The organism is Pseudoruminococcus massiliensis (genome assembly GCF_900291955.1).
In the GTDB taxonomy this organism is placed as follows: domain Bacteria; phylum Bacillota; class Clostridia; order Oscillospirales; family Acutalibacteraceae; genus Pseudoruminococcus; species Pseudoruminococcus massiliensis.
Genome location: NZ_OLMR01000001.1, coordinates 1 through 57671 on the forward strand (window position 1 = coordinate 1; position 57671 = coordinate 57671).

Annotated in this window: 60 protein-coding genes (1 of these 60 running past the window's edge); 11 read left to right on the forward strand and 49 right to left on the reverse strand. The window is 35.9% G+C overall.

Annotation, left to right across the window (positions count from 1 at the left end; genetic code table 11):
- On the forward strand, positions 1–140 hold a 140-nt coding region (locus C9914_RS00005), incomplete at its 5' end, for an IS3 family transposase (protein WP_158707287.1).
- Positions 141–164: 24 nt separating this feature from the next.
- Here C9914_RS00005 and C9914_RS00010 read toward each other — a convergent pair.
- The 14 genes from C9914_RS00010 to C9914_RS00080 all read right to left on the reverse strand — a co-directional run bounded on the left by C9914_RS00010 (position 165) and on the right by C9914_RS00080 (position 14097).
- The gene (locus C9914_RS00010) at positions 165–365 is read right to left on the reverse strand and encodes a hypothetical protein (protein ID WP_158707288.1); all 201 of its coding nucleotides are present in this window, start codon (positions 363–365) and stop codon (positions 165–167) included.
- 117 nt (positions 366–482) lie between these two features.
- On the reverse strand, positions 483–722 hold the full coding sequence (locus tag C9914_RS00015) for a hypothetical protein (protein WP_106762596.1): 240 nt from the start codon (positions 720–722) through the stop codon (positions 483–485).
- Positions 723–893: 171 nt separating this feature from the next.
- On the reverse strand, positions 894–1286 hold the full coding sequence (locus tag C9914_RS00020; protein WP_106762598.1) for a hypothetical protein: 393 nt from the start codon (positions 1284–1286) through the stop codon (positions 894–896).
- Between the two features lie 112 nt (positions 1287–1398).
- On the reverse strand, positions 1399–1629 hold the full coding sequence (locus tag C9914_RS00025) for a hypothetical protein (RefSeq protein ID WP_022264774.1): 231 nt from the start codon (positions 1627–1629) through the stop codon (positions 1399–1401).
- A gap of 464 nt (positions 1630–2093) precedes the next feature.
- On the reverse strand, positions 2094–2309 hold the full coding sequence (locus C9914_RS00035) for a hypothetical protein (protein ID WP_242972021.1): 216 nt from the start codon (positions 2307–2309) through the stop codon (positions 2094–2096).
- Positions 2310–2312: 3 nt separating this feature from the next.
- Positions 2313–2657 carry a 3-deoxy-7-phosphoheptulonate synthase gene (locus C9914_RS00040; RefSeq protein WP_106762601.1) on the reverse strand — a complete coding sequence of 115 codons (345 nt, stop codon included), beginning with the start codon at positions 2655–2657 and terminating at the stop codon, positions 2313–2315.
- 220 nt (positions 2658–2877) lie between these two features.
- Positions 2878–4545: a phage minor capsid protein gene (locus C9914_RS00050; protein ID WP_106762604.1), complete on the reverse strand. Its 1668-nt coding sequence runs from the start codon at positions 4543–4545 to the stop codon at positions 2878–2880.
- Positions 4545–5114: a phage portal protein gene (locus tag C9914_RS00055; protein WP_158707289.1), complete on the reverse strand. Its 570-nt coding sequence runs from the start codon at positions 5112–5114 to the stop codon at positions 4545–4547. Before C9914_RS00055 ends, C9914_RS00050 begins: the two co-directional genes overlap by 1 nt.
- 594 nt (positions 5115–5708) lie before the next feature.
- Positions 5709–6329 (reverse strand): TetR/AcrR family transcriptional regulator, encoded by a 621-nt coding sequence (locus C9914_RS00060; protein ID WP_276329538.1) that lies wholly within the window; start codon positions 6327–6329, stop codon positions 5709–5711.
- Positions 6330–6407: 78 nt separating this feature from the next.
- The gene (gene nth / locus C9914_RS00065; RefSeq protein ID WP_106762609.1) at positions 6408–7049 is read right to left on the reverse strand and encodes an endonuclease III; all 642 of its coding nucleotides are present in this window, start codon (positions 7047–7049) and stop codon (positions 6408–6410) included.
- Positions 7050–7059: 10 nt separating this feature from the next.
- Positions 7060–8703 (reverse strand): phosphoenolpyruvate--protein phosphotransferase, encoded by a 1644-nt coding sequence (gene ptsP, locus C9914_RS00070; protein ID WP_106762611.1) that lies wholly within the window; start codon positions 8701–8703, stop codon positions 7060–7062.
- A 555-nt stretch (positions 8704–9258) separates the two neighbouring features.
- Positions 9259–11205, reverse strand: a complete 1947-nt coding sequence (gene thrS / locus C9914_RS00075) for a threonine--tRNA ligase (RefSeq protein ID WP_106762613.1) — start codon at positions 11203–11205, stop codon at positions 9259–9261.
- Positions 11206–11355: 150 nt separating this feature from the next.
- Positions 11356–11502, reverse strand: a complete 147-nt coding sequence (locus tag C9914_RS11415; protein WP_158707290.1) for a hypothetical protein — start codon at positions 11500–11502, stop codon at positions 11356–11358.
- A gap of 72 nt (positions 11503–11574) precedes the next feature.
- Positions 11575–14097 carry a right-handed parallel beta-helix repeat-containing protein gene (locus tag C9914_RS00080; protein ID WP_106762614.1) on the reverse strand — a complete coding sequence of 841 codons (2523 nt, stop codon included), beginning with the start codon at positions 14095–14097 and terminating at the stop codon, positions 11575–11577.
- Positions 14098–14309: 212 nt separating this feature from the next.
- On the opposite strand from C9914_RS00080, the gene C9914_RS00085 reads away from it, so the two are divergent.
- On the forward strand, positions 14310–15314 hold the full coding sequence (locus tag C9914_RS00085) for a tyrosine recombinase XerC (protein WP_106762616.1): 1005 nt from the start codon (positions 14310–14312) through the stop codon (positions 15312–15314).
- 61 nt (positions 15315–15375) lie between these two features.
- On the opposite strand, the gene C9914_RS00090 is transcribed toward C9914_RS00085, so the two are convergent.
- The 16 genes from C9914_RS00090 to C9914_RS00165 form a co-directional block, all read right to left on the reverse strand.
- Positions 15376–17313, reverse strand: coding sequence for a Dabb family protein (locus C9914_RS00090; RefSeq protein WP_106762618.1), 1938 nt, complete (start codon positions 17311–17313; stop codon positions 15376–15378).
- A 163-nt stretch (positions 17314–17476) separates the two neighbouring features.
- The gene (locus tag C9914_RS00095; protein ID WP_106762619.1) at positions 17477–18259 is read right to left on the reverse strand and encodes a sugar phosphate isomerase/epimerase family protein; all 783 of its coding nucleotides are present in this window, start codon (positions 18257–18259) and stop codon (positions 17477–17479) included.
- A gap of 171 nt (positions 18260–18430) precedes the next feature.
- On the reverse strand, positions 18431–19378 hold the full coding sequence (locus C9914_RS00100) for a hypothetical protein (protein WP_106762621.1): 948 nt from the start codon (positions 19376–19378) through the stop codon (positions 18431–18433).
- Between the two features lie 19 nt (positions 19379–19397).
- Complete coding sequence (locus tag C9914_RS00105; protein ID WP_106762622.1) at positions 19398–20309, reverse strand: hypothetical protein; 912 nt, start codon at positions 20307–20309, stop codon at positions 19398–19400.
- A gap of 182 nt (positions 20310–20491) precedes the next feature.
- The gene (gene sigE / locus C9914_RS00110; protein ID WP_106762624.1) at positions 20492–21217 is read right to left on the reverse strand and encodes an RNA polymerase sporulation sigma factor SigE; all 726 of its coding nucleotides are present in this window, start codon (positions 21215–21217) and stop codon (positions 20492–20494) included.
- Between the two features lie 14 nt (positions 21218–21231).
- A complete protein-coding gene (locus C9914_RS00115; protein WP_158707291.1) occupies positions 21232–22095 on the reverse strand; it encodes a sigma-E processing peptidase SpoIIGA in 864 nt (287 codons plus the stop codon).
- 74 nt (positions 22096–22169) lie between these two features.
- Entirely contained in the window at positions 22170–23438 is a 1269-nt protein-coding gene (gene purD, locus C9914_RS00120) for a phosphoribosylamine--glycine ligase (protein WP_022264799.1), read from the reverse strand.
- Positions 23439–23474: 36 nt separating this feature from the next.
- A complete protein-coding gene (locus tag C9914_RS00125; RefSeq protein WP_022264800.1) occupies positions 23475–24650 on the reverse strand; it encodes a phosphoribosylaminoimidazolecarboxamide formyltransferase in 1176 nt (391 codons plus the stop codon).
- A 17-nt stretch (positions 24651–24667) separates the two neighbouring features.
- A complete protein-coding gene (locus C9914_RS00130; RefSeq protein ID WP_106762628.1) occupies positions 24668–25375 on the reverse strand; it encodes an IMP cyclohydrolase in 708 nt (235 codons plus the stop codon).
- Between the two features lie 241 nt (positions 25376–25616).
- Entirely contained in the window at positions 25617–26246 is a 630-nt protein-coding gene (gene purN, locus C9914_RS00135; protein WP_106762630.1) for a phosphoribosylglycinamide formyltransferase, read from the reverse strand.
- A gap of 18 nt (positions 26247–26264) precedes the next feature.
- Positions 26265–27299, reverse strand: coding sequence for a phosphoribosylformylglycinamidine cyclo-ligase (gene purM / locus C9914_RS00140; RefSeq protein ID WP_022264803.1), 1035 nt, complete (start codon positions 27297–27299; stop codon positions 26265–26267).
- Between the two features lie 51 nt (positions 27300–27350).
- The gene (purF, locus tag C9914_RS00145; protein ID WP_106762632.1) at positions 27351–28778 is read right to left on the reverse strand and encodes an amidophosphoribosyltransferase; all 1428 of its coding nucleotides are present in this window, start codon (positions 28776–28778) and stop codon (positions 27351–27353) included.
- Positions 28779–28817: 39 nt separating this feature from the next.
- Entirely contained in the window at positions 28818–29336 is a 519-nt protein-coding gene (gene purE, locus C9914_RS00150; protein ID WP_022264805.1) for a 5-(carboxyamino)imidazole ribonucleotide mutase, read from the reverse strand.
- Between the two features lie 35 nt (positions 29337–29371).
- Positions 29372–29653 carry a hypothetical protein gene (locus tag C9914_RS00155; RefSeq protein WP_106762634.1) on the reverse strand — a complete coding sequence of 94 codons (282 nt, stop codon included), beginning with the start codon at positions 29651–29653 and terminating at the stop codon, positions 29372–29374.
- Positions 29654–29814: 161 nt separating this feature from the next.
- Positions 29815–30768, reverse strand: coding sequence for an SPFH domain-containing protein (locus C9914_RS00160; RefSeq protein ID WP_181013426.1), 954 nt, complete (start codon positions 30766–30768; stop codon positions 29815–29817).
- Positions 30769–30793: 25 nt separating this feature from the next.
- On the reverse strand, positions 30794–31234 hold the full coding sequence (locus C9914_RS00165; protein WP_022264808.1) for an NfeD family protein: 441 nt from the start codon (positions 31232–31234) through the stop codon (positions 30794–30796).
- A 321-nt stretch (positions 31235–31555) separates the two neighbouring features.
- On the opposite strand from C9914_RS00165, the gene C9914_RS00170 reads away from it, so the two are divergent.
- Positions 31556–32152 (forward strand): DUF4364 family protein, encoded by a 597-nt coding sequence (locus tag C9914_RS00170; protein ID WP_106762635.1) that lies wholly within the window; start codon positions 31556–31558, stop codon positions 32150–32152.
- 8 nt (positions 32153–32160) lie between these two features.
- Here C9914_RS00170 and C9914_RS00175 read toward each other — a convergent pair whose 3' ends face one another.
- The 4 genes from C9914_RS00175 to C9914_RS00190 form a co-directional block, all read right to left on the reverse strand.
- The gene (locus C9914_RS00175) at positions 32161–32421 is read right to left on the reverse strand and encodes a pro-sigmaK processing inhibitor BofA family protein (protein WP_022264812.1); all 261 of its coding nucleotides are present in this window, start codon (positions 32419–32421) and stop codon (positions 32161–32163) included.
- A gap of 64 nt (positions 32422–32485) precedes the next feature.
- Positions 32486–32971 (reverse strand): LURP-one-related/scramblase family protein, encoded by a 486-nt coding sequence (locus C9914_RS00180; RefSeq protein WP_022264813.1) that lies wholly within the window; start codon positions 32969–32971, stop codon positions 32486–32488.
- A gap of 23 nt (positions 32972–32994) precedes the next feature.
- Positions 32995–33429, reverse strand: coding sequence for an ImmA/IrrE family metallo-endopeptidase (locus tag C9914_RS00185; protein WP_106762637.1), 435 nt, complete (start codon positions 33427–33429; stop codon positions 32995–32997).
- A gap of 2 nt (positions 33430–33431) precedes the next feature.
- Positions 33432–33827, reverse strand: a complete 396-nt coding sequence (locus C9914_RS00190) for a helix-turn-helix domain-containing protein (protein ID WP_022264815.1) — start codon at positions 33825–33827, stop codon at positions 33432–33434.
- 260 nt (positions 33828–34087) lie between these two features.
- Between C9914_RS00190 and C9914_RS00195 the strand changes: the two genes are divergently transcribed.
- The 3 genes from C9914_RS00195 to C9914_RS00205 all read left to right on the forward strand — a co-directional run bounded on the left by C9914_RS00195 (position 34088) and on the right by C9914_RS00205 (position 34923).
- A complete protein-coding gene (locus C9914_RS00195) occupies positions 34088–34300 on the forward strand; it encodes a hypothetical protein (RefSeq protein ID WP_106762639.1) in 213 nt (70 codons plus the stop codon).
- A 20-nt stretch (positions 34301–34320) separates the two neighbouring features.
- Complete coding sequence (locus C9914_RS00200) at positions 34321–34629, forward strand: RNA polymerase sigma factor (RefSeq protein ID WP_106762640.1); 309 nt, start codon at positions 34321–34323, stop codon at positions 34627–34629.
- A gap of 69 nt (positions 34630–34698) precedes the next feature.
- Positions 34699–34923: a DUF378 domain-containing protein gene (locus C9914_RS00205; RefSeq protein ID WP_106762642.1), complete on the forward strand. Its 225-nt coding sequence runs from the start codon at positions 34699–34701 to the stop codon at positions 34921–34923.
- A gap of 62 nt (positions 34924–34985) precedes the next feature.
- Here C9914_RS00205 and C9914_RS00210 read toward each other — a convergent pair whose 3' ends face one another.
- Complete coding sequence (locus C9914_RS00210; RefSeq protein ID WP_022264819.1) at positions 34986–36194, reverse strand: acetate kinase; 1209 nt, start codon at positions 36192–36194, stop codon at positions 34986–34988.
- Between the two features lie 102 nt (positions 36195–36296).
- On the opposite strand from C9914_RS00210, the gene C9914_RS00215 reads away from it, so the two are divergent.
- The 3 genes from C9914_RS00215 (at position 36297) to C9914_RS00225 (ending at position 39429) form a co-directional block, all read left to right on the forward strand.
- Entirely contained in the window at positions 36297–37487 is a 1191-nt protein-coding gene (locus C9914_RS00215; RefSeq protein ID WP_158707292.1) for a nucleotidyltransferase, read from the forward strand.
- 2 nt (positions 37488–37489) lie between these two features.
- Positions 37490–37876, forward strand: a complete 387-nt coding sequence (locus tag C9914_RS00220) for a hypothetical protein (protein ID WP_106762645.1) — start codon at positions 37490–37492, stop codon at positions 37874–37876.
- Between the two features lie 77 nt (positions 37877–37953).
- A complete protein-coding gene (locus C9914_RS00225) occupies positions 37954–39429 on the forward strand; it encodes an NADP-dependent glyceraldehyde-3-phosphate dehydrogenase (RefSeq protein WP_106762647.1) in 1476 nt (491 codons plus the stop codon).
- Positions 39430–39487: 58 nt separating this feature from the next.
- On the opposite strand, the gene pflA is transcribed toward C9914_RS00225, so the two are convergent.
- Together pflA and pflB are read right to left on the reverse strand one after the other, a co-directional pair.
- Positions 39488–40243: a pyruvate formate-lyase-activating protein gene (gene pflA, locus C9914_RS00230; protein WP_106762649.1), complete on the reverse strand. Its 756-nt coding sequence runs from the start codon at positions 40241–40243 to the stop codon at positions 39488–39490.
- Positions 40244–40245: 2 nt separating this feature from the next.
- Entirely contained in the window at positions 40246–42498 is a 2253-nt protein-coding gene (pflB, locus tag C9914_RS00235; protein ID WP_106762651.1) for a formate C-acetyltransferase, read from the reverse strand.
- A gap of 727 nt (positions 42499–43225) precedes the next feature.
- On the opposite strand from pflB, the gene C9914_RS00240 reads away from it, so the two are divergent.
- Positions 43226–44056 carry a C39 family peptidase gene (locus C9914_RS00240; protein ID WP_106762653.1) on the forward strand — a complete coding sequence of 277 codons (831 nt, stop codon included), beginning with the start codon at positions 43226–43228 and terminating at the stop codon, positions 44054–44056.
- Between the two features lie 240 nt (positions 44057–44296).
- Here the strand turns inward: C9914_RS00240 and C9914_RS00245 are convergent, their stop codons facing one another.
- From C9914_RS00245 to prfB, 9 genes are all read right to left on the reverse strand, one after another.
- Positions 44297–45958, reverse strand: a complete 1662-nt coding sequence (locus C9914_RS00245; RefSeq protein ID WP_106762655.1) for a hypothetical protein — start codon at positions 45956–45958, stop codon at positions 44297–44299.
- A gap of 23 nt (positions 45959–45981) precedes the next feature.
- Positions 45982–46701, reverse strand: coding sequence for an ABC transporter ATP-binding protein (locus tag C9914_RS00250; RefSeq protein ID WP_106762657.1), 720 nt, complete (start codon positions 46699–46701; stop codon positions 45982–45984).
- A gap of 584 nt (positions 46702–47285) precedes the next feature.
- Entirely contained in the window at positions 47286–48626 is a 1341-nt protein-coding gene (locus tag C9914_RS00255) for a CdaR family protein (RefSeq protein ID WP_106762658.1), read from the reverse strand.
- Positions 48592–49503 (reverse strand): diadenylate cyclase CdaA, encoded by a 912-nt coding sequence (gene cdaA / locus C9914_RS00260; protein WP_106762660.1) that lies wholly within the window; start codon positions 49501–49503, stop codon positions 48592–48594. Before cdaA ends, C9914_RS00255 begins: the two co-directional genes overlap by 35 nt.
- Positions 49504–49598: 95 nt before the next feature.
- Positions 49599–50753 (reverse strand): aminotransferase class V-fold PLP-dependent enzyme, encoded by a 1155-nt coding sequence (locus tag C9914_RS00265; protein ID WP_106762662.1) that lies wholly within the window; start codon positions 50751–50753, stop codon positions 49599–49601.
- Positions 50750–50980 (reverse strand): DUF3343 domain-containing protein, encoded by a 231-nt coding sequence (locus C9914_RS00270; RefSeq protein WP_242972023.1) that lies wholly within the window; start codon positions 50978–50980, stop codon positions 50750–50752. The genes C9914_RS00265 and C9914_RS00270 overlap by 4 nt, the downstream gene beginning before the upstream one ends.
- Before the next feature lie 285 nt (positions 50981–51265).
- Entirely contained in the window at positions 51266–51676 is a 411-nt protein-coding gene (locus C9914_RS00275; protein ID WP_106762664.1) for a PH domain-containing protein, read from the reverse strand.
- A gap of 272 nt (positions 51677–51948) precedes the next feature.
- The gene (locus tag C9914_RS00280) at positions 51949–53031 is read right to left on the reverse strand and encodes a 6-phosphofructokinase (protein ID WP_022264833.1); all 1083 of its coding nucleotides are present in this window, start codon (positions 53029–53031) and stop codon (positions 51949–51951) included.
- A 370-nt stretch (positions 53032–53401) separates the two neighbouring features.
- A complete protein-coding gene (gene prfB / locus C9914_RS00285; protein ID WP_106762666.1) occupies positions 53402–54523 on the reverse strand; it encodes a peptide chain release factor 2 in 1122 nt (373 codons plus the stop codon).
- A gap of 166 nt (positions 54524–54689) precedes the next feature.
- Between prfB and C9914_RS00290 the strand changes: the two genes are divergently transcribed.
- The gene (locus tag C9914_RS00290) at positions 54690–55229 is read left to right on the forward strand and encodes a prolyl-tRNA synthetase associated domain-containing protein (protein WP_106762667.1); all 540 of its coding nucleotides are present in this window, start codon (positions 54690–54692) and stop codon (positions 55227–55229) included.
- 59 nt (positions 55230–55288) lie between these two features.
- On the opposite strand, the gene ispF is transcribed toward C9914_RS00290, so the two are convergent.
- The 3 genes from ispF to C9914_RS00305 all read right to left on the reverse strand — a co-directional run.
- Complete coding sequence (gene ispF, locus C9914_RS00295) at positions 55289–55768, reverse strand: 2-C-methyl-D-erythritol 2,4-cyclodiphosphate synthase (protein WP_106762669.1); 480 nt, start codon at positions 55766–55768, stop codon at positions 55289–55291.
- A gap of 19 nt (positions 55769–55787) precedes the next feature.
- Positions 55788–56486 (reverse strand): SGNH/GDSL hydrolase family protein, encoded by a 699-nt coding sequence (locus C9914_RS00300; RefSeq protein WP_106762671.1) that lies wholly within the window; start codon positions 56484–56486, stop codon positions 55788–55790.
- A 194-nt stretch (positions 56487–56680) separates the two neighbouring features.
- Positions 56681–57671, reverse strand: partial view of a polysaccharide deacetylase family protein gene (locus tag C9914_RS00305; RefSeq protein ID WP_106762673.1) — the 3' portion only. 500 nt of this gene lie beyond the right edge of the window; only the last 991 of its 1491 coding nucleotides appear in the window; its start codon lies beyond the right edge, outside the window — the gene reads right to left on this strand; the stop codon is at positions 56681–56683.

Below are 57671 nucleotides of genomic sequence, written 5' to 3' on the forward strand. Positions count from 1 at the left end.
CCAACCGCAGAACTTACTCTTCCTTTGATGAACTGAAACTGAGCATTTTTCAGTATATCAACGGTTTCTACAATTCTTTCAGACCTCATTCTCACAATAACGGCCTCTCTCCTGATCAGGCAGAAATGAATTTTTTGTAAAATTTGCTCTTTTACTTGTCTACTTTATTGACTATGGTCCATTGAAGATTTTTGTTTTTCTTTTATTATATCACTCTTATCCGACTTTTCAAGTCTTTCAGAGGATTTATCTGAACCGTTTTTCTTCCTTTTTGACTGTGCTGAGCGTGGCCTTTTTCCTTTACCGAACTGTCCATTGCTTTCTCGACGTTGACCGTCCCAGCGTTGCTCTGTTTCTTCATTCATACTGTCAGCTATCTGCTGATTTACACTCTGCCCAAACATTGTTGTTTGATTTGTGTTTGGGGTATAGATTGTATTCGTTTTCGGGCATAGAAAAACCGCCCTCAAGGAGCGGTTGATTTAGTACCAAACAGCAATTACTTCTTTTGGTATTTCAGATAATTGTGTTAATTCTGCAAGTTTTTTACGAACATGAGCAACATATAACTTTTTTCCATATTCATATTCTGAATATTTTACATCTATAATTTCTTGTGATTTAATGTTCATTGTAACATGACCTGCTTTTGTACAATCTTCGGGAGTATAATCACAAGATATATTATCTTTAGATATTAAAATATTAAACAATTTTATCATTAAATCACCTTCTTAATCACAATATTTTGCAAAATTATATCTGCGAGAGGCTTTAATATGTGCTTCATTTTGAGAAAAACCTTTTTCCATATATCTTAATTCGGCATATTCATGTTTTAAAAGAATCATATCTTGTTCCTTAAACTTTCCATTTATCAATCTTTGCCATGACTAAGCCATTTCATAATCAGGGTCAAACCGTCTTTTCCCATCAATTAAATTATGTTCAGATATAAAAACATGATTTTTTATTTTATCAATTTTATGCTTAGCTATACCAGTAGCCTCAGAAATTTTTATTGTGTCCGTCTTCATGTGCCTTACAGATTCATAATATTGTGTTGCATGTTTTTCTGCTGCTGGACTAAATGGATTTAAAGCTCCGCTTATATTTCTTGACTTTATTATATCATTCTTATCCGACTTTTCAAGGCTTTTAGAAGATTTTTCGGAGGTTTTTCGCTTTGCTCCTGAACGAACTAATCTTCGTCTTTTCCCTTTATCGAATCTGCCGTCACTATCACGAGTCTGACCGTCCCAGCGTTGTTCTGTTTCTTCGTTCATACTGTCAGCTATCTGCTGATTTACACTCTGCCCAAACATTGTTGTTTGATTTGTGTTCGGAGTATAGATTGTGTTTGTTTTCGGGCATAGAAAAACCGCCCTCAAGGAGCGGTTAAAAATCAAAGTTTGTGATTTTATCAAATATATCTGTAAGAGAATTTCCGTTGAAAATTTTTGTAGTCATTACTTCGTCAATACTTTTGGCAGTAATATAATCATTGCCGCACCACATTTCAAAATGGCTTTGATTTATCGGGTCAATTCCACAAGGGGTATCGTTATAATCAAAACCGATAAATCCCGAAAGAGAAGCTATTCTGTTTTTCAAATCTGATAATTTCATAGTATATCTTCATTCTCCTTTCGCTCTTCATCAGTTAATTCACGCATTGGTCTGCCTATGAGATTTCCATTTTCATCGTAAATATAATCGTGAGTGTGTTCACCATTTTTCCCATAAGAGCGTTTAGAAATTGTTAAACTGATAATTTTACATCTAATAATTAAATGCGATTTAGGGCATTTATGAGGAAATTTCCGATTCTAAGGATTCAAATCCTATATTATTATTACATAATGGTTCATTATAATTGTGTTCATAAATAAAGTTTAAAGGTCTTCCATCTGGAAATGCATCGCAAGTAAAAATCCAACCATCTTTCTTAATGGTTCTCTTATGCTTACAATTATCACAGGGTATGAAATAAAACATAGACAATTACTCCTTTTTTAAATATTTATCATATAAATTCCTCTCTTGATTTTTAGTATAAATAAAAGCACCTTGTTCTTCTTTTGCAAGAGTGCTTATACAGATTTCTTATATACAATATCATTATCCTGCTTGTATGGAGTGTTGTGAATTACTTTTCCTGTCCATATTTCAGGAGGTATGCCTTGTGGATATGCTTTACAACAATTATGTTTAGGATTTTGCAAGTAAAATATACAATTATCGCATTGACTTCCTAATATTGTTTCAAAAAACACATTATCATCAAAAATAATATCTTCGCTTGCCATAGATTACCACCTCTCAAGTTCAATAACAACACCATATCTTCGTGCAATTCTACGCATAATCATATTTTGGGCTAGAAAATTAGCTTGTTCAATATCAATTTTTCCCTTTTTATGCTGAATTAAAATCTTAGCTTTTATAGGTTCAACTAAATCTAAAAATTTTTGATTAAGTTCTTCTCTGCTTGAAAATTCTTTTTTCCAAATTTCAGGTTGTTTAACAGAATAAACTCCATATTTTGTAACAGCTCTAACCTCTGCAAGATTAAACGCTCTGAGATTATATATATCCGCAGGAGAAGGTGGGCTATTAGATGGATGATTATGCGATAATATCATACCATTAAGCATAGTCTGTTCTTCTTTTGCAAGAGTGCTTTTATAAATAATTAATTTTTTTCAGAATAGATAGATTCAAAATGTGTTTTATCCTTGTTAATATTTCTGCAAAGATTACTGCTTCCATCAAAAAATATATTCTTAGGTATTCCGTTGGGATATGAAAAACATTTAAAATTATTATCTTCTTTAAATAAATATTTACAATCCATACATGGTGAAAATACTAACATTATTTATGCCACCTTTCAATATATTCTTTAACAAGGCTTATTGCTTCATCAGGAACTTTTTCATTATTTCTTAATCTTACAAATGCTTCAGCAATAGTTTCAGCACCATCTAAAGAAGCATCTGCATATAACGAAACTCCTGGTACATATAAATTTTGTAATCTTTTATTTTCTAAAAGTAATCCACCCTCAGAATTCAAGTCTTGAAATGTCATTATGTGAGCCATTTCATGTGCAATAAAATCTTCTACAGATTTAGCTGCAAGAACGCCTCTGTTATAATTTCTTAAAATTCGAGCCTGAAATTCCTTTTGGGAATCATTAAAGTAATAACCACCATTGATAACCAATCTATGCTTTAACTTATCGTTTTCAAAATATGGTTGATACTGAAATGGAGTGGTTCTAAATTTATCCCCCAAATCTACAACTGTAATTTCATTCAAGTTAACTGTATACTGAGAACAAATTTCATCTATGCCCTTTGAAATTAATTCTCGTGTTTCAGGAGCCATACTTTTTATTTTCTCAATTTTTGGTGGTAATTCTATATTCTTTATTATACCACTTTCCTGTTCCTTTGCAATACCAATTACAGTACGGTAATCCTTCAAAAGCTCTTGATACCGCTCTGATTTTGCAGATTTCATCTTAACAAAAGCAGCAAATGTCTTAGGTGCGTCATTTGGCAAAGCAGTCTTGATTTTCTCATACTGTTTACGGCTCTCGTTCCGTTTACGCTTGACTTCCTGTTCCTTGGCATACGCTTTACGCTCTTGGTCTGACCGCATATCTTCAAAGGGCTGCATACTTTTTCGGGAAAAATCTTCCATTTCAGCAGCAGTATAAGCTCCTGCCGGAAGTACCGACAAACGGTGACGGCAGTTTGGGTGTATAGTACTGTAACCGCTTATCAAAGCTGTATCATAAAGATAGGGAAAATGTAATTCCTGACCTTTAGAGCCTTTGTATTTGCCATTGGCAGCTTCTTTCGTGAGGGCATAAACTCTGCCCTGATACATCGAGCAGACTTCACAGGTAGGGCTATGTTCTGTAAACCTCACAAGGTCGTAGCCCCAGTCTTGTCCTTGTATGACTTTAGCTTTATTTTGAGTTTCTGCAGTAGTTGAGCGAGCAACAGTTTCAGCATATTTTTCAATCGGCATTTTTGTGCCGTTGGCATATTCGACTGCGGTCAGATTTTGCTGTTCAAGCTTCTTTTCCAGATTCTTCTGCATTTCTCGAATTGTCTGACCTGTTGTGAGCTTCTCTGCGGTCGCTTCAATACCAGCTTCTCTGACTGCGTCCTGCATTCTTCGACCAACAATGTTAATCGACTTGTTTAAGTCGATATTAGCGTTTTGAGTAATAAGTTCAATCTGACTTATGTTAAGTTCGCTGAACATATTAAACAATCTTGGTGCGGTATTGTCTTTTAGTAAGTCATCAATTAAGTTTTGCAAGCCTGTTTTGTAGTTTTCTTTGATGAGCTGTTCAACAAGTGCTTTTGAAGATTTTTTCAGCTTTTTAAGCTCCTTTTGAATCTGCCTTAAAAGCGACCTTTCATAAGCTGCTGCCGAGCCATAAGCCTGTTTACGCTTGATTATCTCAACGAGTTTTTTCTGTGCTTTCTGATATGTTTCAATCAGCTTTTTCTGCGTATTCATCAGACGCCCTCAATCGGTTCAAGTAAGGGTTCTTCCGAGCCAAGGCTTGAATCAATATCATCAGAGCGTATCATAGCAAGCTCCGCATCTGTATCAGCAGCGGACATATCATCAAGCCTTTGAATCGCTGTATACTGCGACAGTGTAGCTTTTCCGCCTGTACGAACTGACATGATTTCAGCGTCCTCTGCTGGGTCGGCAGGTAAGCCGTCATGCCATGTTATAGTGATTTCTTCGGGTGCAATTTCCGTTCCGAGGATTTCCGCACTTGCTGATATAATCTTTTTGAGTATCGGGTCGAAACGATTCGCAATCCTACGAGCTTTGGCGAGTGGTGACATCATCAATCGTCTTAAAGCCGAACCGCTTGGAACATCACCTGCCTTATTCGTTAAATCCCCAAACACAGCAGAACCCATTTCCGAAATTGTATAAAGCTGATTTGTGAGAAGCTCAATCTGTTTAAAGTTTGCGTCCATACTTGCGTCCCAGACAAGATATTCTGGCTTTACTGTATCACTATCACAAGGGAAATAATCTCCAACCTTTGCAAAAACAAAAAAGTCCAACTGAATGGCGCAAGCCATCAAGTCGAGCAGGAATAATAATCGTGTGCAAGAAGCCGAAAAACGCCTTGTTTCAAAGGCTTTTGTAAGGCTGTGAGGTGCAGCTTGTATCCAAATTAGAGTGATTTGACAAAACAAAACCGCATTAATGCTGAGGTATCAGTGTTAATGCGGTTTTGTTTATATGCTCTATTTAAAAATTTTAGCTCAATGTCAATAGTTTGCGTAATCTGAAAAAATAGAATAAAGTGTAATTGCAAGTGGCAGAAAATTAAACTGTCGCTTGTTTTATTGTAGAATTGATATGTTTGTTGGAAAACATATGTAAAATACGGATTTTGGTAAAATATTCTCTACTTTTTATCTGTAGGCTCTTTTTCTACCCCCAACTTTTATTATAGAGCCTTATGCCTCCCAATCCTTTCGCATGAAACGGTTGTATAAACTGACATTTCTGTTCCAGAAATTTTCGTGTTATAGCATCGCTATCATTCCTTTTTTGTTAGATTTGTCTAACCAATACATACAAAACATAAGGTTAGATTTAGCTAACTCGTGTGTCTTTGAAATGCCACATCTCTGTGGCATTTTGGTCTATTAAAATAATTCCTTACAAGTGCCGTTTACCAGCGTTTCCAGCACTTGAGGGTACAGTTCTCCTATTTGCTCCTTGTGCGAAACTGTGAGAATTAATCCAAATACAGTAGCGACAGCCAAGGAAGTACCGCACTTTGGCACAAGGTCATATTTCTCCAGAAGCTGGCGAATATGCGTCTCGTCATCGTGGTAATGCACTTTTTTCACTTCCTCTGGCAATCTCTGCAAAAGCAGCTTAGCATCGTTTTCTATGAAAATCATGTCGCCAGTATCGGACAGCCGTTTGCATACGGCAAGGATTACCTTTGCCACACGTTCTGAGGTCGGCAGACTGGCAGTTTCGCTCAATGCTTGGTCAGCCACTCCGTAAAGCTCGGAATGGATGCCCTCCAAAACTGCGAAGAACAGCATTTCCTTTGATTCATAAAATTTATAGAATGAGCCTTTTGCTATACCTACAGCCTTCGTCAACTGGTCAACAGAGGTTTTCTTCATTCCCAGCGTGACCGCACAGTGTCTCGTTTCCTTCAGCAGTGCCTTGCGGAGCTGTTCTGTTTCGTATTCGGTAAAAGCCAAGGTTGAACCTCCTTGAAATATGACTATTTTGGTTCTTTTGGTCATATTATATCATATGTTTTTTGGCTTTTCAAGAGGAGCAAGAAAAAACATAATCCTCTTGCAAATGCTTATTTATATATTTTAAATCGCCTTATTTTGGCTGTAATATTCGCAAAAGCCGTTCATACAACATTTATCGCATTTTGGTTTTCGTGCGTCACAGACAGCTCTGCCATGAAGTACGAGCCTATGACAAAAATCATTGCTTTCTTCTGGTGGAAGAACATCTCTCAATATCTTTTCTATCTTATTTGCATCTTTAATAGAATGAAAACCAAGTCTTGAGGTTATCCTTATGCAATGAGTATCAACAACCACAGCAGGCTTTCCAAAAATATCCCCAACAACTAAGTTTGCCGTCTTTCTACCTACGCCAGGGAGCTTTATCAGCTTTTCGATTGTATCAGGCACTACCCCACCAAAATCCGAAACAAGCATCTGACACATAGCAACTATATCTCTTGCCTTAGTCTTATAAAGTCCGCAAGAATGAATATACTTTTCCACTTCTGATATATCAGCCTCTGCGAAATCCTCTGCTGTTTTAAAGCGTTCAAATAATGCTGGAGTAACCATATTTACTCGTGCATCTGTACATTGTGCAGCAAGCCTTGTAGCTATAAGAAGCTGTAAAGGTTCAGTATAAACAAGTGAACATATTGCATCAGGATATTCTTTTTTTAGAGCTTCAATAGCAAGCAATGCTCGCTCTTTTGAATCCATCTAATCACCTTTATTTTGATTTCTTTTCATTAAGGTCTACTTTTCTTATTTCAGAACGCATCTCAAGTATTTTGCTTGGAATAATCGAAAAACTATCTGCACCATATCTCAAGAATTTTTCTGTAAGTCGCTTATCAGCAGCAAGGTCACCACATATTCCAACAGGAATTTCTGCCTTGTGAGCATTTTGTATGGTCATCTTAATAAGTCTTAAAACCGCTTTATGTGCTGTTATGTAGAAATTTATGAGGTCCTCATTATTTCTGTCAACAGCCAAGGTATATTGAGTTAAATCATTAGTACCTATGTTTATAAAATCTACCATTTCGGCAAGAATATCGCTTATAACTGCCGCCGCAGGTGTTTCTACTATAATTCCTATCTGCGTTGATGGGTCATAATTTATGCCCTCTCTCTTTAATTCATCACGAACCTCTTTAGCCGTCTTTTTAAAGGAACGCACTTCATTTGCAGATGATACCATAGGAATACATATAGAAACCTTACCAAAAGCTGAAGCTCTATATATAGCTCTTAACTGTTTTTTAAGCACACTTGGATTTTCAAGAAGAAGTCTTATTCCACGCATACCCATAGCAGGATTACTTTCCTTTGATATATTAAAATAGCTACACTCTTGCTCTGGAAGCATATCGAGCATGCATATGTTAGTAACCTTTGTTCCCATCGTTTTAGAGATTGCTCTGTATGCCATAAATTGCTCATCTTCACTTGGCAAAGACGCTCTTCCGGCAAAGAGGAAATCACTCTTCAAAAAGCCTATTCCCTCTGCATCATTATCTATTGCAACCTGAGCACCGTCTATTGAACCGATTGTTGCAAAAAGTCCTATTTTCTTTCCGTCTATTGTTTCAGTAGGAAGATTTTTCTGGCTATTGAGCATTTGACGATATTGTTCATATCGTTCCTTCTTAGACCTATACTGAGAAAGCATACCCTCTGTTGGGTCAACAAAAAGCTTTCCTTTTTCTCCATCAAGAATGGCATATCTGCCATTTAAACGCTCTAAAACGGCATTTGTATTAGAGATAGACGGTATGCCCAAAATTCTTGATATAATAGATGCGTGAGAAGTAAAAGAACCAACAGATGTAATAATACCAAGTATATTTTCTTTTGTGAAAGAAAGTGTATCACTCGGGTAAAGTTCTCTCGCAGCAATAATAAAAGGCTCTGTTATATTAACCTTGCTTATCTCATTTTCTGACATAAGCGTATTTAAAAGCTTGTTAGATAAATCGACAATATCATCTGCACGCTCTCTCATATAATCATCTTCTAAATTGGCAAAGATGTTATAAAAATGCTCTGATGTTTTTTTCACAGCATATTCGCAATTCATATGTTCATTTATTATTATATTTTTTGAATAATCTCTAAGAGAATTATCGTTCAGAAGCATCTGATGAAATTGGAAAATCAAAGCATTTTTACCACCGATGCTTTCCTTTGCTCGTTCATTTAAAATGGTTAGCTGGTCATAAACTGCATTTCTTGCTTCTATAAGTCTTGCCATTTCTTTTTCTGTATCTGTTATTGTATATTTTGGAATACTCTTTTTTGAATTATTCAAATAAAGAATCTTTCCGATAGCGTAACCCATAGATATAGCTGTTCCATCAAAATTCAGCATAAAATTCACCACCTGTCATTTTAAGAAAATATCGGTTTCACTACGGAAATTTAATATGTTAGGTTTGAATGTTATATAGCACAAATTATATATTTTCTTTGCCTAAATTTCTTAAAAATAAAATTTTGAATTTAAACCACGATAAGTTTGATGAAATTTTAATAAAGCACAATTTTCATCAAATAATATTATTCTGCAATATAACGATATTTTATTTATGATTCAAAAGATATAGTTTCTCAATTTCTTTAATATTATTAAACACGATTTCATTCAATTTGTCAATACTTACAGAAAACTTTACATTTTATGCTATCTGATTCGTACATCACGCTACATTAAGTTGAAGATTTTTAGTATAAACTAATAAAATTCAAATTGCAATATTGTACAAAAAAGACACAGCTTTTTCTACTTTATACTGTTTTATTTCAATAATCGAGATATTTTCAGGAATAATATTCAATTCCTACAAATACAAAAGCACAGCCCGAAATCCGAGCCGTGCTAAATGTAGATAAATATTCAACTATAAAAACAGAAATAACTCAAAAATTATTTTTCTTTAGTGTCAACCTCTGTTTTGACCATTTGGATAAATTCATCAACAGGAGTATTAGGCATCTCGCCTCTTTTTCTTGAACGAATTGTAACTGTATTAGAAGCAACCTCATTATCACCGATAACAAGAATATATGGTATTCTCTCAAGTCTTGCGTTCTTAATCTTAGGGCCGATATTTTCTTCTCTACTATCAACAGTTACTCTCATTCCAAGTGCTGTCAACTTATCTGCGATAGATTGTGCATATTCGTTATGAGCTGACTTGATAGGAAGAAGTCTTACCTGCTCAGGTGCAAGCCAGAGTGGAAGTACACCATTAAAACGCTCAAGCATATAAGCAAGAGTTCTTTCGTAACAGCCAAGTGAAGTTCTATGAATAATATAAGGAATCTTCTTTTGACCGTCCTTATCAACATAGTACATTCCAAATCTTTCTGCCTCGAGCATATCAATCTGGATAGTAACGATTGTGTCTTCCTTGCCGAATACATTCTTATACTGAATATCAAGCTTAGGACCATAGAATGCAGCCTCATCAATACCAATTTCGTAATCGAGTCCGATATGGTCAAGAATCTTCTTCATAACTGCCTGAGATTCCTCCCACTGCTCCTTTGTACCCTCATACTTATTATTCTTATTTTCAGGGTCCCACTGAGAGAATCTGAATGTGCAATTTTCAAGAAGACCTACCGTATCGAGGAAATATTTTGCAAGCTCGAGACAGTTCTTAAATTCTTCCTCAAGCTGGTCAGGACGGAGAATATAGTGTCCCTCAGAGATTGTAAACTGACGAACTCTGATAAGTCCGTGCATTTCACCACTTGCTTCATTTCTGAAAAGTGTAGATGTTTCTGTCAATCTCATAGGAAGTTCTCTGTAAGAACGCTGTTTATTGAGGAATACCTGATACTGGAATGGGCAAGTCATAGGACGAAGTGCAAAGCACTCTTTCTCCTCGTCATATGGGTCACCAAGAACAAACATACCATCGAGATAGTGGTCCCAGTGTCCTGAAATCTTATAAAGCTCTCTCTTTGCGAGAAGTGGTGTTTTTGTCAACAAGCAGCCCTTTGATTGCTCAACATCTTCAACCCATCTCTGGAGTAACTGGATAACTCTTGCACCCTTAGGAAGAAGTACAGGAAGTCCCTGACCTACATAGTCAACAGTTGTGAAGTACTCAAGTTCTCTGCCTATCTTGTTGTGGTCACGCTCCTTAGCCTCCTCAAGCATCTTGAGATGTTCCTCAAGCATAGATGCCTTAGGGAAAGAAACACCATAAACTCTGCAAAGCTGGCGATTATTTTGGTTTCCACGCCAGTATGCACCAGTACAGGCTGTGAGCTTAATAGCCTTTACAGGAGCAACAGACATAAGGTGAGGACCTGCACAAAGGTCTATAAATTCGCCCTGCTTATAAAAGCTGATTGGCTCTCCCTTATCTGCGTGTTCCTTGCAAAGCTCAACCTTATATGGCTCATCTTTTTCCTCAAGAAGTTTAACAGCCTCATCAGGAGAAAGCTCAAACTTTTCAAGCTCAAGTCCTTCCTTAACGATTTTCTTCATCTCCGCTGTAATCTTTTCTAAGTCCTCAGGGGAGAATGGTTTTTCTACATCGAAATCATAATAAAAGCCTGTGTCAATCGCAGGGCCAATAGCAAACTTTGCCTCAGGATATAATCTCTTAACAGCCTGAGCAAGAATATGAGATGTAGTATGCCAGAAAGCCTTTTTACCATCAACATTATCAAAAGTGAGGATAGCAAGCTCACAATCCTCTGTAAGTGGAGTTCTTACATCGCAGACATTGCCATTAATCTTACAGGCACACATAGACTTATAAAGTCCTGCACCAAGTGACTTTGCAACCTCTGCAACTGTTGTTCCGCTTTCATACTCTTTAACAACTCCGTCTTTAAGCGTTACCTTAATCATTTTTCAACAGCTCCTTATTAAAATAGAATTTACCAAACAGACAAAATAAAAACCGCCCCAAAGCATCACTAAGGATACACTGGGACGGGGAATTTTCACCGTGGTTCCACCCAAGCTTAACGGATAATATAATAAAAATCCGTCATCTCGTTAATGTCCATAACGCAGGCAGGCGTTACTGCTTATTTCGCAGTAATGTTCAAAGGCGGTGTCGTTAATCATAGTTTCTGCAAAGGCTTTCAGCCGATGACCTCTGCTCTCTTTTGAAACCGTATTTGAAAAACGCTTCCTTATCATTACATTTAATCTATTTGATTTCTAATGCTAATATAGCACTTTAAAAATGCTTTGTCAATAGATTTTTTCTGCTTATTTTTTAGTTGTAACAGACAAAGCTTTTGAAATATCTCCCTTTAAAGTACCACTATTTGTTTTCTTAAATGCCATAACTTTATAAGTATATTTTGTATTTGGGTTAAGACCTGTAACTCTTACTGAAATACTATTTTCATTATTAAATGTTATAAGGGTTTTATAGCTATTTGATTTTGCGTCATATCTATATACATAGTATCCAGTAGCATCCGAAACCTTATTCCATTTAAGAGTTATGGTATTTTTTGTAGATGTTCCAGTAAACTTATCTGTTGCTTTTAAAAGTGTAGTATAGCTTACAGTTTTAGAATAGCTTGAGTTTATAACATTGCCATTTGATTTATAATAGGCAGTAATTCTATAAGAATAGCTTTTATTTGGAGTAAGTCCGCTATCTATGAAAGAAACTATAGAATTTCCCTCAATGGTCTTTATCTTTTTATAAATGCCGTTATTGTCTTTTCGGTATACATAATATCCGCTTGCATTTTCACTTTTACTCCATTGAAGTTTTATTTTAGTAGATGTACGACCTCCAAGCTTAACACCTTGCGGAATACTTGGCAATGTTCCTTTTGCTTTATTGTCTGTCTTTATTACATCAACATTATTGTTGCTTGATTTACCTGTAATAACAGCCTGTCCTTTTTTATTATTATTTGAATTACATAAAGTTGCTTTATTCGACCTACTATTGCCTGAAATTGTAAGTCCATAATTCTTATTAGCTGAGAAAGAAGATGCGCTTACGATATTATTAGCAGAGTTATAAATCAAAACACCGTTTCCGCCATTGTTTTTAGAAACATTATTTGTAAGTGTATTACTTGAGCTTGAACCGCTCACAGCTATTCCACTCTTTTTATTCGAGTCTACTTTTACTCCTATAACTTTATTGCTACTTGAGGAATTGCTTATTATAATTCCGTAATTTCCGTTGCCCTTAACGTCACTTATATTCTTTACAGTATTTGCACTGCTTGAATTCAATGAAATTCCATTCACAGAATTTCCAAGAACGTTGCCACCTATAATCTGATTTTCATTTGAATAGGTATTAAGTGAGATGCCATTGCCTGTACAATCAGTAATAGTATTAGTTTTTATAATATTTTTATCACTTGCTGAAAGATGTATACCATTTCCACCAGTACCATTAATCTGATGGCAAGTATTATTTTCTATTGTATTATTATTGCTTTGCCTTAGATAAATGCCTCTGCTGTTTTCATTGCCTTTAGAATTTGAAAAATCTACTATATTGTTATAGATTTTGCTATCGTTCATAAGCTTTCCAGAAATTCCAGCGTCTATTCTACCAAGTGCTGTAATAGTATTATTTAAAATATCCACACCCTCAACAAAATAATTTCCTTCTAAAATTGAGTTTGAATTATTAGCTTCATTAATAGTTGTACCCCAAGCACGAATACCAAAAATATATGGAAGATTTTCAGTTGCACTTGAGCTTATTGAGATTATATTATTTGAAATAGTAGATTTTGACTGTGAATCTATATTTGTACTGCCAACCTTTGGATTATTATATAGAGTTGGCTCCATATATTTAAAATCAACACCAGAACCCACATTCCTCATAATATTATTTGAAATATTGCAATCTTTCCAATTTAATGCAAGGATTGACTGCTGAGTAATATTTTCAAAGATATTATTTGTCACTTCTACATTTTCAAAATACACTCCATTTACAGCTGTATGATTTCCAACACCTCTATTTACATTTTTAAAAGTATTATTCGATATTTTTACATTTATGCAAGGTGTATCATCAAAAGCCGGATAGCCTACGAAAACTTCTGGGCTATACATAACATCAAGCTGAATAGCCTCTTTTCCACCGGAAATACCACCATCTTTATAACCTTCAAAGGTACAACCTGTGATTGTAGCACCATCAATACCACCAAGTTCAAGATGATGTGAACCAACATTATTAGTTATGGAAAGATTTTCGAGAGTTATATTTGTAGCGTGTGCAAACCTAAAGCTTGAAAATACCTTGCATTTTCCTTCGCCATATTTTTGGCTTTCTGCATTTCCGTCCCATATTCCACCAACAATTTTAATATTCTTATATCCTGAATATCCATATAACTTATTTTCACCTTTTGGAAAGGCTGTTCTCAGCATACCACCCGAAAAGCTTTGCTTGATTATATGAGCGCCCTCAGCACAGATTTGTGTATTACTATAAATTTCAAGTGCAGAGGAGATAGTATAAGTACCCTTAGGGATAATAATTCTATACGGAACACTATCCATTGCAAAATCTCTTGCAACATCAAGTGCCTGCTGAACTTTAGCTGTAATATCCGAACCGTTTTTGGCTTCGATTTGAATATCAATAATTTTTATAGTTTTATCTGATACAGTATTTTGTGTAACTATTGATTTTGAAGTATCATTGTTTGTTTTTGCATTTGCAGTTATAGGCACTGCCTGAATCATAGTTGCTGCAACTAATGCTACTAAAATAATTTTAAATCGTTTCATTAAATCTCCTCGTAATCAAATATATAATAGCTTAAAAAATCGTATAAACTTATTATATCCAAAATTTATATATTTTTCAAGAATTTGTTAATAAAAAAATATGCAATTTATCACAAACTTTTCAATATTTTTTTGACATCGAACTGTCGAAACTTTGAATTTATAAAATCATTATGTTATAATTAAAATAATAGCTTTTATGGGGTGAACTTATGAAAAAACAATATCTTGACGAATCCTTTGAACTTTTACAGCAATTTCTCAGCTATATGCAAAATGTAAAAGGTCGTTCAGAAAATACAGTTAATGAATACTTTATTAGTTTGCGTACATTTTTCAGATATATGAAAAAACATAAGGGAATTGTTGATGAAAATATCGAAGAAGAAAAAATCGCAATAGATGACATAGACCTTGATTTTATAAAGACAATCAGCTTTAATGATATAAGCTATTTTATGAACTATTGTATAAGTACACGAAATAATGGAGCAGCAGCTCGTGCAAGAAAATCTTGTGCAATAAGAGTTTTTTTTAACTTTTTATATCAAAAGCTTAATTTAATTGACTACGACCCCTCAAAGGGACTTGATACGCCAAAACTATCAAAAAAATTACCTAAGTTTCTCTCTTTAGAGCAAAGTATAGAACTACTTAATACCATCGATGGAAAGTACAAAGAGCGTGATTATTGCATACTGACACTATTCTTGAATTGTGGTATGCGTCTTTCAGAACTTGTCGGAATAAATCTTACTGACATAAACTATGAAGAAAAAACCTTAAGGCTTTTTGGCAAGGGCAGCAAGGAAAGAATCGTATATCTTAATGAAGCCTGCATATCTGCAATTAAGGACTATCTTCCCCTTCGACCTAACGGAAGTATCAAATCATCTAAAGATAAAAATGCTCTTTTCATCAGCAGAAATGGAAACAGAATAAGTCCTAAAACTGTTCAATGGCTTGTCAAAAAATATCTTTCCGAAATCGGTCTCACATCTCCAAATGGCTCTACTGGATATTCTGTTCACAAATTAAGGCACACTGCTGCTACGCTGATGTATCAGCACGGAAATGTTGATATAAGAATACTCAAAGATATTCTTGGTCATGAAAGTCTTAGCACTACCGAAATTTATACACATCTTTCAAGTACTCAAATGGAAAAAGCGGCTGAAAGCAATCCTCTTGCAAAAGTCAAAAAAAGAAAAGATTAAAAAGACAGCATAACTCGTCCAAAAAACGATTTATGCTGTCTTAATTTATAAGTACATTTTATTATTCAGCTATATCAGGATTGCTATATCCACAGTGGCAAACTGAAACAAAATTATTGTTAAGCTTTCCGCACTGTGGGCATTTCCAAGCATTTGACTTAGGAATAAAGGATTTATCATCTTCCTTGATTTCCCCGAAATCAAAATCAAATGGCTTTGCTTCGCCACAGCCACAAGTACCAACATAATTATGGTTATATTTTCCACATCTTGGGCATTTCCAAAACTTAGTCATATCAAATTCTTGCTTTTTTTCCTTTTCTTTCTCTTTCTTCTTGCGTCCGAAGAATGACTTCTTTTCTGGTTTTGCTGGAGGTGGTGTTGGTGCCTTAACTGGTGCTGGAGGTGGTGTTGGTGCCTTAACTGGTGCTGAAGGTGGCGTTGGCGCCTTAACTGGTGCCGGAGGTGGCGTTAGTTCTGAATTTTTAGATGCTCTTGAAGCAGGTTTACCAAAGCCTAACTTATGTTCGCCAAACTTCAAACCACTAGCCTCTTCCTTATTCATAGAAGAAACTTCCATAGGTATAGGTTTTGGCATATCTGTACCAATTTCTTTTTGAGGAGTTGATGCAATATCTGAAGCTTTCATTGGAGCAAATGGAGGAAGACTATTTGAATCATCAGAACTTAAACCGCCTGTAATTGGATTTACTGTAAATCCATCTGGTTTAATATATCCACATTTGCAATCAGTTATGAAATTAGCGTGTAAAGCACCACATTCAGGACATCTCCAAGCATTTGAAGGTATTTCTTCTTGTACTTGATTTTGTTCAGTATTATCATCTGAAATAAAATCATTTAACGGCTTAGATGTACCGCAACCACAAGTACCAACATAGTTAGCATTTAAACGGCCACATGATGGGCAACGCCATTTATTGCTCATATCGACTTCTTGCGGAGTTTCTTCTTCGTTTTTATTTTCAAAAAGGCGTGATTTTCCATGTTTTACAGGTATAGGAGGAATATCAGATTCGTTTACTTTAGACTTTGGTGCAACAGGCGTAGGTGCAGTTTCAACTGGCTTTTCGACCTTGATTGGCTTCTCAACTTCGACTGGCTTCTCAACCTCGACTGGCTTTTCGACCTCGACTGGCTTCTCAACCTTGACTGGCTTTTCAACCTCGACCGGCTTCTCAACCTCGACTGGCTTTTCAGGCTCACTTGCAACTTCAAAACCATATGGGTCTTCTTCATCAACAATAGCTTCTAATACATCATAATCTTCCTGAGCCTCTTTAATAGACTTCTGTATAAAATCAGGAATAATATTATAATCTGGTTCGGGTTCTTCTGTTGGAACAAAATCAATTGGAGCATTTATACCAGGAATAACTGGTCTTACAAGGCTTTGATATTCGTCCGAAGCGGTTTGAATATCAGAAACATCTATCTGTAATTTCTTATCAGCAGCTTTTGATTTTTCTGATGTTTTGCTCTGCTCTGCCTTTTCAGCAAAAGCTTCTGCTGGCTTTGCATCTTCAATTTTTTCAGCAGGAGATTTTACTTTTTCAATAGGTGGCTCACCAATCTTAGGTTTTTCGATATTTGTAACAAGTACTATTGGTTCAGGTGAACTTATTTTAGACTCTTTCTTTTCATCGAAATCAAGTATATCTGGTGATATATCAAGGAAATCAGGGTCCTCAGGTACGAAATCGAAAGCCACTCTTTTTTCTGCAATAGTTGAAATAAATTTTTTGCATTTAACATGGTCTGGGTGATTCTGATAGAATTTCAAAGCTCCTGGAGATTTCAGAACAGCACATAGAACAACATCATATTCAGAAGTAAAATCTAAATTATAGCCAAGCTCAACAGACTCAAGACCTTTAATTCTCCCATCCAAAGAATAGAGCATTTTGACCATTTGTTCCATATTCTTTTCTTTATCTTCATTGTCTTTGATTTTCCAAAAAACAATATGCTTTAACATATTGGTATCCTCCTAACAATAAAGTTTTTAAAACGATTTAAGCATCATAAATTTTACCATATTTTATCAATAATTTCAAGCACTTTTGAATAATTTTAATATATTTTAGAATATTTTTTAATTTTAACTACAAAACTAATTTATTATTAAATTATTTATTCTCTCAAAGAAGTTTAGAAAGCTTTTCTGCACTCCTCATAAGTTCTGAAACATCATCAAAGTTATTTTTATAAATTTCAATAATCACATCTCCGTCATAGCTTATTTTTCTGCATTCTGAAAAAAACTCCTTATAATTAAAATCCCCATAAAATGGGAGCAGGCAATCTTTTCCGTTAGTATGGTCATTGATATGAATATGTTTCAAGCTATTTCCCATTGAATCTAAAATTTCAAAAGGACTATATCCAGAACGCACTGCCTGTTTTAAATCAAGCGTAAATTTTGCACTATCTGGAATAATCTTTCTCATAGTTTTTATAAAATCCGGTGATGATGCACGAAACTTATTTACATTTTCGTGCAAAGTTTCTACCCCGAATTTTCTTCCCCTTTTCGCAATAATATCAAAGCGTTTGCAATATTCTTCATCAGAAAGATTATATCTATCTGGAAAAACTCCACCATGAAGTATGAGCTTTTTTGCCCCTAAAATCTGAGCTCCCCTATAAAATTTCTCGTAAAAATCTACAGTATCATAAAATCTTCGTCCATAGTTTGAGAAAAATAGAAATGGCTCCATTCCCGATAAAAATGGGTGTATAGACACAACCTCACAATTATTTTTCAGAATATATTCGTTAAGCTTTTCAAGATATTCAGGCTCAAGCTCAGAAAATGAGTTGAAGAAAATTTCTATTATGCGAAATCCGTTTTCTATAAGTGTAGCTACGGCTTTTTCTGTTTCCATAGGATATAAACAAGCTGTTGATGCACCAATTCTCACAAGTTTTCCTCCGATTTATAAACTTTATTATTATTTTATGATATATTCAGATTTAATTCAAGTCTTTTTGATATAACTCAATAAAATCTAAAGCTTCGCTCAAGCCTTTTCAAAGCACAGAAGGGTAGAAAAAATCCCCCTGCTTTTCAGCAAGAGGATTTATTTAATTTATTAAGATTTTGAACTTGTTGAAGCCTTGCTTGATTCTGCACTTGAAGAACCATCTACTGCATAAGAATATTCTTCTGCCTGAATAAGCTTGTAATCTGATGGATAATCAAATTCTCCATCAGGAATTTCGTGTGTCATAGAAACAATTCTAAGGGCATAGTAATCATTACCATTAATGATTTTCATTCCCTTAAATTCCTTGTTATCGAAATAATATTTTACATGCTGTTCTTCGACTTTTGAAGATTCTGATGAAGCGGAAGACGATTCATTTACTATGATTTTATACTCTTCATAGTCCATTTCCTTGTCACCAAATTTTTCTTTTCCGCTCTTGAGCATTTCTATATTAGTAATATAGAAAAGCTTTGCAAGATATTCTGTATAGTTCTCTGCATAGCCTTTCTCAAACTTAGACCAAGTTATAGTCTTTTTTGTATCATCAATAACATATCCCTTGTCATCTTTAACAATAGACTTACTAAGGTTATCCTTAGAATCACCTGTTGCCGCAGAAATATTATTTCCGTCACGAGTTATTATAACAACCTTTGATGAATTTGATGCTGTAGCAAACATATCAATTTCAAGGCGATACTTATCTTCATCAAGCTCTACAAAGAAATTATGTAAGCCATCTTTGAGCAAAGCTCCTGCATTTTTTGCCATAGCTGCATTTGAAAGCTTATTTGTATCAGAAATTTCTGAAGAAGATGTTGTTTCAGATGAATTACTGCCTGAAGATGTACTCTCTGAAGAACCACTATTAGTTTCAGAAGAAGTCTTATTTTCTGAACTTGAAGAACTCCTGCTTTCACTATCTGATGCAGAGCTTGATATTCCACCTTCTGCTTTAGAAGCGTTTGTTTCTGTACCAGAATCATTATTACAAGCAGCAAAAGAAGTTAGTATGAGTGCTGATAATATAATTGCAAAAAATCTTTTCATTTTATTACTCCTACTTTCTTTAGTTTAATGAAGTTGAAGACGCTGTTGAAGAAGCAGCTGAATCCTCAGAAAGCTCACTTCTTTCTGTAAGTGTATAATCTGATGGATATTCAAAATCGGCATCACTTACATTTTGACTAAGCTCAATAATCATTGTTGTATAGTAATAATTGTTCTGCGTATGTTTTAAGCCTGCTAACTTTCCATTGCTATCAAAATAATATTTTGCTCTTTCAACCTTTTTTTCTCCTGATGATTCAGCAGAAGATTCACTTGCAGATGAGTTACTTTCAGGCTCTTTATATTCTTCATAGTCATACTCTGTGCCATTTATTGTTTCCTTGCCACTTCCGCAAAGTTCAAGTGAGCTAATATAGAAAATATTTGCAGTATAAACTGTAAAATTATCAACAAGATTATCTTCTACATTTGCCCATGTTACTGTCTTTTTACTATCATCAACTTCATAGACCTTATTATCTTTAACAATTTGGAGATTTGTATCATAGTCTTCTGCGTCCATAAATGAAGATATCTTATTGCCACTTCTCTTAACAGTATTTGTACCCTTAACGACCTTGCCATTTGTAGATTCTGTAAGATATTCAACAGCATACTTTATAAGATATTTTTCTGAATCCATAGTATTCATAAATTCCTGCAGAGCTGGCTTTAGGAGTGGTCCACAACCGCTTGGAATTTTCAAATCTGAAATTGAATACTTAGTAGATTGGCTTGTTTCTGATGATGTAGTACTCGATTCTGAATTTGATGTAGTCTTTGATTCTGTTTCTGATACAACACTACTTTCTGCGGAAGATGATGTATTAGTGGATTCAGCAGAAGATTCTCCATCAGAGCCACTATTACAAGCTGTAAACGACATAGCAATCATTGCTGCCATAATTAGTGCAAGTGATTTTTTTATCAAGTAAATAACCTCATTTCATTTATTGCATATTTCAACAAAAATTTTAGAAATCTATATTTTTATAATATCATTCATAAATTTGTGTGTCAATACACAAAAAAGAACAATTCGTAAATTATGAGTAATTAAAGTACCATTAATGAAAATAAAAAGAGCCTTGGCAAAAACCAAAGCCCATATTGTTATATAAAATTTGACATTTCTAAATCTTTTTTCAACCTTGAAATTATCTTTTTTTCAAGCCTTGATATATAGGACTGAGAAATTTTCAGCTTATCTGCAACTTGTTTTTGAGTATGCTCGCACTCACCATTTAAACCAAAACGAAGCTCCATAATTTCTCGTTCTCTGCCAGAAAGCCTGCTTACTGCTTTAAGCAATAGCTTATGTTCAGATTCACGCTCAATATTACAGTTTACGCTATCATCATCACAACTCAATATATCTGAAATAAGAAGCTCGTTGCCGTCCCAATCAACATTAAGTGGTTCATCTATGGAAATTTCGTTTTTTTGCTGTGAGCTTTTTCTTAGAAACATAAGAATTTCGTTTTCAATACAACGAGAAGCATAGGTTGCAAGCTTAATATTTTTTTCGGGATTAAAGGTTCTCACTGCCTTTATAAGACCTATCGTTCCGATAGAAATTAAATCCTCTACGCTTGCTGATTTTGATTCAAACTTTTTTGCAATATAAACTACAAGCCTTAAATTATGTGTAATCAAAGTTTCTCTTGCCGATTCGTCGCCCTCGGCTAATTTTTTCATCACAAGCTCTTCCTCATTCTTTTTAAGAGGTGCAGGAAGTGTTTCTGAACCGTTTATGTAATGAACCTCACCAAATTTTAAAAGTCTATGCTTTAGCAACTTAAATCTGATTATACATATAATTTTTTGAAAAATGTTCATACCGTTTTCCTCCGCTAATTTAATATAATTTCTGATGGAATTATTGCAGAAAAACTCTCTGATAACCTTCTGCTTGTTACAGCTATATATGCCTCTGACTCTATATTTTTTCCGTTTAAAATAACCTTTATAGAATCAGGCTTAAACGCTGGTAATAAACCCTCTCCACCTACGCTATTATATGGAACAAGTCTTATACCACTTACATAATCACAAGAAGTATCACTAACAGAAACAGTCTTTGCAAGATAATCAGAAATCTCACTTGGCAAAACTACTTCAAGCTTTTCTCTTTCTGCGACTATAACAGGTAAATTTGAGAATGGTTCTTTCAGCATATTCCCTGTGTCTGTCTTAGCGATAAGCTTAACACTTTTTTCATTATTCTCAACCACAAGCCAACAAATTTCCTGACTTGCTAAAGAACGACCACTCACTCTGCAAATAATACGAATAATTATGTAACAGGCTAAAATTATCCCTACAAGCATAATCGGTGAAATATCTATATAAACAGCACCATTCCTTATAGCGACAGGTGGCGAAAACAGCATAAAAAAAGCAATACAAGCTCCGCAGAAACAAAAAGTTATAAGAAAATATGCTGATACTGATTTCAAAAAGGATTTTCTGCTTGTCGGAAAAAATGTTGCAAAAACCACCGCAAAAGCCGTCACAAGACGAATTATAAGACTTAAAAATTCATTCATCGGCGGTAGAAATATTACAAAGGACGAAGTCGCTCCAACCAAGCCTCCTAAAACCATTCTTCGGTATCTTGCCTTTAGCGAAAGAAATTTTCTTACCGACAACAACAGCATAAAGTCGATAATGAAATTTACGCAAAACAGTATGTCTATGTATATAACCCTATGCAAAAAATCACCCCCGACTGTGTTTATTATCTCACAGTCGGGGGCTGAATTTATGTCATATTTTAGAACCCAAACAATTACTTTCTTGTTCTGCCTATATCTTTTCTGTAATGAGCACCGTCAAAGCTGATTTTCTCAACAGCCGCATAAGCGTTATCAAGGGCTTTCTCAAGAGTTTCTCCCTTTGCAGTAACACCGATTACTCTACCGCCGTTTGTATAGAACTTTCCGTTCTCAAACTTAGTTCCTGCGTGGAAAACAACTGCACCGTCAACCTGACCGTTTTCATCAAAGCCGTCCATCTCGATACCCTTCTTATATGCCTCAGGATAGCCACCACTTGCCATAACTATGCAAGCAGCATTATCCTTTGACCATTTGATGTCTACTTGGTCAAGCTTTTCATCAATAACAGCATTGACAATATCGACCAAATCGCTATCAAGAAGTGTAAGGACAACCTGTGCCTCAGGGTCACCGAAACGAGAATTGTATTCGATAACCTTAGGACCATCTGGTGTGAGCATAAGTCCAAAGTAAAGACAACCCTTGAAAGGTCTGCCCTCTTTGTTCATAGCCTCAACAGTTGGCATAAAGATTGTCTTCATACAAACTTCTGCCATATCATCTGTATAATAAGGGTTAGGGCTGATTGTTCCCATACCGCCTGTGTTAAGTCCCTTGTCACCGTCTAATGCACGCTTATGGTCCATAGAGGAAATCATAGGCTTGAGTGTCTTGCCGTCAGTAAATGCAAGAACAGAAACCTCAGGGCCTGTAAGAAACTCCTCGATAACAACATTGTTGCCAGATTCGCCAAATTTCTTATCTTCCATAATTTCCTTAACTGCGTCTTTAGCTTCTTCAAGACTCTGTGCAATAATAACGCCCTTACCAAGAGCAAGTCCGTCAGCCTTTATAACTGTTGGGAACTTATTCTGTTCCTCGATGTATGCAATAGCCTTTTCAGGGTCAGAGAAAACCTCATAACCAGCAGTTGGAATGTTATATTTTTTCATAAGGTTCTTAGAGAAAACCTTACTGCTCTCGATTTCAGCAGCCTTTGCAACAGGACCGAAAGCTCTGATTCCCGCATCATTAAGAGCGTCAACAACACCTGCAGCAAGTGGGTCATCAGGTGCAACAAAAACAAGGTCTATATTCTTTTCCTTAGCGAAAGCAATTATATTCTCTTTATCCATAACGCTGATATTAACACACTCAGCGTCCTTCGAAATACCGCCATTACCTGGGGCACAATAAATTTTTCCTGCTTTAGGACTTTCCTTTAATTTCTTGATAAGTGCGTGTTCTCTGCCACCGCTTCCAAGCATAAGTATATCCATTTTATATACCTCTTTTCTATGAAGTTAAGGTTTTTATTAGTGATGGAAAAGTCTGATTCCTGTAAATGCCATTGCGATATTGTACTTATTACAAACCTCAATAACATTATCATCACGAATAGAACCACCTGGCTGTGCAATAAATTCTACACCACTCCTGTGAGCTCTTTCAATATTGTCACCGAATGGGAAGAATGCGTCTGAACCAAGAGATACTCCACTGAATGTTTTGAGCCATTCCTTTTTCTCCTCACGAGTAAGTGGTTCTGGCTTTTCTGTGAAGAACTGTTCCCAGATACCGTCCGCAAGAACATCTTCGTAATCATCAGAAATATAAACATCAATAGTGTTGTCACGGTCAGGACGGCGAATATCCTCCTTGAATGGAAGTGCCATAACCTTTGGATTCTGGCGGAGATACCATATATCAGCCTTGTTTCCTGCAAGTCTTGTGCAATGGATTCTTGACTGCTGACCTGCACCAACACCGATAGCCTGTCCGTCCTTTGCATAACAAACAGAATTGGACTGTGTATACTTAAGTGTAATCAAAGCAATAATCAAATCACGCTTTGCCTCATCAGTGAAAGTCTTGTTGTCTGTTGGGAAGTTCTTGAGCAACTCCTCGTCAATCTTGAGGCTGTTTCTGCCTTGCTCAAAAGTAATACCATAAACCTGCTTATGTTCAATAGCTGCTGGAACATAGTTAGGGTCAATCTTAACTATGTTATATGTTCCTCTTCTCTTGCTCTTAAGGATTTCAAGTGCTTCATCTGTATATCCAGGGGCGATGATACCGTCAGAAACTTCACGCTTGAGAATTAAAGCTGTTTCCTTGTCGCAGACATCAGAAAGAGCCGCCCAGTCACCGTATGAGGACATTCTGTCCGCACCACGAGCCTTTGCATATGCACTTGCAATAGGAGAAAGCTCTAAATCGTCAACAAAATAAATCTTCTTGAGAGTATCAGAAAGTTCTGTTGCAACGGCTGCACCAGCTGGGCTTACATGCTTAAAAGACGCTGCTGCTGGAAGTCCTGTTGCTGCTTTAAGCTCTGAAACCAACTGCCAGCTATTGAAAGCATCAAGGAAATTGATATAACCAGGCTTACCATTGAGAACCTCGATAGGTAAATCTGCTCCATTTTCCATAAAGATTCTTGATGGCTTCTGATTAGGGTTACAACCATATTTGAGTTCTAATTCGTTCATTCTGTTCATTCCTTTTATTATGAATTTTTGTTTACGATACGGGATTCAGTCTTGCCTGTTTTGATGTCAATATATCTTGCAAAGAATGAAACCTTATTATCAGGATTAAGGCTTTCCCAAACCTGCTTTGTAAATTCGTCAATATCACCTGAAAGCTTTATACGCTTTGGCTCACCCTTAAATGACGGAATAGGATTGCCGTCATGCTCATATGTATGAATAAAGTGTCCCTCGCCAGAAATAGGCTCTGCATACTCATAGAAAAATCTGAGTACAGCTTTTTCTCTGTTATTATCACTCTTGAGAATAGACATTTTATATGAGAATGTTCCGTTGTGACGATTTACGATACCCGAAATTCTCGGTGTAAAATTCGGGGGGTCTGGCTCGAATGTACGAGTTCTTAGAGCGTCCTCAAAGGATTTTCCCTCAAGAATAAAATCACGAACAGTATCCGTCTGGTCGCCGTTTGTGACAACTGTTGTTTCACCGATTTCTCTTACTGGTGCATAGATAATCAAAGATGGGTCTTGAAGCTTTGATTCATCGAAAGCCTTTGTTTTAAGGTCTGCACCCTCAGCAACAAAAATTCTGTTACGGCTGTTTTCGCTTCTGCCCATAATGAAATAGCCGATAACTATTTTCTCGCCATCATCACTTTTTCCTATAATAATTCCTCTGCCTGGATATGTGTTTCCACTTAATTCTTCTTTAATATCTATCATTTTCGACTTCCTTTCGTTTACTATTTTATGCTTTTTCACCCATTGGGTAATTACTTCCTCCGCGTGAATAAAAGTCGGTTTAGAATATCGAGGTTTTGCTTGCAAAACCGACTACGCGTCTTGGGGGCGGCGGCTCGCCGCTTTAAAAAGGCTTGAGCGAAACTTTTAACTGTCTTAAATTAAGTTAGTTAACAAATCGTAGGGGCGAACTTTGTTCGCCCGTTCAGTAGCACATTTTTCATTACTTACTACGAATATGAACCTTTCCATCTACAACTTCCAATCTATCTTGACAGAAAAGTGATACTGCCTCTGGGAGAATCTTCCACTCACACTGTTCCATAACTCTGCGTTGAAGTGTTTCAGGTGTATCGTCCTCAAGAACATCAACAGCCTTTTGCAAAATGATAGGTCCACCATCGCATACCTCATTTGCAAAATGAACTGTCGCACCTGTAACCTTAACGCCCTTTTCAAGTGCTGCTTCGTGAACTCTAAGTCCATAAAAACCTTTTCCGCAGAATGACGGAATAAGTGCGGGGTGAACATTCATTATTCTATTTGGATATGCACGAGAAACTATCTCATCAAGAATAATCATAAAGCCTGCATAAACAATCAAATCAGCCTTTTCTTCTTGAAGAAGTCTTAAAATTTCCTTGCTGTAAGAAACGGAATCAGGATATTCCTTTCTCGGACAAACTATCCCCTTGATGTTATGCTTTTTTGCTCTTTCAAGGGCATAAGCACCTTCTTTAGATGCTATAACGCAAGTAATCTTGCCACCCTTGATTATTCCGCTCTCCTGTGCGTCTATCAAAGCCTGAAGATTAGTGCCTCCGCCCGAAACGAGAACAACTATATTTTTCATATTATACTCTCCCGAAAATTAGCAGATGATAACACCCTCATCACTTTCAACAAGCTCACCAAGAACATAAGCTTCTTCGCCTGCTGCCTTGATTGCTGCGATAGCCTTATCTGCGTCAGCCTTGTCTACTACAACTGTCATACCAACACCCATATTAAATGTGTTGAACATATCGTGCTCAGGAATGTTACCAACCTTAGCAATCAAATCGAATATTGGAAGAACCTGTACATCAGCTCTTGCAATCTTAGCAGAAAGTCCCTTTGGAAGTGAACGAGGAATATTCTCATAGAAGCCGCCGCCAGTGATATGAGAAATAGATTTAACCTTAACTGCGTCAAGTAAAGACTGAACAGCCTTAACATAAATCTTAGTAGGTGTAAGAAGTGTTTCGCCAAGAGTTGCACCAAGCTCATCATAATATGTAGAAAGAGTTTCCTCATTTACATAGAATACCTTACGGACAAGTGAAAAGCCGTTTGAGTGAACACCGCTTGATTTAATACCAATCATTACATCTCCGGCTTTTTGTGTTGATGGGTCAAGAATCTTGTCCTTATCTACAACACCAACAGAGAAACCAGCAAGGTCATATTCATCAACTGGATAGAAACCAGGCATTTCAGCAGTTTCTCCGCCAATCAATGCACAACCACTCTGAATACAGCCTTCTGCAACGCCAGAAACGATTGAAGCAACCTTCTCAGGAACATTCTTACCTACTGCGATATAGTCAAGGAAGAATTGTGGCTTTGCACCGCAGCAGATGACATCGTTTACGCACATAGCAACACAGTCAATACCAACTGTATCATGCTTATCCATAAGGAAAGCAATCTTCAGCTTTGTGCCAACACCGTCTGTACCGGAAACAAGAACAGGCTTTTTGATATTCTCAACATCAAGCTCGAAAAGACCGCCAAAGCCGCCTATTCCTGAAAGAACACCAGAAGTCATTGTCTTAGCGACATGAGCCTTCATAAGTTCAACCGCCTTGTAACCTGCTGTAACATCAACACCTGCAGCCTTATAGCTGTCACTATAGCTTTTCATATTGTACCTCCGAAAAATATATTTTAATTATTTTACCAAACAAATTTTAGCTTAGAGTTTCTTTGAATACTTATCCTCGTGTGATTGTCTTGAAGCCTCTATCGGATAATCTCCGCTGAAGCAAGCGTCACAGAAATCAATCTTACATTCATCAGCAATTCTATGCAAACCGTCTATGCTTAGGAAACCAAGAGAATCTGCACCGATTTCAGCACACATCTCATCAATACTCTTATGTGCAGCTATGAGATTATCTGTGCTGTCAATATCTGTGCCAAAATAGCAAGGATACTTAAATGGTGGAGAAGAAATTCTAAGATGAACTTCCTTAGCTCCTGCTTTCTTTAGCATTGAAACAATATGCTTACTTGTTTCGCCTTTAACGATAGAATCATCAATGAGAACAATTCTTTTGCCCTGAACATTTGATTTCATAGCGTTAAGCTTGATTCTCAAGTTATATTGAGCGTGTTTTTTTCTATTGTTGTGAGCTCTGCCGATAAATCTGTTCTTTACAAGTCCAACGCCATATTGAATACCTGATTGCATTGAATAACCGATAGCAGCGTCAATTCCGCAATCAGGAACAGCACATACCATATCAGCCTCAACAGGGTGTTCCTTAGCAAGCTCAATGCCTGCTCTCTGTCTTGCAATATTTACGCACATACCGTCAAGAACTGAATCAGGTCTTGCAAAGTATACGAACTCAAAAATACATAGGCTTGTCTTACCACCACAATTATTCTTATAGCTGTGTACGCCCTCATCATCAATTACAACCATTTCGCCCGGTTCGACATCTCTTACAAATTCTCCGCCAAGGCTATCGAAAACGCAAGATTCACTTGTGATAATATAATTCTTACCAAGCTTACCAATACAAAGTGGTCTGAATCCTCTCGGGTCACGCACACCAATTAAGCGTGACGGTGCCATCATTACCATTGAATACGCACCCTTAATTTTATCCATAGCATTCAGAACGGCTTCTTCTATGCTTGCAGTTTCAAGTCTTTCTTGAGCTATGATATATGCGATAACCTCAATATCACTATTTGATTGGAAAATCGCACCGCCACGATGAAGATGTTCTCTAAGCTCAGAATAATTAGTCAAAGCACCATTAAGAGCAAGTGAAAGCTGACCATTGACATATCTCATAAGAAGAGGCTGAATTGATGTTCTGTCGTTTGCAACAGATGCTGTTGTATGACGAACATGACCAAGAGCAATTTTAGCCTTTTTAAGTCTTGAAAGTTCCTTTTCAGGGAGAGCCTCTGGCACAACGCCAAAGCCCTTGACAACGCTCATATTGCCGTTATCGTTTATTGCAATACCGGCACCGAGAGTTCCTCTGTGCTGTAAAGCATAAAGTGCAAGATATGTTTCGTCAATAATATCAGTTGCATCATTTCCGAAAATACCAAACACACCACATTCATCGTGGATTTTATCCTCAATAAATAAATCTGTCATTATTTTAACTCCTATTTATTTCAAGGTGAATCGAAATAATCAGTTCTTGCCCAAAAGTTCCTTAACCTTATCTTGAATAGCCTTGTCCTTAGCCTCTACGCCATTCTTCATCTTGACCTTCTCGTCCTCAAGCTTTTTAGCAAGCTCATCATCAGAAAGTGCAAGCATCTGTACAGCGAGGATTGCAGCATTTGCAGCACCGTCAATAGCTACTGTTGCAACAGGAATACCAGAAGGCATTTGAACAGTTGCGAGAAGTGCGTCAAGTCCGTCAAGAGTTGAGGACTTTATCGGAATACCGATTACAGGAAGTGTAGTATTAGCTGCAAGAACTCCGCCGAGATGTGCAGCCTTACCTGCTGCTGAAATAATTACACCAAAACCGTTTGCCTTAGCTGTTTTGGAGAAATTTTCCGCAGCCTCAGGTGTACGGTGAGCGGACATTACATGAACCTCAAACGGAACTCCGAAAGAATCAAGAGTTTTTATTGCTCCTGAAACTGTTGGAAAATCGCTGTCGCTTCCCATGATAATAGCTACTTTTTTCTTTTCTGACATTTTAATCTATCCCCTTTTTAATAATTTATGATTTATCAAGGCTGCATTTTGCAAAGTGAAAACTCATCAAGATTTCCTCTCCATTTTCCATGGAAGAAACCTAAGAATAATTTTCTGCCCTCTTCCATAGGCATATCATTTTCATAGAGGGCAAGCTTTGGATTTTCCTCTGTTAATACGCCTATTTCTGTATGTAATATATCATCATTCCAAAATGCCTGCACAACAGATATGGAACTATAATCATAACCTTTATAATCTTCTAAATTAAGATTAGATTCGCAATATTCAACAAATTGTTGAGTAAATTTATACACAGGGTTTCCTCTTTTACTTCATAATAAACAACACAAGGCTGTGGATATGCTCCACAGCCTTAGTTGTCATCTGTTTTTGAATACACTTATACATACTTTTCCGAAAATTGAATTTTCACGCAATGTAAAGTGCATTGTCATAACCTCCGAGAATTAGTTTTTCAGCTATTTGTTTCAGTTGTTTGAGCCTGATGTTCAGGCTTCGGGGAAATATCTATATTTTTATCCGAAACCATTTCTTTCAGTGTTGCGGCAAGAGTTGCCATAGATTGAATCTCGGACGGAATAATAATCTTTGTTGCTCTGCCGTCGGCAGCCTTTTCAAAAGCTTCAAGGCTCTTAAGTGCAATAACCTTATCTGTTGGAGAAGCTTCGTTCAACATCTTTAAGCTGTCTGCATAAGCCTTTTGAACTGTCATAATAGCCTCAGCTTCACCCTGTGCCTCACGAATCTTACTCTCCTTAATAGCATCAGCCTTGAGGATAGCAGATTCCTTTAAACCCTCTGAAACAAGAATCTGAGAACGCTTATCGCCCTCTGCGTCAAGAATCTTTGCTCTTCTTTCACGCTCTGCCTTCATCTGCTTTTCCATAGCAGCCTGAATTTCTCTCGGCGGAAGAATGTTTTTAAGCTCAACACGCTTAACCTTAATTCCCCAAGCGTCTGTTGCTTCATCAAGAATAACCTGAATCTTAGTGTTAATAACATCTCTTGAAGTAAGAGTATTGTCGAGCTCAAGGTCACCTATGATGTTACGGAGAGTTGTTGCAGTAAGGTTTTCAATAGCTGCAATAGGATTTTCAACACCATAAGCATAAAGCTTAGGGTCTGTGATATAGAAGTAAACAACAGTATCAATCTGCATTGTTACATTATCACGAGTAATAACTGGCTGAGGTGGAAAATCTACAACCTGCTCTTTTAAAGAAACTCTTTTAGCAACTCTCTCAATAAATGGAATCTTCAAGTGCAGACCTGTTGACCAAGTTGTCTTATAAGCACCAAGTCTTTCTATAACATATGCGTGTGATTGCGGAACAATCTGAAAGTTTTTTATAATAATAATAATTAGGATAATTGCAAGAATCAAAAGCACCCAACCTATTGGTTGCATAATAACACTTCTTTCTTAAAATTTATTATTTCTTAGTTTCTACGATTAGCTTTACTCCCTCTATACTTTTAATATAAACCTCAGTATTTTCGGGAATAATCTCATCATTATCTGCGACAGCACTCCATACATCGCCCATAACTTTTACTCTGCCGACCTCTTTTCTACCGTTTATCTGCGTAAGAACTGTACCTGTTTTTCCGATAAACATATCTGCATTTGTTGCAGTTTTTTCAAATTTCATTAGCTTTTTGGCAAGTGGTCTTGTAAGTATAATTGCAACAGCCGTTACCACTAAGAAAATTATAATCTGCAAGTAAATCGGGGCATCACAAAATTCTGCAATAATAGCAGCAATGCCACCCAAAGCCATCCAGATAGCTGTCAGCTGAACAGATGTAATAAATTCAACAAAGCATGAACAGATAATCACACATAGCCAAATCCAAGGCATTTGCTCTTCCATATTCTCACCTCACAATCAGGATAACATTCATTTCATATCAAGCAACACACCTCGATATGAAATAACCGCTATACAGTTGAATACAAGGCATTGATTTTATATAGATTTATTTTACCATATATGCCGTAAAAAATCAAATATTACATAAAAAAAGCTAATTAAAAATTCTTTTATATATTTCGAATGCATTTAATTAAAGTATATTTTTTGAAAAATTCTCTAAACTATTTCAAATTTCACCCCAAATATGCTATAATATGATTGTTATATCTACAAAATATGTAAAATCAAATTTTAAGTATATATCACGAGGTGTAAACTATGGATTTTGACGCATTTACAGGTGGCGTAGAGCCAGGTGGTCTGCGAAATAAAAGCGATATATGTATCCTTATCTGTTATCTTATAAATTCAGCAAATCGACCACTGAAAAAAGAGGATATTGTTTCCGTCATAGTAAATAATGGACTTGCCAATTACTTTGAAACAAATGATGCAATGTATGACCTCCTCCAAAGTGGAAATATTGCAGAATTTGAGAATACGAAAGATTATTATATTCTTACTGGCAGAGGAAAAATGATTGCAAACCAGCTTGATACCACATTGCCGTTTACAACAAGAGATAAAGCACTTTCCGCTTGTATATCACTTCTTGCCAAGCAAAAGCTTCAAAAAGAAAATCCCGTTAAGGTTGAAAAGCTTGAAAACGGCGGATATAATGTTTCTTTCTCAATTACTGACGGAAGTATGACACTTATGAGCTTTACAGTATTTATGCCTGACTATTCACAGGTTAATCTGATAAAGCGTTCATTTTATAATGACCCACAATATATTTATACTGTTCTGCTTGCCGCTCTCACAGAAAATCGTGAAATGATAAAAGACTCTCTTGATAAGCTGATAGCAAAATAAACTTTCTTTTAACATATCAGTTGAAGCAACAGCATAGCTGTAACCCCAGGAATACCAAGAGTAGATGAAATTCCAAGCGAGAGCGGACTTATAGGTATGCTTACGCTTGTAAAAATAGAAATTATATTTATCACAAGCATACACGCAGGACCTAAAAGCAAACCCAAAAGAGTTGAACGGATAGGGTGTTTTGATTTCATAATCTTTCGTATAGCAACTAAAGCCAAGAATACTCCAACACATATCAACAAAATAGCCCACCACGGCATAAAATCAACCCCTCATACACTTTTTTACAATGTATGAGGGGCTGTCTTTTTTTATGCAGAAAATTTATATCGGAACAGTGTTATTTTCGTCATAAATTCCATAATATATGCTAATAGCTGATGATACCGCAAGACTAATTAAGATATAATCCTCATTTAAAATTTCAAGCTCATGACATTCACCAAGCTTACACCAGCTATGCTTTTGATTAGCAACTATATTTTTGCTGTGGTCTGTTAGTTTATAATCTCCTGTTAATAATACACCATCAAAATATACGCTTGCTCCATAGATTGCCATAGGCGATTTTGCTTGAGGCGTCATTATAAATATAATTCGTTTTCTGCCAATTCTCACCCTGAAATGTGGAAATGCAAAAGGAGATGAGGTTATTGCAACAAATTCTTCACCATTCATATTTGAGATTGCCATTTTCTGATTATTACCAGAGATTTCGCCAGAAACCTTAAAAACTTCATTGCCATTGAAGTCAAATATCGCAAGTCGTGAATCAACATCAGAATTATCACGAATTATAAAATATTTCATAATGCTCACCTCCAAGTAATAAATCATTCAGGAAAATATTTCAGTGTAATAAGCTTTAATGGTATGTGAGTAATTCTTGAAATTTCTACAACGCTAAGTCCTTCATATGTTGAAAAGGTTTCATCTTGTAGGAGAAGATTAACAGCAAACAAATCTGCTTCACGCTCATATTTTGATGTGCAAAGATGCGTTCTGCTATTAAGGCTGATTGAATTTGTTTCACTATGTAAAATTATATGTCCTAATTCGTGAGCACATACTACTTTTGCTTCATCTTCATCAACGGTATTATTTATCACAACAACAAAGCTTTTTAAAATTTTTATAAAAAAGCCACGAACACAATCGGGCAATTCCTGATATATAACATTAATGCCGAGATAATCACAAAGCTCAAATGGCGAATCAGTATTATATTTCTTAACTATATTTGAGGTTATTCTTTCGATATTCTCCATATCTAACCTCCGTTACGGTTCCGACTATTCACCGCAACGGCAGCAGCAACTCTTATTGCATCAATAATCTTTCTTCTGTCATCGTCGGTTATCGGTTCACCATCAAACATAAGACCACTCTGGTTAGCAAGCATTTCAGTAAATTCGTCTATAACTTCACTAACATTACGGTTTTCATTCTGATTTAAAGATTTGCCATCATCTAAACCAAGAAGATAGTCTGTAGTAGTATTTAGCACAGCACAAATTTTTAAAAGCATTGTGCTATCTGGCTCTCTTCTGCCCTGCTCATACATTCCTACCGCTGAAGACGCCACACCTAATTTATTAGCAAGCTCTCTTTGTGTAAAACCACATCGTTTTCTGCAATCCTTTAGTCGTTCTGAAAATACGCTCATAGCTGCCACCTCTTAAAAATATTATAACCATAGTAAATTACGATTATTTTACAACAAATATATTATACCACACATTATGTGTAAAATCAACAGTTTATAAAAAATTTTTAGCGAACAAATTTTCGAGAAAACTATTGACATTTATTAATTACTTTGATAAAATTAAACTATAAAGAGAACATAAGTTTGTCTCAGTTTGATGTTCTCTTTTATTTTTTGAAATTTTATAACACATTTTGTGTATATAAGGAGGATTCTTTATGAATTATAATGAGATGGCAAGAGAATATAAGATAACCGCTAACGAACTTTTAAAAAAAATAGAAAATCTAAAAATTGAAAAAAAGGGCAGCTATGGTATTCAGCTTAACGAGCTTAATCACAGAATTAAAATGTTAGAGGAAATGTATGTTGATTGCGATTTCACCGCAAGGGTTATGAAAGCTCGCGCAACAAAGAATATAAAAAATTAAACTTATTATAGGTGGTCAAAATGCGTAAAAAACTTCTTTCCATATCCAATGAAATTGACAATTATACATCGTTTATAAAGTATCAAAGAAAAGGAACAAACTTAGGCAGGTTAAATGAATATAAAGACGGACTTCGTAAAATAATAGACAATGAGCTTACTGAAAAACAGCGTTTTTGCTTTTATCAGCGTTATTATGAAAATCAAAGTATAAAAGAAATCTCAAATATTCTTGGCATAGCTGATGCAACTGTTTATAAGCATATACGCAATGCTATGAAAACAATAAAAAGCTTTGTTGCAATTTATGGAGATGAATATTTTAAATAAAGACTGTCAATATTATTATCAGGCTTTGTAAGCATTATTCAAAACACATAACAAAGGAGGTCATTTATTATGATGGATAAAATAGCACTTATACTTCTGATAATCGGAGGTCTTAACTGGGGCTCTGTCGGAATTTTCCAATTTGATATTGTTGCCTGGATATGTGGCGGTCAGACTGGAATTGTTAGTCGAATAATCTATACACTGGTTGCTCTCTCAGCAATATGGTGTATATCACTTCTTTTTAGGGATAACACCGAAACAGGAGATTCTAACCACGCTAAAGAGCAATAAATCCGACATAGTGCATAAAAATAGCGGAGTAACATAATCAACAGTTACTCCGCTAATTTTTATTATTTACTGATTAAATCTCTTGTATCTCTTGCGATAAGAAGTTCTTCATTTGTAGGAATTACAAAAACTTTAATGGTAGAATCTGGTGTAGAAATAAGACCGCCCTTGCCTTTGATTGTTTCATTATTAATCTTTTCATCAATCTTAACGCCCATATACTCAAAGTATTTGCATACACCTGTTCTATGGCTCGCCTGATTTTCACCTATACCAGCTGTGAATATGATAGCTTCACAACCACCGAGAACTACCATATAGCTTCCAATAAACTTAGCAATTTCATATTCAAGCATTTGATGTGTAAGTATTGCTCTTGGATCACCCTTTGCTGCTGCTGCACAAATATCTCTGTCATCACTTGAAATTCCAGAAACACCAAGCATACCAGATTTTTTATTGAGAAGGTCGCTCATCTCAGATGGTGTAAGACCTTCCTTTTCAGCAATAAATGTAACAACAGACGGGTCGAGTGTACCTGTACGAGTACCCATCATAAAGCCATCGAGAGGTGTAAGTCCCATACTTGTATCTACAACCTTGCCACCATCAATAGCTGTTATAGATGAGCCATTGCCAAGATGACAGCTTATAATCTTTGTATCCTTAATATCCTTGCCAAGAAGCTCTGCACACTTTCCGCTGACATATCTGTGTGAAGTTCCGTGGAAACCATAGCGGCGAATACCATACTTTTCATAATATTCGTAAGGAACAGGATACATATAAGCCTTAGGTGGCATTGTTGAATGAAAGGCTGTGTCGAATACAGCAACCTCTGGCAAATCTTTGCCAAAAACATTTCTGCAAGCAACAATACCCTCAACATGAGCTTTATTATGGAGAGGTGCAAGCGGAATGAGAGATTCTATTCCCTTGATGACATCATCATCTATAAGGACAGATTCTCTATAAAGTGAGCCGCCCTGAACAACTCTATGACCAACAGCGGCAATATCAGAAATATTCTTAATAACTCCGTTTTCAGGGTCAAGCATAGCCTTTACAACACAGTTAAAAGCGTCTGTGTGGTTATTCATAGGAAATGGCTTGTCCTTAATCTGAAAACCAGTATGTGACTTAAAAGTAAAGATGCTACCATCTGAACCAATTCTCTCACAAATACCCTTTGCGAGAACTTCTTCGTTCTCCATATTTATAAGTTGGAACTTTAATGAAGAACTTCCTGCATTAATAACGAGAATATCCATTATAAATACTCCTTTTTGTTGCAAATTTCTTTTTAATTTATTATAATAATAATACATTCTACGGAACATTTCAACTTTTTTTTGATATGAGGGGTGATTTTTTTGAATCTTTTTTCTGTAATCAGCGAATTTAACCCATTTCACAACGGACACAAATACCTTATAAAATCTATGCGTGAGCAAGGTGCAACTCATATTGTGGCAATTATGAGTGGAAACTTTACCCAACGTGGCGAGCCTGCAATTATCAGCAAATATGCAAGAACAAAATCTGCTCTCGAAAATGGTGTTGACCTTGTAGTATTAATGCCAGTGACATATTCCACAGCCAGTGCAGAAAGCTATGCCTTTGGTGGAGTCACCCTTGCAGAAGCCTTAGGCTGCTGCAATTCACTTTTCTTTGGCAGCGAATGTGGTGATATTAAAAAATTAGAAAAAATATGCGAAACTTTTGAAAGTATAAAATTTAAAGCTTGGTTTGCCGGATATGTTTCAAGCAATGAGAGCTATGCACGAGCAATAGAACTATCGCTTGCAAATATGCTCGGAAATGAATATGCTGATATTATTCGTGCTCCGAATAATCTTCTTGCGGTTGAATATGTCAAGGCTATTCGTGATATAGGTAGTTCACTTATACCAAAAACAATCATAAGAAGTGGTGTTGCACACGATTCTCAGACTCCTAACGAAAACTATGCCTCTGCATCATTTATACGCTCTTTGATTAAATCTCATTCAAACTATGAAAAATTTATCCCTGAAAAAAGTTACGAAATCATTTGTAATGCTATTCGTCAAAAAGCTGCTCCGGTAGATTTTTCAAACCTTGAAAAGCTTATCATTTATCGCCTTAGAACTATGACAGAAAGCGAATATAAGCAACTTCCAAATATCAGTGAGGGCATAGAAAACAGATTGCGAAATGTTTCCCTAAATGCAACAAATCTTGAAGAACTTTTTGATAAAATTAAAACAAAACGCTATCCTAATTCAAGGCTAAGAAGGCTTGTTTTAAGAGCCTTGCTTCATATTACCGAAAGCGATTGTTCTATACCTCCGCAATATATCCGTGTGCTTGGCTTTAATGAAAAGGGTAAGGAAATTTTGCGAGAAATGCGTAAAACAGCAAAGTTGCCAATAGTCATGAAAGCTCAGGATATAAAAGAGCTTAGTCTTGAGGCAAGGCGACAGTTTGAATGTGAAAGCATAGCTGATGATATTTACGCTCTTGCATTACCTAAAACAGGAAAATTTGGCAAAAATTTTACGGAGAATATAATTATAAGATAATTATGCTTGATTTTACTAAGTTAAATATGGACGAAATCCAAGCCTACTGCAAAAGTGATAAGGCTATCATAAATTTTCAACTTCTTCCGTCTTTTATGATAATACAAGAAATTGCTATAATCCTTGCAAGCTATGGAGTTACAGAATTTTCTGCTGAAGATGTAAAGGAGCTTTTCACTGCACTTGATATGCACAATGAGAAAGGCAAAAGCATTATTCCTTCACGCAAAAAAATTACTGGCGTTCTTGAAACTCAGCCACGAAATTCCATTATCACATTAACAGAAAAAGACGGGATTTTCACTGTAACAAAATTTGATGATTCGGGTTATCGTTGCGAAATTGAAAGATTAGTGGCGAGCCGCCACTCCCAAAACACATTCCACTAATTAAAAGAATTTAATATAAAAATGAATTAAGTCCGCTTAACATTCACATACTCTATATATTAAGGAGTGATTTTTGAATGTTAAACGGACTTTATGATTCGAAAAAAAATTATAAAAATCTAATAGGTGGCGATTGGCTTTTCGCAACAGATAATGCTAATCTCAAAATCTTCTCCCCTATTGACGGTTCATTGATTGGTACTGTTCCTGCAATGAGCTGTGAGGATATAGATTATGCTATGAATGTTGCTAAAAAATCTCAAAATTTATGGCAAGAAACACCTATGTATATGAGAGCAGAATATCTCTATCGTGCCGCAGACCTATTAAAAGAATACAAACAGGTTATTTCTCATGTTATAACTATGGAAATCGCAAAGGACAAAGCCTCTGCCGAAAGCGAAGTAGAACGCACTGTGGATTTTCTTAGATATACTGCTGATATAGGCAAGTCCCTTGAGGGAACATCTGTATATGGAGAAAATTTTCCAGGCGGAAGTAGAGACAAGCTTTCATATATCACAAGAGAACCTCTTGGAACAGTTCTTGCAATTTCTCCATTCAATTACCCTGTAAATCTTTCTGTATCCAAAATTGCACCCGCACTTATGGGCGGAAATACTGTTGTTTTAAAGCCACCCTCTCAAGGCGGTATAAGTGCCTTATATCTTGCCTTGGTATTTAAAGAGGCTGGTTTGCCCGACGGTGTTCTTAATACTGTTACAGGCAGTGGCTCTGAAATTGGCGACTACCTCATAACACACCCTAATATTGATTTTATAAATTTTACAGGAAGTACTGCCATTGGTCATCATATTGCAAAGACTTGTGGAATGATTCCGATTATGCTTGAACTTGGTGGAAAAGACGCCGCAATTATCCTTGATGACTGCAATCTCGACTATGCCGCCGAACAGTGTGTCGCTGGTGCGTTCTCTTATTCGGGTCAAAGATGTACCGCTGTAAAACGCATACTTGTTATAGAAAGCATAGCTGACCAATTTGTTGCTCTACTCAAAGAAAAAACTTTAAAATTAAAAAGTGGTTCTCCACACGAAGATGTAAGCATAGTTCCTCTGATAAACGATAAATCCGCTGATTATGTTTTCGGTTTGATTGAAAATGCTGTATCAAAGGGTGCAGAAGTTATCACTGGTGGCACTCGAAACGATAAACTAATCTCGCCAACAGTTTTGGACTATGTAACAACAGATATGGAGGTTGCGTGGGAAGAACCTTTTGGACCAATCTTGCCTATAATTCGTGTCAAAAACATTGATGAAGCTATTTCAATAGCAAATCGCTCAGAATATGGACTGCAATCCTCAGTTTTCACAAGTGATATAGGCAAAGCCTTTACAATAGCACGAAAATTAGAAGTCGGAACAGTACAAATAAATAATAAAACCGAGCGAGGACCAGACCATTTTCCATTCTTGGGCGTTAAATCCTCTGGTATGGGAACACAAGGTATCAAATATTCAATTGAGGCTATGACAAGACATAAAGCAATCGTTGTAAACCTTGCCGCCCCTTGCAATAAAAAACGATAACAAACAAAAAGGACAATGCCGAAATTTTCAAATCAGCACTGTCCTTTAATATTATATTTTATTGCAAATAATCAGCCGTATGAAGAATTTTCTGAGCTTCTTCAACCTGTTCCTTTGTAGGCACAGGAACACCCTCAAGTGGATATTTCATTTTAAGTTCTTCCCATTTCATCAAACCAAGAGTATGATATGGCAAAATCTCTACCCTATCAACTGTATTAAGCTCTGAAATAAACTTATGCATTTCCTCAAGACCTGTCGGGTCGTCAGTAAGACCAGGAACGAGAACATGACGAAGCCACATTTTCTTTCCGTTATCTGAAAGCCACCTTGCCATTTTGAGAATATTAGCATTATCAAAGCCAGTAAGGCTCTTATGCTTTTCAGGGTCCATTTCTTTGAGGTCAAGTATAACCAAATCGGTCATAGACATAAGCTTTTTGAATTTATCCATCCATTCGGGATTGTTATCATCAAAAGGCTGTCCTGCGGTATCAATCGCAGTATGAACATTATGCTTTTTAGCAATTTCAAAAAGCTCAATCATAAAGTCCATTTGAAGCAGAGGTTCTCCACCACTTACAGTGATACCACCGTTTTTTGCCCAATATTTACGATAACGATAGATACGCTCAAATAATTTTTCAGCAGTCCATTCCTCAACATTTTTGCCCTTGCAACTCCAAGTTTCAGGGTTGTGGCAGAACTTGCATCTTAGATTACAGCCCTGCAAAAACACAACAAATCTTACTCCCGGTCCGTCAACAAGACCAAATGATTCGAGAGAATGAACATAACCTATTGTATCAGCCATAATTACATTGTTGCGTGGCAAGTACGAGAAATAACATCAAGCTGCTGCTCACGAGTAAGGTCGATGAATTTAACTGCATAACCAGAAACACGGATTGTGAAGTTAGCATACTCTTCCTTCTCAGGATGCTCCATAGCGTCGATGAGCTTCTCTTTGCCGAATACATTAACATTGAGGTGATGTGCACCTTGGTCAAAGTATCCGTCCATAACCTGTACGAGGTTACCTACACGCTCGTCATCTGAATGACCGAGAGCGTCTGGGTTGATTGTCTGAGTATTAGAAATACCATCAAGTGCCCAGTGATATGGAAGCTTTGCAACAGAGTTAAGAGAAGCAAGAAGACCGCTCTTTTCTGCGCCGTAGCTTGGGTTAGCACCTGGAGAAAGTGGCTCGCCAGCCTTTCTTCCGTCAGGCATAGAGCCTGTTGCCTTACCATAAACAACATTAGATGTAATAGTAAGGATAGAAGTTGTAGGCTCAGAGTTACGATATGTGTGATGCTTCTTAATCTTATCGAGGAATGTTCTGAGAAGCCAGATAGCGATTTCATCAGCTCTGTCATCATCGTTACCGTAGCGTGGGAAGTCGCCCTCTGTTACATAGTCAACAACGATACCTGTTTCATCTCTTACGGTCTTAACAGTAGCATACTTAATAGCACTAAGTGAGTCAACAACATGAGAGAAGCCTGCAATACCTGTTGCAAATGTTCTTCTTACTTCTGTGTCGATAAGAGCCATTTCAGCAGCCTCATAGAAGTACTTATCATGCATATACTGAATGAGGTTAAGTGTATTTACATAAAGACCAGCAAGCCAATCCATCATCTTGTCATACTTCTCGATAACCTCATCATAGTTAAGGATTTCAGAAGTAATCGGACGATATGCAGGACCACATTGGTCACGAGTCTTAACATCAACACCGCCGTTTATAGCATAGAGCAAGCACTTAGCAAGGTTAGCTCTTGCACCAAAGAACTGCATTTCCTTACCTGTCTGTGTTGCAGATACGCAGCAGCAGATTGAGTAGTCATCGCCCCATACTGGCTTCATAACATCGTCGTTCTCATACTGAACAGAGCTTGTCTTGATAGAAATATAAGAAGCATACTTCTTAAATGTATCAGGAAGAGCTGATGAGTAAAGAACTGTAAGGTTTGGCTCTGGAGAAGGTCCCATATTCTCAAGTGTGTGGAGGAAACGGAAGTCATTCTTTGTAACCATAGATCTGCCGTCTACACCGATACCACCAACTTCGAGTGTAGCCCAAACCGGGTCACCAGAGAAGAGCTGGTTGTAAGAAGGAATACGAGCAAATTTAACCATTCTGAACTTCATAACAAGATGGTCGATAAGCTCCTGAGCCTCAGCCTCTGTGAGTTTGCCGTTATCCATATCTCTCTGAATATAAATATCAAGGAATGTTGAGATACGACCAACACTCATTGCAGCACCGTTCTGAGTTTTGATAGCTGCGAGATAACCGAAATAGAGCCACTGAACAGCCTCATGAGCGTCCTTAGCAGGAACAGAAATGTCATAGCCATAAGAAGCAGCCATTTTCTTCATGTCGTTCAAAGCTCTGATTTGCTTAGAAATTTCCTCACGAAGTCTGATAACATCGTCTGTCATTGTGCCGTCGCCACAGTTAGCGAAATCCTTCTTCTTCTCTTCGATAAGGAAATCTATACCATAAAGAGCAACACGACGATAGTCACCAACGATTCTTCCACGACCATATGTGTCTGGAAGACCTGTGATAATCTTGTTGTGACGAGCCTTCTTCATTTCAGGAGTATATGCATCGAAAACTCCCTGGTTATGAGTTGTTGCATACTCTGTGAAAATCTTATGAAGCTCTGGGTCTGGAGTATAGCCGTTTGTTTCACAAGCCTGCTCAGCCATTTTGATACCGCCGAGAGGCATAAATGCACGCTTAAGAGGCTTATCTGTCTGAAGACCAACAACCTTCTCAAGGTCCTTTGTTTCTTCACTTATATAGCCTGGATTATGAGATGTAAGGGTAGAAACGATATGAGTATCCATATCAAGAACGCCACCCTTAGCTCTTTCTTCCTTTTGAAGTCCTTGGAGAACGCCCCAAAGAGTGTTTGTAGCTTCTGTAGGACCTGCAAGGAAAGATGAATCACCGTCATATGGACGATAGTTCTTCTGGATAAAGTCACGAGTATTGACTTCTTCTTTCCAGATGCTGCCCTCAAAGCCTTCCCATTGTGTAAATTCTTTCATCGAGAATCCCCTTCCTATATACCAATCTACAACCAGTAAAAATTTTAATGAAGCATTTAACAAGATAAATTCAAATATAAAATTTCCACTAAGAAATTAATCGAAAAAAATCAGTTAAAGCATCTTTAAGTTGTGTAAGCTATTATAACACACTACAATTTATAGTGCAAGTTTTTTAATGATATTTCAGGTAAAATTTAAGCATAATTTTTTTGGAAAAATAAAAAACCACATTATAATTACCACATATAGCACAATTACAATTTAAAAGTCAAAAACCACAATATAATGTTTTTATTTTTATAATTACCACTATATATACGATATAACTTTTCAAAAAAATTCTTTGATAAATTTTTGTCAATATTTTTAAAGAGCATAATTTTTTTATTTTTGCTCTTTAAAAAACTTATTTATTTTTACACTATTGTAAAAGTCTGTTAATAAAAACAATAAAATTTTTTCAGAATATAAGATTTTAAAATTATAACTTTTTAAAAATTCAATTTCATAATATATTTTATAAATTCTGACATTTTATATTCAGACAAGCTCAAACAAAAATTATTATAATGTATAAATGAAAATTTAATCATTATTAATGTATAAATTTTCATTATGCAAATATTTTTACAACTTTTTGACATTTTCATATATAAACTACGATTGATATAAAAAAAAATAAGAGTATAATTTAATTAAAATTTTATTAAAGCAAGGAATAAATATGAAAAAATTAATTATTTTTATCTTGTTAGCAACAGTTCTTCTTTCAGGTTGCTCTGCAAATAATACTTCAAACCAACAAACAACTTCATCTGAAAAAACTAAACAAACTATCGCTTCTAAATTTCTGGAGAGCAAGTCTCAAACCACTACTGAAACATCAAAAAATGACAAAAATTCAATTCCAGTTGCTTATACTATAAAGAATTTTGAAATTATCGGTCAGCTTCCTGAACTTCCAACTGGTTGTGAAATCACAGCACTCACTATGGTGCTGAACTATTATGGTCTTAACCCTGATAAGCTTGAGCTTGCAACAGAATATCTTCCAAAAACGGAATATTCAACATACTATAAAGATGGTAAATTAATAGGACCTGACTCAGATAACTACTTCTTAGGTGACCCAACAAGCGTATATGGCTATATTTGCGGAACAGGTGCAATAGTAACTGCGGCAAATAGCTTTATATCAGATAAAAATGCCAAATATATAGCAAAAGATTTAACTGGCTGTGATTTCTTAGAATTATATAAATATGTTTCTCAAGATAAACCGATTATCGTTTGGACGACAATCGAAATGGCAGACAGATGTGAAACAGACGATTGGTATACCGAAAACGGAAAACACTTAGAATGGAGTCAAAATGACCATTGCAGCGTACTTATTGGATACACTGAAAAAACAGTGAAAATAGCAGACCCTATTCTTGGTGATGTAGAGTATAGCAAAACTCAATTTGAAAAGGTTCTTACATCTCGTGGTAAAAAAGCGGTTGCACTCTTTGATAAAAATACTTCTACTTCCTCTTCCTCTAAAACTGAATAATAAAAGAAAAACGACAGTTTACTTCTTATCTTGAAGTCCTGTCGTTTTCTTAATTTTTAAGCAGATTCAATTCATAATAATTTGTCAGGCAATTTTGCAATCTTAGAAATGAATTTCTGTTCAACTACCTTTGCTGATAAAAGCATAAGGAACTTCCGTCCATCAGCCCTACAAGCTTTTTTAAAGCTTGAGCAAAACTTTTAATTTCTATCAAATTCATACTAATAAATAGAATTTCATTTATGCAACAGTTTCATAGATATTTTTAGTTGCTCTTGTTTTACATAACAAATAGCTTATTTTGCAAAAAATAACTAAAGTAATCATTAAACCAATTTCTAACATAATTTCGCTTACTCCAACAAAGCTAAAAAGCAAATATGCAATAACACATAAAACCGCTACAAACAATATTGAAAGTGCCATATTATAGAAAATATTATAGTTTCCTCTCAAGGCATTAACTTCATCGTCCCATACAAGCTTAGGGTTAATAGAATCCATATAAATTCCAAAATATGATGCAGACACAACGGAAAATAGACTTATAAGACAAGTAAAAAGTACAAACATACCATTCAACGAAAATAATATTCCTGCGATTATAACATATATAATCATTCCTAAACCACTGATTAAAATTGCCACACTTGCCTTAATATTTATCTGCGTCATAAAATCTATGGGAATATATTTCATAAACGCAAAGTGGCTTCCCTCTCTTGTGATTGAGCTTGAAGCTATGCTATTTGCAGATGTTATAAGCACTGAAATCCCTGATGTACAGAAAGCAAATATAAGTCCAGCAGTAGCATTTCCGTTGCTTAAATCTTTAAAGAATTTTCCCAAGAAATTATCAGGTCCTTGCAACGCATAAACAAGATAAAGTAAAATCGGCCATACAAGATTTATCACTATACAATTCATAAAGTACGCAGGTGTTCTTACAAGGATAAGAAGTTCCTTTTTGAAATAGCTTAATGAAACTTCCTTTTCTTTCAATCCCTTTACAGCTTTTCTAAAACCAACAGAATGTTGCTTTGCAGAGCCTGAACCGCCAATTCCCACAATGCCTTTAAAATACATAAGCTCCGCAAGAAGCAAGAATACAACAAGCGCAACAACATTTATTGTAAGATAGATAACTACACCAATAATATCTCCTGAAACACCTGAAACTATAAATCTTATATGTGGCAAAATGATATTCATAACTTTCAGAAGTGAATTATCATTTGCAATAGCCTGTATAATTGAATTTGTGCTGAAATCGCTCATATTTCCGCAGAAAAGCACAATTCCAAGAATTATAAGCAAGGTTAATACGCCAGTAAGCTTGTTTACTCTGTCTTTGTTTTTAATAAAGTGTGTAAAGTACATAGTAACAAGAGCTATTATACCGCAATAAACCATAGGTATTATAGGAAGTGTCAGCATACATAATATTGCCACAAGCCAAGACCATATAGGCAATCCTATAGCAAAAATATATCCCACTATAGCTGCAAAGACTATCATAAACTGCATTATGTTTTCACTTATCAACGCTGCTGTAAATTTCGCAGAAATTATCTGATAAGGCTTTAATGGCAGAGGTAATATAGATTCTACATCAGCAGAAAAATAAAAAACATTATAAATTACATTCAAGCCAAACACAAATGAAAAAGCCGAAATTAAATGTAAAAATAGTGCTATTCCCTGTTCTTGACCTCCAAGTTGTGTAAGACCACCAGTTATTGTATAAACAACAACTCCGACAAAAAATGATACTGGAAGAATTATTCCGAATACAGCTATAAGTGCCATAGCTGTATTAAAGATTTTCTTTCGTTTTTTCTCGTCATCGCTGAATTCCACTGATTTAATAAGTATATGTACAAATTTAAGATATAGTCGCATATAAATTTGTTCCTTTCGATAATTTAATTTTCTGTCATCTCTAAGAAAATATTTTCGAGAGTCTGATTAAGATGCTGACTTTCAAGATTTTCAAGCGTACCATCATATAGCAGATTACCTTTTTTAATAATGATAACCTTATCACAAAGCTTTTCCGCAACTTCAAGAACATGAGTTGAAAAGAAAACTGCATTGCCCTTTTTAGCGTGTTCTCTCATCATTTCTTTAAGCTCATATGAAGACTTAGGGTCTAAACCTGTCATAGGCTCATCAAGAATCCAAACAGGTGGATTATGCACCAAGGCTGCAATAACCATAAGCTTTTGACGCATACCGTGAGAATAAGACATCATTGGTGAAGATAAAGCATCAGTAAGCTCAAAGCGTTCCGCCAACTCATTTACACGCTTTTTTCTATCATCGTTAGAAACCTTATAAACATCTGCAATAAAATTAAGAAATTCAATTCCCTTTAATCTTAAAAACATATCTGGACTATCAGCAATATATCCAATAGAACTTTTTGCCTGAATCATATTTTTCTTAATATCGAAACCATTTATCTTTATTTCTCCCTTATCAGGTGGCAAAATTCCTGTAAGCATTTTTATAGTTGTAGTCTTACCTGAACCATTTGGACCAGTAAAACCAACTATTTCACCGCCACGAACCTCAAAACTAATATTATTAACCGCTTTTATAGTCCTATTATAAACCTTTGTAACATTTTTAAATTTTATCATACGCATATCACCTTATTTGTAAATTTGCACTATTTTAATGAATTTTTCAAATAAATTATATACTACTTAAACATACAAGTCAATAATAAATGAAAGTATATGCTTTATATCAGCAAATCAGACTTTTCTAAGACACTTAAAAGTTTCGCTCGAGCCTTTTCAAAGGCTCGCCAGGTCGAGGGACGGAGTCCCTCGTGGGTGTTAAGGGCAACGCCCTTAACATTCTTTGATCCTAAAGAGGTGGACTTTGTCCACCTCTTTATTTTCTTGTGTTAGCAAAATTAGCCCCACAGGGAACCCCCTGCGAGGGTTCCCTACGAAAAACATTCCACTGGAATGTTTTTCTACCCTCCTGCGCTTTTCGGAGCATAAAGAATTTCGCCGTCTGCGGACGGCGACAAGGGCGTTGCCCTTGACCTACGAGCCTTTGAAAAGGCTCGAGCGAAACTTTTGAGTGTCTAAGATAAATTTGTCAGCTATTCGATATTTACTTAATCTGTGTCAGCAAACTTTTAAATCTTTAATAACTCTAAACCAAAAAGTCACAGCAGTTTATAATTCTGCTGTGACTTCTAAAATTAATCTTAATGATTTGAAGCTGATGAACTTACGCTTGGACTTGAACTTGTATTCGATTTATTTGTAAGCGTAAAGGTTGCGTGATTTTCTCCATCAGAATAATTCCACCAACAAGATTTATAGCCATCTATACTTATTTGCAAAGGTTTGGTAATAAATGCCGCTGTGGATTCTGATTCCGTCAAGGTTGCATAAAGTGTAATATCACTTGCTTTCATAGCATTAACCTCGTTCTCAGGTCCTACTATCGTCACATTAAAGCTATTGCCCGAAAGTTTACCAGTAACCCCCGAAACATTAGACCTAAGCTCCACATTGCTTACCGTAAAGCTTTTAGATGTGAATTTATCAGTATTAAATTTAAGTGTAACCTTTTCGATTCTGTCAACATTCGTACATGATGTGGGAACTTCAATAGAAACACTCATTGTTTTCCTTTCAGCAGAAATCTGTGAGAGGTCAACGGGTTCAGTTTTTATCTCAGTAATACTGTCAATAACCTCATCAGAAGCCGCAAGTTGAATATATCCGCTCTCAGGACTTTCAATAGAAACCCAGTTATCAGGCATTTCCCATGAATCAGGAATATTAGTAAATTCTACCTTAATAGGCACCTGTTTAACTTTCAAAACAGGAACAGTAACCTGAACACTATCAAATTCAGCAGTTACATAATCGTTAGAAACCTCCGCTCCATCTTCATCATAAAATCTAAGCGGAACATCAAAAGTTTTAGTTTCTGTAAGAGTTTCATTTGAAGTGTATTCTGCTTTTACTGTTGCAATCCTCTTTATATAAGTTTCAGCACCAGAAAGCTTGATAGTATCAACCGAAAGTTGATTTTGCTGTTTAAGATATTCACTTCCTGTCTGAACCTGAACATCTTCTTCTATTTTTAGAATTTTTTCTGCTCTCCTATCAACATAAGCTGTAATTGTCGATGGAGTAACCGTTGAATCAAATTCATAGTCGCTAAGTATGCCTTGCTTTTTAGCACTAAGCTTTAGCTTATATTCGCCTGGCTTATTAACCTCTGAAACATCTGCTGAAACAAGAATATCACTGCTCTGAACAGAGCCGATAACAAGCTTGTTTCCCTTTATTCTGATTTCAGCCTTTGTATCCTCAGTCTTCATAACCTCAAGCCCATCTGAAAGATTTGGAATACTTATTGAAATATCCGTTATAGTCTTAACATCAGGATCTGAAGATGTTGACGAAACAATTATCCAAATAACAAAAGCCATACAGATTGAAAAAATCAATATGTATTTATCATTATATAGGAAGTTATGAAAACTAAAATTTCTTTTAATCGTCCTCGGACTTCTTTTCCGATTTTTCATTTTTTCGTCCCCTTCTTAAACCCGAAATAATCGGAATTTTTTCTTCTGCGCTCTTAGGCTGTGGAAGTAACAAAGCTTCCAACTCACCCTTTAGGGTTTCCTTAGTATAATCTCTTGTAAGTACACCATTAACAGCAATAGAAATTGTGCCAGTTTCTTCCGAAACTATAACAATAACCGCATCAGAATATTCGCTTATACCAAGAGCCGCTCTGTGTCTTGTGCCAAGGTCTATACTTACTTGGTCATTTTTTGTCAGCGGTAAAATGCAGCCTGCAGCATAAACCATACCATCTCTTACAACCATAGCACCATCATGAAGTGGAGCTTTGTTAAAGAAAATATTTCCTATAATCGGCGTAGATGGTATCGCATTAAGTACTGTACCTGTATTGACGATTTCGCCAAGCTTTGTTTGTCGTTCAAAAACAATCAAAGCACCTGTTTTTGTCTTATGAAACATATCGCATACATCTACAACACTATCTATGCAAGCTCTTGTATGCTTTACTGTTTCTTCCTCAGCAGGAGTTGATGCAAGGCTTGTCCAATATTTTCCAAGCTTACTTCTTCCCATCTGCTCTAAGGCTCTTCTCAATTCAGGCTGAAACAGAATAAGAACTGCCAGAACTGAAAATTGGAAGAAACTACTGAAAAGTGAGCTTAACATTTTAAGATTAAACTGGAATGAAAGTGCAAACGCAATAATCAGAATAATTATACCCTTAACAAGCTGTTCCGCTCTCGTTTCACGAACCAGCTTTATCACGCTGTAAATTATAAATGAAACTGCGGCAATGTCAAGTACATCAGTAAGTCGAAAGGTATTCATAAGAGCTATAAAGCCGTTGAATGCCGATTGAACCCATTCCCACATATATTTCACTTCCTTAAAAAATAGACTGTATAATCCCGCAGACAAATCATCTGCGGGTATACTAACACTATCATATAATCTTTGGTAGGCATTTGTCAATGCTTTCTTAAATTATGAATAATTTTTAAAATAGCATTAACAAGATAATCCATATCATTTCTTGTTGTAAACATAGACGGAGATACTCTTACAGCACCGCCATCAATAGTTCCAAAAAACTCGTGTGCAAATGGTGCACAATGCAAACCAGCTCTTACTGCAATCCCATATTTATCAAGCATAGCCGAAATAGTTTCACTATCCATACCCTCTATATTAAAAGATAAAAGCGGAACATAATGTTCGCTTTCAGGTCTATCAGTATAGAGCTTGACTTCCTTTATCTTAGAAAATCTGTCATATAGATATTGTATAAGACGCATTTCGGAATTTGCTATATTATTAACTCCACGCCTCATAATAAATTCTGTTGATGCCTTTAGCCCAACAATTCCTGGCAAATTCTGTGTTCCGCTCTCAAATCTATCTGGCAATATTTCTGGCTGTTCAAGAGAATATGAGTTACTTCCTGTACCACCCTCAATAATTGTATCAAGGGGAATATCAGTATTAAATATAAGCATACCTGTTCCCATAGGACCATATAAACCCTTATGACCAGCACAGCACAGAAAATCAATGCCACTTTCTTTTAAATCTATTGGAACGATACCAGCTGCCTGAGCTGCATCAACTGCTATTGGAATACCATAAAGATGTGCAAGAGCTGTAATTCTATCAATAGGAAGCTTTATTCCCCATACATTAGAAGCATATATGCAAAATATCAGCCTTGTATCTTGATTGATTGCCTTACGGAATGAATCAAGCGTTTTATCATTATCATTAGGATAAACTCTCGCAACTGTATAGTTTATACCATTTTCAGAAAGCTTTTGCAAAGGACGCATAACAGCGTTATGCTCAAGACACGAAACAACAACATGGTCGCCCGATTTCAAAAGACCTTTCAGAACCATATTACAAGCTGTTGTACAACTGCCAGTAAAAATTATACTGTTCTCATCAGATGCATTGAAAAAACGCATAAGTGTGTTTCTTGAGTCAAACATTATCTGCGAAGACCTAATCGCAAGTTGATGTCCTCCTCTGCCCGGATTAGCACCATATTTCATAAATGAATTATTAACCGAGTTTATAACTACTCTTGGTTTTGGAAAAGTTGTCGCAGAATTATCAAGATAAATCACGGCACATTCTCCCTCTCCATTCTTCCGGCAACCCTTATGCCTGCCTCTTCAAGAATCCTTTGTGCTTCATCAGTCCTTTTAGGAACATATAAACTATATCCGCACGAGCTTCCACGAATATGGCTCGGAGTACGCACTATATCACTTCTTATACCATATCTCGAAAGAAGCTGTCGTCCTTTCATAGCATAGGTAACAGATGATACCATAATTAAAGGCTTGCCCACAAAATCACCTCACTGTTCTTTTATAACAGTTTATGCGGCAAGCCCTTATATTGCAACCTGATAAACAGTTTTTTGCAAATATTATTCAATTACTATAACATAAGTTCTATAAAAATTAAAAATTTCACTCAAGGCGGAGTGCCTCCGCTGTCAAGACGCGTTCTACTTTTTTGTTAAATTAAAACTTGCTATTCGCGTCTAAGCTTTTATCATTTTCGTAGGGGATTCCCTGAAAGATAAATGCTGACCAAAACTTTCAACTTGATGTTTTTTAATTATTATAGGTTAAAAACCATCATCAAAATCATCATCAGGCCCAGCAATACTCTGAGGGTCATAAACCTCACCTTGACGAACTTTCATTCTGAGCCTTTCATTTTCAACGGCCTCTGCAAGACTATCTCTGAATGCTCTTGCATTTTTAATATTTTTAATTTCAAGAATAGGGTGAGATGCGTCCTTTGATTTAACTGTAACTGTACCAAGCTTAAAAATTTTCTGAAAAAGTGTTTTTGAAAGCTCCATATCTATAATGCGATATAGCAAAATCTCATTTTCTGTTGAACGCAAAAGTCCCTCATTCAGTATAATTCTCTTTGGAGTAAGTGTATATTTAGTAAATGTCCAAGGTATTCCAAATAACAACCAACGCTTTCTTTCTTTCATTATTACATCTTTTGCATATTCTTCTACCACGATACTTCTCCTTTTCTAACAAAATATAAAGCGGCGAGCCGCCGCTCCCAAGACGCGTAATCGGTTTTGCAAGCAAAGCCTCGATATTCTTAATCTACTTATATTGCCAAGGTTTAAAGTAATTACCAATGAACTACTTTAGGGGGCGAACTTCGTTCGCTCTTAATCAAAGACTTCGCCCTTAAAACCCACCAAAGGCTCCGCCTTTGGAAACTGCAAGCTTTTGAAAAAGCTTGAGCAAAACTTTTCAGTGTCTTAGGAAAGTCTGTCAATTAGTCGCCAAAGCTTATGCCTGTGAGTCTTGCGGTTTTGATGATTTCACAATCAGCAGGTACAGTCTTTAACTTACCAGCAATATCAGAAAGTGCAACAGGTACAACTCTTCCATTTATAAGTGAAACCATACAGCCATAATGCTCATTTATAATACATTCTCCGGCAGCCGCACCAAAACGAGTTGCAATAAGCTTATCATAAGGTACAGGACTTCCACCTCTCTGAAAATGTCCTGGAACAGTAACTCTGGTTTCTTGACCTGTTGCCTTCTCTATCTGAGCGGCAATCTCATAAGAAATTGATGGATACATAAGATTTGCAAGAGCTTCTTTCTTTTGCTTTTTAGGAAGTGCGGCTCTTTCTTTTGATATAGCACCCTCAGCAACAGCAAGAATCGAAAAATTCTTTCCAGACTTAGTTCTTTGTTTGATACACTTAATAACCTTATTTATATCATATGGAATTTCAGGAATCAAAATGACATCAGCACCACCTGCAATACCTGCGTAAAGTGTAAGCCAACCTGCCTTGTGTCCCATAAGCTCAACTATAAACACACGGCTGTGAGAAGTAGCTGTTGTGTGTATGCAGTCAATAACCTGTGTTGCAATATCAACCGCACTCTGAAAACCGAAAGTCATATCAGTTCCCCAAAGGTCATTATCTATCGTTTTAGGCAGAGAAACAACATTTAATCCTTCTTGAGAAAGCATATTTGCAGATTTTTGAGTACCATTTCCGCCGAGAATAACAAGGCAGTCAAGCTTCATCTTCTTATAATTTGCTTTCATTGCAGCAACCTTATCTACATTATTTTCTTCATCAATAACACGCATAAGCTTAAACGGCTGACGAGAGGTTCCGAGAATAGTTCCTCCACGAGTAAGAATACCAGAAAAATCCTCAGGCTTCATAAGGCGATATTCACCCGTAATCAAGCCTCTATATCCATCTATAATACCATAAATCTCTATTTCATCTTTCTTATAGTGATTATAGAGAGTCTTGCAAACTCCACGAATTGCGGCATTAAGACCTTGGCAATCTCCTCCACTTGTTAAAATACCGATTCTTTTCATAAATAAACGCCCCTTTACCTTTAATAATAGAGTGAATTTTTGTACAATTCTACTATCCATTATAATACACCAAAGTGTATATGTATAGCAAGAGTTTTTTATGATATATATGCAAAAATGAGGTAAAAACTTTATAATATAGCAAACTGCCGTTCATAAAGCACATAATATTTTGATACTATAAAATAAGTTAAAATTTCTTTAATTAAAGCTTTTTAATAAATTATTACTTTCAATCCACAAAATCTTTTTTAAGTAAAACTTTAATATAATAAAATCTCCTATGAAAAATGTACAACTTTCTAAATAGTTAGCCTTTAATCTAACATTTCAAAGTCGGTACACAATAATAGGAGATTTTTTATTTATATTATTGATTATCAAGCTCACCAAGACTTGATGCCTTGAGATATGCGTTAATAAAGCCATCGAGGTCGCCGTCCATAACACCATTGATGTTACCAGTTTCAAAGTTTGTGCGATGGTCCTTAACCATTGTGTAAGGCATAAAGACATATGAACGAATTTGAGAACCCCATGCTATTTCTTTCTGAACTCCCTTAATATCTTCAATCTTATCAAGATGTTCACGCTCTTTAATTTCAATAAGCTTAGATTTAAGCATTGTCATACAAACTTCTCTGTTCTGGTGCTGGCTTCTCTCAACCTGACAAGAAACAACTATGCCTGTTGGAATATGAGTAAGACGAACAGCTGAAGAAGTCTTATTAACCTTCTGACCACCTGCACCACTCGCTCTATAAACATCCATCTTAATATCTTCAGGACTAATTTCGATGTCGATAGTATCATCTATTTCAGGCATAACCTCAAGTGATGCAAAAGAAGTATGGCGTCTGCCTGAACTATCAAAAGGAGAAACTCTGACAAGACGATGAACACCAGCTTCACTCTTGAGATAACCATAAGCATTTTCGCCCTCTATCATAATAACGGCACTCTTTAAGCCTGCTTCATCACCATCAAGATAGTCAACAGTCTTAACCTTAAAGCTGTGGCGTTCTGCCCAACGGTTATACATTCTATAAAGCATTTCTGCCCAGTCCTGAGCCTCTGTTCCACCTGCACCTGCGTGGAAAGTAAGAATTGCATTATTCTTATCATATTCACCAGTAAGGAGAGTAGAAAGACGCTGTTCCTCAAGACTGCTCTTTACTTTTTCATATTCAGCAGTTGCCTCATCAAGCAAGGATAAATCCTCTTCTTCATTAGCAAGCTCTATCAACGCATGGGTATCTTCATAGCTTGCAACGAGTCTGTCATATTGCTCAACCTTATTTTTAAGAGAACCTGTCTTTTGCAAAATCTTCTGTGAATTTTCCATATCGTCCCAGAAACCTGGTTCAGCGGCTCTGCGTTCAAGCTGTTCGATTTCTGACTTTATAGCACCCATTCCAAGTGCTTCAGATAAATCCTTAATATCAGGCCAAAGCTCCTCTAAAGCAAGCCTGAGTTCATCAAACTGTACCATAAATTATCTCCGTTCTGCTGTTATTTTTCTTACTAATTATAACTTAAATTTTTCTAAATGTAAAGTATATTATAATGCGGTGCTATTATTAGGTTTAATAGTTTATTTGACACATAAAGCTTCAAGTAGTATCATTCATTATAGATTTTAAATGGAGGTTTAAAATATGCTTATACTTCAAAACGGACGACCTGATGACGAAACAAACCGCTTGCCAAAAGAAATTCGTACATATGATTTTCTTGATAAGCTCAATATTGAATATCAAAGAATAGACCACGAACCAGCAATGACTATGGAAGTCTGTGCTGAAATAGATAAAGCCCTTAAAGCTATGATTTGCAAGAATTTATTCCTCTGCAATCGTCAGGAAACAAATTTTTATTTGCTTATGATTCCTGCGGATAAAAAATTCAAAACTAAGGATTTATCCGCACAGCTTAGCGTATCAAGACTTTCTTTTGGCAAAGAGGAATATATGGAAAAATTTCTTGATATTACACCAGGCTCTGTCAGTGTTATGGGACTTATGAACGATACCGAAAATAATGTTCGTCTTATAATTGATGAAGATGTTTTTAAGGACGAATATTTCGGCTGTCACCCTTGTATAAATACTTCCAGTATACGCTTGCGTATGAGTGAACTTACAGACACTATACTCCCTGCTATGAATCATATACCAACAATAGTGCACTTACCATAAATAAATTCGAATAAAAAATACACAGCTCAATTATATCAAGCTGTGTATTTTTTATACTTTTATATTGTCATCAATAAAACAACTGCGTGTGCAGCTATTCCCTCTTCTCTGCCTGTAAATCCAAGCCTTTCTTCGGTTGTAGCTTTTACACTTAATTCATCAATATCAAGCTTCATAGCTTTTGCAAGCTTACTTCTCATTTCGTCTATGTAAGGTCTAAGCTTTGGTGCCTGTGCAAGAATAGTAGAATCTACATTTGAAATTTCGTAGCCTTTATTTCGTATAAGTTCACAAACCTTTTCAAGTAAAACTAAGCTATCTATATCTTTATATCTATCATCGTTATCTGGAAAATGCTTTCCTATATCTCCGAGAGCAGCTGCACCAAGCAGTGCATCACATATTGCATGAGCAAGAACATCAGCATCAGAATGACCTAAAAGTCCTTTATAGTGTGAAATTTCAACTCCGCCGATAATAAGCTTTCTATCCTCAACGAGCTTATGTACATCATAACCATGACCTACTCTGAATTTCATAAAATATACCTTTCATTAATCACATAGCTGCAGCATAATTTTTAAAGGTACTGCACATAATAGACTGACCTTTTTCATTAAGATGTATGCCATCAACACATAAATAACTCTTATAATCACGGATTTTCAAAAAAGGCTCTCTTATATCTATAAGCGGAAGATTATATTCATAAGCAAGCTTTTCTATTGCGTGTGAATAGCTTTCTTGCTGACGATATATTATAGTTTTATCTTTAAGCCAGTATAAGACCTTATCACCGTCTACTCCGTCCATACGGCTTATCCAATCAAAATACATCTCAGAGCTTATAGGAGGAAGATTAGACAGAATCGGCTTTATATTATGCTTAGTAAGTTCATCAACCATATTCTTCATAGAATCCACAAATTCAGGAAGTGGCGTATTAGGCTGGTGTTCTATCTCAGGATTTGCAGAAACTTTCGCCCAGTTAAAATCGCAGTCATTTCCACCAAATTCCAAAAGAACTGCATCTGCTGAAAATCCCTTTTGCAGGGATTTTTCAAGATTAGCCTCTGCCTTTGGAGCAGTACAGCCAAAGCGTGAATTATTTTTAATATCTACTGTACTAAAAATTCTTGAGAAAAGATTTACTGCACATTTTTTAGTTGCACGATATTTTCCAGTAACCTCATCAAAGATAACTCCCTTAAGTAATGAATCGCCCCAAATACCTATTTTTTGCACTACATTTTTCATAAACTCACCCTCACTTCATAAACTCAGAAAATACTTGAGAGTTTTTAACCTATAAAATGCTTATGCTTAATTATACTACCTAAAAATTCCAAAATAATTACTTAAAAGAAAAATAATTTGATAAATAACAATATAATATTTTTAGTTTATAAATCCGCAATATTTTTTCTATAAATAATAACACAATAATACACTTACCAAGGATATGTTTCTCCGCCCTTTATGTCCAATTCCTTGTAGTAAAGAAGTTCTTCAACAGTTACAAGCTGATAACCTTCCGCTACTAACTTAGGTACTATTTCTTTTATAGCCTCTGCTGTTGAGCTATGTATATCGTGCATAAGAACAATATTTCCATCGGAAACCCGGCTTATAACAGCTTTTGCTGTTTTGTTTTTATCTAAGTTTTCCCAGTCTTCTGTATCCACATTCCAGAAAATCAATGGTGTTTTATTAAGAATCTGCTGAACCCTTTCGCTATATGCACCATATGGAGGTCTTAATGCTGTTGTTGGACTTCCTGTTACATTTTTAACTATCTTATCAACATAATCAGCTTCTTCTTTTATTTCATCATCTGTAAGCTCTGTAAGATTAGAATGGTCTTTAGTATGATTGCCAATTTGACAACCAGCATCTGAAATCTTTTTAAGAACATCAGTATTTGCTTCCGCATTATAACCTACAACGAAAAATGTTGCTCTTGCATTATACTGTTTCAAAACATCAAGAATAATTTCTGTATTTTCAGAATGAGGACCATCATCAAAAGTTAAGGCAACCATAGGCTTATTAGGGTCTAAATTATCACGAATAGTAGATGCCTTTTTGATAGTATTTTTCGCATTTTCAAGAGAAATTTCTAAATATTCATCAAGTTCAGAAAGAGCTATCGGAATTTCATATATCGTACTTCCAGAACCAAATAACTCTTTCTGGTTCATATAAATAGTACACTTATTATCATTTATAGAATATTCTCCAAAATGAATTTTATCAGCACTTGTAGCAGATAAAAATGTTTCATCTGATGTTTTTTTCTTTGTATCAATATTATTATTAAAATAAGTCCTTACATATTCAGAAGCAAAGTTATAAAAGCTATTTTTAAAAACTTGTTCATCGTCAAGAAGCTTATCGGTTTCAAGCTCAAACATCATTGTAGAAACATAAGCGGAAATCAGT

What these genes read in the sequence shown, in the direction of transcription:
- purN (WP_106762630.1), bottom strand. Translation starts at nt 26,246, where the DNA reads ATGAAAAATATAGTTGTTCTCGTTTCGGGCGGAGGCACTAATCTTCAG.
- cdaA (WP_106762660.1), bottom strand. Translation starts at nt 49,503, where the DNA reads ATGTGGGAATGGGTTCAATCGGCATTCAACGGCTTTATAGCTCTTATG.
- C9914_RS00225 (WP_106762647.1), top strand. Translation starts at nt 37,954, where the DNA reads ATGTTAAACGGACTTTATGATTCGAAAAAAAATTATAAAAATCTAATA.
- C9914_RS00185 (WP_106762637.1), bottom strand. Translation starts at nt 33,429, where the DNA reads ATGGAGAATATCGAAAGAATAACCTCAAATATAGTTAAGAAATATAAT.
- C9914_RS00015 (WP_106762596.1), bottom strand. Translation starts at nt 722, where the DNA reads ATGATAAAATTGTTTAATATTTTAATATCTAAAGATAATATATCTTGT.
- nth (WP_106762609.1), bottom strand. Translation starts at nt 7,049, where the DNA reads ATGGATTCAAAAGAGCGAGCATTGCTTGCTATTGAAGCTCTAAAAAAA.
- purM (WP_022264803.1), bottom strand. Translation starts at nt 27,299, where the DNA reads ATGAAAAGCTATAGTGACAGCTATAAGGCTGCAGGTGTTGATGTTACA.
- C9914_RS00300 (WP_106762671.1), bottom strand. Translation starts at nt 56,486, where the DNA reads ATGAAAAATGTAGTGCAAAAAATAGGTATTTGGGGCGATTCATTACTT.
- C9914_RS11415 (WP_158707290.1), bottom strand. Translation starts at nt 11,502, where the DNA reads ATGATAAGGAAGCGTTTTTCAAATACGGTTTCAAAAGAGAGCAGAGGT.
- C9914_RS00180 (WP_022264813.1), bottom strand. Translation starts at nt 32,971, where the DNA reads ATGAAATATTTTATAATTCGTGATAATTCTGATGTTGATTCACGACTT.
- ptsP (WP_106762611.1), bottom strand. Translation starts at nt 8,703, where the DNA reads ATGCTGAATTTTGATGGAACAGCTATATCTATGGGTTACGCTATCGGA.
- C9914_RS00050 (WP_106762604.1), bottom strand. Translation starts at nt 4,545, where the DNA reads ATGAATACGCAGAAAAAGCTGATTGAAACATATCAGAAAGCACAGAAA.
- C9914_RS00190 (WP_022264815.1), bottom strand. Translation starts at nt 33,827, where the DNA reads ATGAGCGTATTTTCAGAACGACTAAAGGATTGCAGAAAACGATGTGGT.
- C9914_RS00210 (WP_022264819.1), bottom strand. Translation starts at nt 36,194, where the DNA reads ATGGATATTCTCGTTATTAATGCAGGAAGTTCTTCATTAAAGTTCCAA.
- C9914_RS00255 (WP_106762658.1), bottom strand. Translation starts at nt 48,626, where the DNA reads ATGAAAAATCGGAAAAGAAGTCCGAGGACGATTAAAAGAAATTTTAGT.
- pflB (WP_106762651.1), bottom strand. Translation starts at nt 42,498, where the DNA reads ATGAAAGAATTTACACAATGGGAAGGCTTTGAGGGCAGCATCTGGAAA.
- C9914_RS00125 (WP_022264800.1), bottom strand. Translation starts at nt 24,650, where the DNA reads ATGAACGAATTAGAACTCAAATATGGTTGTAACCCTAATCAGAAGCCA.
- C9914_RS00020 (WP_106762598.1), bottom strand. Translation starts at nt 1,286, where the DNA reads ATGAACGAAGAAACAGAACAACGCTGGGACGGTCAGACTCGTGATAGT.
- C9914_RS00130 (WP_106762628.1), bottom strand. Translation starts at nt 25,375, where the DNA reads ATGATAGATATTAAAGAAGAATTAAGTGGAAACACATATCCAGGCAGA.
- prfB (WP_106762666.1), bottom strand. Translation starts at nt 54,523, where the DNA reads ATGGTACAGTTTGATGAACTCAGGCTTGCTTTAGAGGAGCTTTGGCCT.
- C9914_RS00240 (WP_106762653.1), top strand. Translation starts at nt 43,226, where the DNA reads ATGAAAAAATTAATTATTTTTATCTTGTTAGCAACAGTTCTTCTTTCA.
- C9914_RS00290 (WP_106762667.1), top strand. Translation starts at nt 54,690, where the DNA reads ATGCTTATACTTCAAAACGGACGACCTGATGACGAAACAAACCGCTTG.
- C9914_RS00080 (WP_106762614.1), bottom strand. Translation starts at nt 14,097, where the DNA reads ATGAAACGATTTAAAATTATTTTAGTAGCATTAGTTGCAGCAACTATG.
- C9914_RS00250 (WP_106762657.1), bottom strand. Translation starts at nt 46,701, where the DNA reads ATGATAAAATTTAAAAATGTTACAAAGGTTTATAATAGGACTATAAAA.
- C9914_RS00195 (WP_106762639.1), top strand. Translation starts at nt 34,088, where the DNA reads ATGAATTATAATGAGATGGCAAGAGAATATAAGATAACCGCTAACGAA.
- C9914_RS00025 (WP_022264774.1), bottom strand. Translation starts at nt 1,629, where the DNA reads ATGAAATTATCAGATTTGAAAAACAGAATAGCTTCTCTTTCGGGATTT.
- C9914_RS00200 (WP_106762640.1), top strand. Translation starts at nt 34,321, where the DNA reads ATGCGTAAAAAACTTCTTTCCATATCCAATGAAATTGACAATTATACA.
- C9914_RS00100 (WP_106762621.1), bottom strand. Translation starts at nt 19,378, where the DNA reads ATGAAAAGATTTTTTGCAATTATATTATCAGCACTCATACTAACTTCT.
- C9914_RS00010 (WP_158707288.1), bottom strand. Translation starts at nt 365, where the DNA reads ATGAATGAAGAAACAGAGCAACGCTGGGACGGTCAACGTCGAGAAAGC.
- C9914_RS00165 (WP_022264808.1), bottom strand. Translation starts at nt 31,234, where the DNA reads ATGGAAGAGCAAATGCCTTGGATTTGGCTATGTGTGATTATCTGTTCA.
- C9914_RS00040 (WP_106762601.1), bottom strand. Translation starts at nt 2,657, where the DNA reads ATGCTTAATGGTATGATATTATCGCATAATCATCCATCTAATAGCCCA.
- C9914_RS00085 (WP_106762616.1), top strand. Translation starts at nt 14,310, where the DNA reads ATGAAAAAACAATATCTTGACGAATCCTTTGAACTTTTACAGCAATTT.
- C9914_RS00170 (WP_106762635.1), top strand. Translation starts at nt 31,556, where the DNA reads ATGGATTTTGACGCATTTACAGGTGGCGTAGAGCCAGGTGGTCTGCGA.
- C9914_RS00090 (WP_106762618.1), bottom strand. Translation starts at nt 17,313, where the DNA reads ATGTTAAAGCATATTGTTTTTTGGAAAATCAAAGACAATGAAGATAAA.
- purF (WP_106762632.1), bottom strand. Translation starts at nt 28,778, where the DNA reads ATGACAGATTTATTTATTGAGGATAAAATCCACGATGAATGTGGTGTG.
- C9914_RS00205 (WP_106762642.1), top strand. Translation starts at nt 34,699, where the DNA reads ATGATGGATAAAATAGCACTTATACTTCTGATAATCGGAGGTCTTAAC.
- thrS (WP_106762613.1), bottom strand. Translation starts at nt 11,205, where the DNA reads ATGATTAAGGTAACGCTTAAAGACGGAGTTGTTAAAGAGTATGAAAGC.
- pflA (WP_106762649.1), bottom strand. Translation starts at nt 40,243, where the DNA reads ATGGCTGATACAATAGGTTATGTTCATTCTCTCGAATCATTTGGTCTT.
- C9914_RS00175 (WP_022264812.1), bottom strand. Translation starts at nt 32,421, where the DNA reads ATGCCGTGGTGGGCTATTTTGTTGATATGTGTTGGAGTATTCTTGGCT.
- C9914_RS00220 (WP_106762645.1), top strand. Translation starts at nt 37,490, where the DNA reads ATGCTTGATTTTACTAAGTTAAATATGGACGAAATCCAAGCCTACTGC.
- purD (WP_022264799.1), bottom strand. Translation starts at nt 23,438, where the DNA reads ATGGATATACTTATGCTTGGAAGCGGTGGCAGAGAACACGCACTTATC.
- C9914_RS00160 (WP_181013426.1), bottom strand. Translation starts at nt 30,768, where the DNA reads ATGCAACCAATAGGTTGGGTGCTTTTGATTCTTGCAATTATCCTAATT.
- purE (WP_022264805.1), bottom strand. Translation starts at nt 29,336, where the DNA reads ATGTCAGAAAAGAAAAAAGTAGCTATTATCATGGGAAGCGACAGCGAT.
- ispF (WP_106762669.1), bottom strand. Translation starts at nt 55,768, where the DNA reads ATGAAATTCAGAGTAGGTCATGGTTATGATGTACATAAGCTCGTTGAG.
- C9914_RS00280 (WP_022264833.1), bottom strand. Translation starts at nt 53,031, where the DNA reads ATGAAAAGAATCGGTATTTTAACAAGTGGAGGAGATTGCCAAGGTCTT.
- sigE (WP_106762624.1), bottom strand. Translation starts at nt 21,217, where the DNA reads ATGAACATTTTTCAAAAAATTATATGTATAATCAGATTTAAGTTGCTA.
- C9914_RS00245 (WP_106762655.1), bottom strand. Translation starts at nt 45,958, where the DNA reads ATGCGACTATATCTTAAATTTGTACATATACTTATTAAATCAGTGGAA.
- C9914_RS00060 (WP_276329538.1), bottom strand. Translation starts at nt 6,329, where the DNA reads ATGACCAAAAGAACCAAAATAGTCATATTTCAAGGAGGTTCAACCTTG.
- C9914_RS00035 (WP_242972021.1), bottom strand. Translation starts at nt 2,309, where the DNA reads ATGGCAAGCGAAGATATTATTTTTGATGATAATGTGTTTTTTGAAACA.